The following is a 57671-nucleotide window of genomic DNA, read 5'->3' on the forward strand; positions in this document are numbered from 1 at the left end:
CAACTTCACTTGCTTCTCAACTGGTGATCTGTCGCTGGCACCAGTGACATTTGTTCCGGGCTTGTTGTTTGATTTAACTAATCCGGCACCCTTTGGATCAGTAACGGCTGTCAAAACAATTGGTGTTGCCTTAGTTTTCTTTGACAATCCCTGTGCTGCTTGAGTTCCGATTGCTAAGAGCAAGTCTGGTTTCTTTTGAGTTAATTGTTGACTCATAGAGTTGACGTTTGATTGATCCCCTTGTGCATTCATATATGAATAATTGACTTTCATTGACTTGTCATGCTTCTTAACAGCATCAGTCAATCCTGATTTGAAACCATTTCTAGCGGCATCAAGTGATCCATGTTGAACGATTTGTAAAATACCGACATTAAGTGTCTTGTTATCTGCTTGTGATGATGATGAACAGCCGGTTAATACGACCGCTGCCATAATAATTGTAATTAATCCCATTAAATATTTTTTCATAAGTGATATCCTCCCGATAATTAAAAAAAGGTAAATAAAAAACCAGATAGATTTTTAGAAAAATCCATCTGGTTTAAACATCGGGCCCGAATATTTGTCCCCAGATAGATTTTACCCGTATCTATCTGGCTTAATGACATGTTCAAAAACTTTAGCCAATCAATAGATACGAACGCTTGCGTACGCGTTCGTATCCAGTTGACTGAACACAAACGCTATCTAAAGAAAAAGCTAAAGGCAAATTGACTATTCAAATGTGTGATATTGCTATTCAGTTTTATCATAGTTAATTACCTTTCCTTTCATGTCTTTAATTTACAATGACTAGTAAACCATGTACAAATTACGCTGTCAACAATTTTCTTAATAATTGGATAATATTATGAGTAAAAATCTAATTTAAAATGCAGTCATAAACACTGCTACAACAACGTTTATTATTGTCCAACCGCATTCTTATAAATATTTGAAATTGTTTTCTCATAATCGGCATTTGAAACTCCAAAGACGATTTTCATGTCGCTACCTTCTTGAATCACCAATCTGATATTGATCAGACTTTTATCGAGGTATTGCATAATACGCCCAGCAATGGCAGGACGACTGCTTAACTCTGTTGAAACGGCCGCAATCAGAGCAATATTGTCGTTAACGTAAACTTCATCAAGATTACACTTGCTCTTCAGCTCTGACATCACGACATTTAGAATTCCCTTTAGTTCATGTTGGGGCAATAAGAATCTAAATGAATCTGTTCCTGACGGAACTGAATCGACAACCAAATTGTGTTTTTGAAAAATCGATAAGACACTTTGCAGGATTTCAAGATGCTTATTCAATTGATACTTCTTAACAGTGATGATCGTATAATTCTTCTTACCAGCAATTCCTGTAATAAGTTGTTTACTATTACGTTTAATACGATCAACAACTAATGTTCCGCCGCTATGTGGGTGATTTGTGTTGAGGATCTTTGTAGGAATATTCTTCACTCTAACAGGTTGCACAGCTTCTTCTTGGAAGACATTGAATCCCATATATGACAATTCTTGCAGTTCACCATATGTCAACGAATCAATACGCTTGCACTTGCTGACGATTCTTGGATCTGCCATCAAGATTCCTGAAACATCTGTCCAATTTTCATACAAGTCGGCATTCAAAATATTAGCTAGAATAGCTCCAGAAATATCACTACCACCACGTTGCATCAATTGAATATTGTTATTTTGACTACCGTAGAAGCCAGGTACAACAATCTTTTCGTTTTCAGAATATAAATTTGCTAGCTTATCAGCAGTAGCTGACATATCGATCTCACCATTTGAGAATGTCATGAAGTCAGCTGCATCAATGAATTTGAAGCCTAAGTATGCAGCCATGAGATGTGCCGTTAAGAATTCACCACGAGAAATCAAATAGTCACTTGAACAACTTTTCAAGTTATTTTCAATAATTTTAATTTCATTTTCAATATCAAAATCGATTTTTAAATTATTTTTGATCTTCAAAAATCTTTCAACAATCTTATCTAAAACCTCTGAATAATCAGAATCATTTAATCTGAGTTTATCAAGATTGATCAATAAATCTGTAATCTTGATTTTTTCAGCAGCACTTTTACCTGCTGCACTAACAACGACCACTTTACGTTCGTTGTCATCATCAATAATTGCTTTTACTTTTGCGAATTGTTCTGCGTCGGCAACTGAGCTGCCACCAAATTTAACTACTTTCATTATGCGACTACCTCCATGGGTAAACTGGCCATAAAGGCTTTACTGTCAAAGGAAAGAACTTCTTTCATCAAATCATGCATCTTACCAGCCGAAATTTGTTCAACTCTGAGGAAATCTCCCTCATGATAAACTTTGTAATCCGAGAAAATATCACTGACATCGTATGATGAACGAACCAGATAATCACTCTTTGTTAAATTAGAACAATATTCAACTTTACTATCAAAATCGCGAACCAAATGATCTTTGGCTTCTTTAATATCCAAAATATCTTGAACAACGGCATTAGCTGTTGGTAACATACCAGCACCTTGTCCGAAGAAGTCCAACTTACCAATTGTGTCTCCATTTAACGAAATCAAATTGTAGTTGTCAGGTGTATTAGCCTCAAGTGTGTGACTCTGGAACAATGTTGGTTCAACAATATAATCGAACTTATTTTCACGTTGATGTGTCTTACCGATCAACTTGATCGACATCCCTTTCTTAGCGAAATAATCAATGTCACTGGCGCTGATGTTGCGAATACCAAAAATCGGCATCTTGTCTTGATCAGCAATATCAATGTTATAAGCAATATCGGCACTAATGGATAACTTATTAGCTACATCAATTCCATCAATATCAGCACTAGGATCAGCTTCAGCATAACCTAGTTTTTGAGCTTCTTTGAGGACCTCTGAAAATGATTGTCCACGTTTGCTCATTTGGTCAAGAATGAAGTTGCTTGTTCCATTGAAGATTCCCTCAATAGAATTAACTTGATCAATGCGTAGAGCTTTTTCGAGTCCTTGAATCCAAGGAATACCACCGCCGACGCTAGCTTCGAAGTAAAACTTAACACCATTGTCACGAGCAGCTTCTGTGAATTCTTTGAGATATAATGCAATGACAGCTTTGTTAGCTGTAATAACATGTTTCTTATGTTTCAAGGCACTCAAGATGTATTCGTGGGCTGGTTCGATTCCACCAATTGCTTCTACTACTACATCCAGATCCTTATCATTTAGAATATCGTCAATACTATCTGTCATTTCTGGCAAGATACATTCTTTATTCTTACGAATCAGAATATGATCAACATGGAGGCTCTCGGTTTTACCATTAGCCTTCTTTACTATTTCATAAACGCCTTTACCTACTGTACCAAAACCCAAAATAGCTATGTTCATGGTAATAACCTCCTGTTTTCTGTGTTCATTATTCGTAAACACTTGTTTTTTCTTTAAAAACAAGTTATCATAATAACATTCAATTTGCAAGGGGTTATAACTATGAATAATTTATATACAAGTACAAGAAACAACCAAGTTAAGATTTCAGCTAAGGATGCAATACATCAAGGATTCTCCGACGATGGGGGACTATATGTCTTTCCAAATTTTGACAATGTATCTATTAATATAGAAGAATTAAAAAATAAAAGTTATCAAGATATTGCCCAATTAGTCTTGAGACAACTGCTGCCAGACTTTTCAGATGAGGAAATCAATGAGTGTGTTAGTGCAGCCTACGACTCAAGCTTCGATACAGACGAAATAACCCCCGTCACCGATGTTGATAACTTCCACATTCTAGAATTATTCCACGGACCAACGAGTGCTTTTAAGGACGTTGGCTTACAACTACTTCCCCAATTAATGAAACATTCAATCGCCGACAAACGTGTCATGATCCTCACAGCCACAAGTGGAGACACTGGTAAAGCAGCCTTGGAGGGATTTAAGAATTCTGACAAAATTGCCATCACGGTCTTCTACCCACATAACGGTGTCAGCAAAGTTCAACAATTACAAATGGCTTCAACAGACGGTAATAATACCGAAGTCGCTGCCATCGAGGGTAACTTCGATGATGCTCAAAGTAACGTCAAGAAAATCCTCAATGACGCTTCACTCAAGCAAGAATTAGGAAACAATATCAGTTTATCAAGTGCTAACTCAATTAACATAGGACGACTAATTCCTCAAATCGTCTACTACTTCTATTCATATAAGAAGTTAGTTGAAAACAATCAGATCCATAACGGTGCTAAGGTAAACTTCAGCGTTCCGACTGGTAATTTTGGCGATGTCCTTGCTGGATACCTAGCCAAGCAATTAGGTCTGCCTGTTAACAAGTTCATCGTTGCCAGTAATGAAAACAATGTTCTAACAGACTTCTTCAACAGTGGTATCTACGACCGCAATCGTCCCTTCTTCAAGACCGTCGCCCCAAGTATGGATATTCAAATTTCGAGTAACTTCGAACGTCTGCTCTATTACAAGAGCAATGGTGATACTGCGTACGTTAAACAACTGATGGACGAACTTGAAGCAAACGGAAAATACCAAGTCTCCGACGAATTACTCAATAGCATTCAAGAAGACTTCTATTGTGGATATAGTACAGATAAGGAAATCAAAGAATCTATCCAAGATGTCTACAATGAACAAGGTTATCTGATGGATCCACACACGGCAGTCGGATACAAAGTTATGCGTGACTATCAAAAAATCGACGACTCATGTCCAACAATTCTGTTGAGTACTGCCAGTCCATATAAGTTTGTCAAAGTCGTTGCTGAAGCAATTCTTGATGACAACCATGACAATGACCTTCAATTGATGAAAGATATTCAAGTAAAAACTGGCGTTGATATTCCAAAGAATCTAGCAACGTCTGGAACCTACCTATTCTCCACAAAGATGTCATCAAAAAAGACGACATGCGAGACTATGTTAAATCAAAAGTGGAGGCTGACCTATATGATAAGAATTAAAGTACCCGCAACTAGTGCCAATATTGGTGTTGGCTTCGATGCACTCGGATTAGCTGTTTCCTTCTACGGAACTGTTGAATTCAATGCAAGTGACGAAGAATTACAGATTGGTGGTTGTCCAAAAAAATACCAAAACAAAAACAATTTAATTTATCGTGCCTTTGTTAACGGGTGCGAATATCTAAAAAAAGATGTTCCAAACGTATCCATCGATATCAACAACGACATCCCTATCGCACGTGGTCTAGGAAGTTCAGCAGTCTGCATCGTTGCTGGATTAAAGGGTGCCAGTGCTTGGTTTGGCGACAGGTTATCTGATGAAGAGATACTAAATCTTGCCACAAAGATAGAAGGACATCCAGACAACGTATCTCCAGCCATCTATGGCAATTTATGTGCTTCAATCAATCACGATGGTGACATTCAAGTGGCTCATTACAAAGTGGACAAAAGCTTGAACTTCATTGCAATGATCCCCGACTATCATCTCAGCACTGAAGCAGCTCGTGAGGTATTACCCGACACAATGAGCTATGCCGACGCTATTTATCAAATCGGCCATTTAGGTGTTCTGATCAAAGCACTCGAATTAGGCGACATGTCGATGATCAAATCAGCTATTGTCGACAAGATGCATGAGCCATACCGTAAGAAACTGATTCCCGACTACGACCAAGTTGCCAAAATTTGTGAAGAAGAAAATGTCATTCTCTACATTAGTGGCAGCGGATCAACTTTGATGGCAATCGCACAAGACGACCAAGTCGACTCACTCTTTGACAAGATTTCAAGCCAGTTTCCTAACTGGCAAATCAAGCCTTTGTCGGTCGATACAACAGGTGCAACTACTGAAATAGTCTAAACACATTAAGTGCCATAAGAAACGGCAACCCTCCCTGTCGTTTCCTATGGGCACTTTTTGGTACCTACTGTACTTTAAAGTACGTAATTGTTTAATTGATCTAACCCCTTATAATGATATTCATGTTCTAAAACACACATACATAAGGAGTTGAAAAATATGAACAACAAAAAAGTATCACCAACATGGATCTTAATGTCATTAGCAATCAGTGCCTTTGCCATTGGATCAACTGAATTCATCAGTGTCGGAATTATGCCGATTCTGACTAAGACCTTCAATATTTCATTAGCAACCGGTGGATTGACTGTCTCAATCTACGCTGCTGGAATTATGATCGGAGCTCCTATCTTAACTTTGATCACCAATCGCTGGAGTCGTAAAAAACTTCTGATCGGTATCATGGTTAGTTTCGTCATTGGTAATTTGATTGCCGCATTTGCTCCAACATTCTGGATTCTACTATTAGGTAGAATCGTCACAGCACTATCACACGGAATCTTCATGGCGATTGCTTCATTGATCGCAGCCGATGTCGTTGAACCAAATAAACGTGCCTCAGCTATTGCTGTAATGTTCACTGGGCTAACAGTTGCAACTGTTACAGGTGTGCCACTAGGAACATTCATCGGCCAAAATATCAATTGGCGTGCTTCCTTCTTCTTCCTAGTTATCTTAGGATTGATTGGCTTGATCACCAACATTATCTTAGTACCAAATAATTTACCACTACCCAAGCCAACGAATGCCAAGGGATTATGGAAAATTATCAAACAACCTGAATTACTGCTTATCCTAATCATCACAGCCTTAGGCTACGGAGCAACTTTTCCCGTTTATACTTACCTAACAACTATTCTAAATAAGCAAATGGGTTGGTCCGAATCAGCAATCGTCATCATCTTAATTTTTTATGGAGTTGCTGTAGCAATCGGTAATACTATGGGCGGACGCTTGGCTAACAACAACCCACTCAAAGCATTGTTAAAGATGCTAGTTGGACTCGGTATCGCATTGATTCTTGTTCGTGTAACAATGAACATGCACCTACTAGGTTTGATCTCAATTCTGATCATGGGACTATTCGCCTTCATGAATGCACCTGGATTGCAACTGTACATCGTACAACTCGCCGAAAGATTTACTCCAAATGAAATTTCTTTAGCCTCAGCGTTGAATATTTCAGCCTTCAACGTGGGGATAACCTTTGGTTCATCCATCGGTGGACAAGCTGTCTCAGCTAATCAACTGGTTAATACTCCTTGGTTAGGAATTGGTATGCTTGTGGTTGGTATCGTCTTGATTGTTGTCTTACAAAAAATGGTTGCGGCCAAAGACATGACACCTAAGGATATTGAATTAGAAAATTGCTAAGACTTGAGTAATCCATAATTGATGTTAAGATATTAATACTAGTTCATGAGGATGGTAATTATTAATGAAACAATCTATTTATAATATTGGCGTCGAAGCTACGATGAGTATCATTGGCGGAAAATGGAAACCAATCATTCTTTGCCATCTTAAACACACGACCATGCGTACTGGTCAATTACGCCGTGCCATTCCTAATATCACTCAAAAAATGTTGACCCAACAACTGCGTGAACTTGAAGATGATGGTATCGTCACTCGTAAGGTTTACAACCAAATACCACCTAAGGTAGAATATTCTTTGACCGAATACGGTGACAGCTTGAACCGTATTCTTGAAGAATTATGTCTCTGGGGTGAAGATAACATTGCCCGCCGTAAGGCTAAGGGTGAGAATATTATTCTCTTGAAGAGTGATTATATGGAAACACAGGACTTACCAGACGTTGAATAGTAATCCAAAAAAGAACAGTTCATGATGAACTGTTCTTTTTGATTGAACATTAGTTTACTAATCGTGATATACTTTTAAAAGAGTTTAGACAATTTAATGCGAGGAGATTTATCGTGGAAAAATATTATATAGTTGATAGTTCCATCCTTCCGGAATCATTTGACAAGGTCATCAAGGCACGTGGGCTACTAGAAACCGGCAAGTCGAGTAATGTCAGTGAAGCTGTCAAAATGGTGGGAATAAGTCGCGGTACATATTACAAATACAAGGATCTAGTCTTCTTGCCAGATGAAGATATGAACGACCGTAAGGCCTTGATCTCAATGATGCTTAATCACGAACAAGGAATCCTAAACAAAGTCCTAGGAATTATCTCTGAAACAAACGCCAGCATTCTGACGATCAACCAGAATATTCCTATCCACAACATTGCCAGTGTTGTGATCTCATTGGACATCAGTCATCTAACTGGAACTATCGATGACCTTATGGACAAGTTGAAGGAATACGAATTCATCAGTAACGTTCAACTTATCTCAGTTGAATAACCTACTTGGGCCAGGCAATATACATTGCCATGATGACTCCAAAAGTACCAACACAGTAGAAGAATTTTGAAATGTATTGGCTCTTAATGTGACTAGCTGATAACAGGAATGACAACCCAATGACAAATGTCAATGGTATGACCAAATAGTTCATGTATCGTCCTCCGTTTAATTAGAATAATTGTTAACATTAATGTAACGAAAAAATGTGACGAAATCATGAATATCATATGTCTATTTAATGCTCAAAAGGAGAATCCAAATTGGATTCTCCTTTTGTTTTAATGAATTTTTTTCATTTCATCACGAACCTGTGATATAAAGTAAAGCGAACCAGTTATGAACAATACATCATCTGAATTCATCTCAGACTTAATATCATCCAATCCCCGATGCCAATCATCCACAATCGTAATTCCATCAATATTATCCAACCCCGCATAGTCTTCTAAGTTCAATGAACTTGGAAAATCAAATGTCGTGATTGTTATCTTAATATTAGGAACTTGTTGCAGCATCTCAAGCATCTCATCTATATTCTTAGTTGTAATGGCAGAAAACAACACGTGAATATGGATATCCGCGAATTCATGCACCATATTGTCAGTCAAGCGGCGCATAGCATGCGGATTATGCGCTCCATCCATAATGATCAACGGTGACTCACTGACCGTTTCCATCCGAGCCGGCCAACGAACTTTCTTGAGACCTTCACGAATGTGATTCTCATTGACTCGAATACTCTCATGCTGACAATAGAGTGAGAATAATTCAAGTGCCACACCAGCGTTCTCCGTCTGATGCCGACCTTTAAGCGGAATACGTAAGTCCTTTAGATAAAATTGATGATTTCTAAAATTAAATCTTTCATTACGATTCTTATCAAAACCAATATAGTCGACTAAGAAGTCTTTGTTTTCACTATAAAATGGTGCTTTCGTCCGAACAGCTTGATTGCGAATAACTGCTAAAGCATTCTCAGGAATATCTCCAGCTACGATAGGAATATGTTTTTTGATGATTCCGGATTTTTGTTGAGCAATTTTTTCAAGTGTATCACCCAAAATATCAACGTGATCTAATCCGACAGTAGTGATTGCTGCAAGCATGGGATGCACGACGTTCGTACTGTCCATCAAGCCACCGATTCCCGCCTCGATGATGGCAATATCAACTCGATCTTTGAAGTAATAAAATGCCATACCAGTGAGAATCTCAAATTCAGTTATCCCCTGTAAATGTTCATCGGCGTCTAATTTTTCAATTAACGGCATGAAAACATTAACCAGTTCCACAAAATCCGCTTCAGGAATCGGTTGCCCATTAACTGAAATACGTTCATAGAAGGATTCGATATACGGTGAGGTAAATGTTCCAACTGTCAGGTCTAATTCTTCTAACATGCAACGAAGATACATGACAGTTGAACCCTTCCCATTCGTTCCAGCAATGTGAATACTCTTAACATCATCTTCCGGATTATTAAGCATCTTTAACAATGCTTCAATTCGATCTAATCCTGGTCGTGAACCAAATTTTCTTCTTGTGTGAATCCAAGCTACAGCTTCTTCGCCTGTTCTAATCATGACAAACACCCCTTTATGTTACATGCTATGCAGCAAATCTCTTAGACAATGACTTAAATGGAATTACGTTACCGAAAAAGACGATCATAGTTGTTTGTAATGGCAACATAATTAATGCTTTGACGATACGGATCATCCATAATCTTCCATCAGTAAACGGAATCTTGTACATGATCGATAACCATAATGGTGTCAGGAATAAGCTGATAATCAAAGTATTCAATAACACGCATAAAAAGGCATTTTTCCAACTAATTGGTTTCTTGTAGAAAAAGTATCCATACAAGATACCCGTAATAAATGCGTTCAATGTGAACCCGATAAAGAAGGCCCCTTTACCAAGCACGGTACTACCAATCAAGTCAGCGATGACTGAACCCATTCCCGTCCATAGTGGACCGAATAAACTAGCCATAACTACTTGTGGTATGAAGTCGAAAGTTATTTTGAGAAGTTGTGTTTCAAAACCAAAAACTTGTGACAATACTATCATTAATGCAATTAATAATCCCATTGTAGCTATAAATTGTGCGTTACTTCTTTTACCCATTCTTAGCATCTCCTTTTCGAGCTGCCACATAAATCCTTTATGCAGCGAATGCGTTGGCAAAACCGCAAATGGATTGTCATTTTTCGTCCGGGAAGCACATTCCGTCTTTCCGACACTTAACGCTCTGCCAACTACTCTGTCCTATTTGAAATTATATTTTTTAATGACCGAACTTGTAACTAAAGTAATAAAATCCTGAAACAAAAATTGAACCGCCAACAATATTTCCTAAATAAACTGGAATTAAATTATTTATAAAATCTCCCCATGTAACTCCACCCTCAAAAATTGCGGCAGGGATTACGAAGCAGTTGGCGATACTATGCTGGAATCCAATCGCAACGAAAATCATGATTGGAAACCAAACACCTACGATTTTGCCAGCCGCATCCTTAGCTCCATACGAGAGCCACAATGCTAAGCCGACGAACCAATTACAACCGATGCCTGAAACAAAACTTGGCATGAAGGGTGACGCTACCTTGCTCTGGGCAATTCGGATAACATCATCACGAAAGATTCCGCTATGAGTTAAACCGACAAAATGTCCAAAGAAATAAGCTACAAATAATGCACCGATCAAATTGGCAAAAGTTATAACAATCAAATTCTTAACAAAGTCTATCCATGATACCTTCTTGGCAAAGGCTGACAGGCTAACTGCCATCATATTCCCAGTGACTAATTCACCACCGGCCAATAGAATCACGATCAGACCAATTGGGAATACCGAGCTCCGACCAACGAGGCTATACTAGCCAAATATGCTGGTATCGATGCCGATACCCTGATATAAGCTAAGTATCCTAAGGAAATCATGGCTCCACCGATGAATCCGAGGATAAGTTTTGCCAGAAGCGGCTTCTTGATCTTGGCTGTTCCCTTGGTAATACTTATTTCCACAATTTCTTCAGGACTGTACACTTTTTCATCCCCTAAACTATATCTAATTCTTCAAATGTACCGAGGATCTTAATATCCTGTGATACACTGACAAACGCTTTTGGATCAACTTTTTTCATGATTGCTGCCAAAATTTCCATTTCATAAACAGTAATAACAGTAATCAAAACTGATTGAGTATTAAAATCATATGCACCGTATGCTTGTGGAATCGCAGTGATCCCTCGTTTTAATTTCTTTTGTAGTGCTGGAATAACAACATCTGGACGTTGTGTAATGATCATAACTTGAACTTTTTGATGCTTTACATAGACCAGATCCGTTGTCTTACCACTAACAAAAATCGAAACCAAACTATAAAAAGCATATGGCCAGCCGAATAAGAATCCAGCCGTTAAAACGATCACACCGTTGAATGCCATCGAAATTGCACCAACACTGATACCAGTTGCTTGTCGCAATGTAATGATCAAAGCATCCATACCACCGGTGGATATTCCGTGTTTCAAAGCCAATCCCATTGAATAACCATTGATCAAACCACCAAAGACGGCACAAATTATTGGATCTTCGATCAAAGTCATATTAGGCATTATTTGAATGGCAAATGAAGCAAATGTAACTGCAATGATAGTAAACACAACAAACTTACGATTGATTTTGAACCACGCCAAGATAAACATTGGCACGTTCAGGAGGTAATAAATAACTGAAATAGGTATGTTGATATTATCTGCTCTTTCGGCAAGTGTCGAAAGAGTCTGAGCTATACCAGTTAACCCACCAGAATAAATATGTCCTGGCTGCCAGAAGAAATTCAAAGCCATGGAATATAAGACGGCGTATATCATAGCAATCGTCAGTTTGGTAACAACATCTTGCCAAAAGCTCTCTCGCTTATTATTCAGCATGTTTTAAATTTGCATCCCTTCTCAATAACTTCGCATACAGCAAAGAACAAGTAAAAAGGTTCGCAGCGGTCTAAGTCATTCAACACTTTTTACTTGTTCATATGCTAATTATTTAAATTGAATATCTAAGTCCACTGTATTTTCAACAGCGTTTAATAAATCACCATTTACAAGTACATCTGTTGCTTTGTTTAGTTCATCGTAAATTTCGATATCTTTATCATTTTCGATGAAGCTTACTGACTTACGGAATGCTTCATATGCAGGTTGAGTACCTTTTCCAAGTCCATGTTGACGTGACTTGATATCTAGTGCTTGGCAGGCAGCCATGATTTCAGTAGCAACAATTCTTCTTGAGTTGCCAATGATTTCTGCAGCTGTACGTGCAGCAGTTGTACCCATACTTACGAAGTCTTCTTGGTTTTCACATGAAGGGATTGAATCAACACTAGCTGGATGTGCCAAGATCTTGTTCTCTGAAGCTAATGAAGCACAGGCATATTGTGTGATCATGAATCCTGAGTTAAGTCCTGGATGTTTAACTAAGAATGAAGGCATCTTGCTTAGTTGTGTATTAACTAGGCGTTCAACACGACGTTCCGAAACATTTCCAATTTCTGAAGCAGCGATTCCAAGGAAGTCGAATGGTTGTGCCATTGGCTCACCATGGAAGTTACCACCTGAAATAACTTTTCCTTCACGAGTAACGATTGGGTTATCAGTAACCGAGTTGATTTCGATTTCTACTTTTTCTTTAACATAAGCAACTGAATCCTTACTTGCACCGTGGATCTGAGGGATACATCTTAATGTGTATGCATCCTGAACACGGTCTTGTGTTGCTTCAGTAGTATATTCTGAACCATCGATCAATCTACGGATGTTACGAGCTGTTGCTAATTGACCACTTTGTGGACGAATCGTGTGTAGGTCTTCTTCGAATGGACTTGAGATACCTGAGTGAACTTCAAGAGATAATGCACCGGCAATATCTGAGAGTTTTAACAATACGATCGAGTCGTATGTTGCTAAAGCACCAACAGCTGTTAGTACTGTTGTTCCGTTGATCAAAGCAAGTCCTTCTTTGGCACTCAATTCGATAGTTTCAAGGCCAGCGTTATCCATAGCTACTTTACCAGGTAGTAATTCACCCTTGTAGTATGCCTTACCCAAGCCTAGTAATGGCAGAACCATATGTGCTAATGGTGCCAAGTCTCCTGATGCTCCAAGTGATCCTTTTTCAGGAATGAATGGATGTACTCCAGCGTTAAGCATGTTCATCAATGCCTTAACTGTGCTCAAACGAATTCCTGAGAATCCTTTAACGAGTGAGTTAACACGGATCAACATAATTGCACGAACAACGTCTTCTGGGAATGGATCACCATAACCTGATGAGTGAGTTCTGATCAAGTTTTCTTGTAATTGTGCTGTATCCTCTTGAGAAATACTTACGTTACAAAGTGAACCGAATCCAGTATTAACACCGTAAACAACACGTTTGTCTTCAACAATTTTGTCAATGATCTTACGTGAGTCATTAACTGCTTGTTCTGAACCAGGTGCAATACTTACCTTCACGTTATTACGTGCTACTGAAACAACATCTTCAAGTTTCAAGCTGTTACCATCTAATACGATTGTCTTTTCTTTGATCATTTGTAAAACCCCCATTTATTTTTGAGTTAATTAAAAGTTTTAAGCAGGATCTACATCATCTGAATCAGAATCTGAGTCTGTACCCATCTTCTTACCCTTGATGAATAGGAAGTACATTGTACTTGTAATGACTACACCGATAAGTCCAGCAATAAGGTTAACTGGGTTAGCTGCAGCAACCATCCAAATACTTACAATAATGGAAATGACAGGAATAACTGGGCCGAATGGTAATTTGAATACTGGTTCGTTATCCATATCTTTGTTCCTTAACCAAATTACGGCAAGTGCAGTTGGAATGTACTGGAAGAAACGGAATACAACACTTAATTCAGCCAATTGTTCGAATGAACCACTTAGAAGGAATCCAATTGTAACGATACCTGAGAAGATAATAGCTACGAATGGAGCACCTTTTTTATTTTGTTTAGCAATAATTTTTGGTAATAATCCTTCGTCAGAAATTGAAGCTCCGTAACGAGGGATCATCAATGAATCACCCATATTCAGTCCAGCGATAGAAATCAAAGCACCGATTGAAATGATCCACTTACCAGCAGGTCCGATCATTTGTACGAAAGCGTCTTGTACAGGAGCATTACTTTGTAAGATACCTGTACCAAGCATTGCGATAGTACCAGCAATGATCATGAAGTAGAATAATGAAACCAAACTGATTGATCCGATAATGGCCTTTGGTACGTTCTTTTTAGGATTACGCATTTCACCAGCAACAACTGGCAAGGCTTCGAATCCGATAAATGCATAAAATACTGTTAGAGATGTTGAAGCGGCTGCTTTGGACAATGTCATACCAGGACTTAATTGTAAGAATGGTGTGAAGTGTCCCACTTTAATACCATGTTTGATGAAAAATACTGTAACAAGAGTAAATGCAATAATAGGAATAATCTTAGCGATAGTAATTGTGATCGTGAAAACCTTAGAAGTCTTAATACCAGTACTATTGATAATTGATAAGAACGTTACCAGCAAAATACTTATAATTGTGTTTTTACCCTCTAGGGAAGGGAAAGTCTGAATTAAAAGTTTTGCAAAACCGGCTGCCATGGCAGCCCAAGCTACGATCGTAACGAACCAACCAAGGATACCAACGTTGAATCCAACGAAGTCACCAAATGCTGTTTTAGCATATTGGAAAGCTCCACCATTCTTGTTGAAGTATCCTGAAACTTCAGCGAAACATACTGCCAACATCAGAACTAAGAACACATCTAGTAACATAGCAACCAATGAAGCTGGCCCTAAGTCCTTGTAGATGTCCTTTGGCAAAAGGAAGATTCCTGATCCGATAACAGCGTTGATTCCATAAAGTGTGGCACCATTAAGACTAAATTTCGCGTCTTCGCCCACTTTCTCTAATTCCCGAATGTCCTTAACATCCGAATCTTCAGGAATTTGGTTTTTACTTTTCATGTTGATTCTCCTCTCGGTGTTTACATCTGTTCTTGAAGCGCAATTCTTATTTTGATTCCTTCTCACTTGTCCAAACTAAAATGGCCATAGGATTAATTGAAGAACCTGCCGCACTTGTCACAAACATTGTCGAGGTTGAATTTGTTTTAAAATATAATGATTCATTTTTACTAACGAATTTACTTTGCATTGATTCGTCGTCTTTAAAAATCACTGAGCATCCATGTAAGAAATAACAAATGTATTCTGTATCTTCCTTAAGCTTCAAAGATTTATTATCGATTAGAAAGTTTATATGTCCCTCGAGATCAGAACGATATATCAAATTAAAATCAACACATTTGCCATGACTAGTAATCTTGTCATCACCGTTAAAATAATATTTTTGGAAAGGTGCCAAAGTGATCGTTTTTGCATTATTTTCCAAAGTCAATTGATTCTGTAACGGTAATATTATTCTCTTGTAACCCGGCAAGGGTGTAAATTCTGTCGTATCTAATTCAACTGTCGCACTAGAAATCCGATAGTCAAAGTTGCCTGGTCGATATTCTCCATTGGTTGGGGATAGATAGAATTCTGTGGTTTGACCCCCACTCCAATTTGAAACTTGGTAATCATTCTCTGTTACTTTTAATAATTCCATTTTCTAGAATAATCCAGAAATATTTCCATTCTCATCAACATCAATACGTTCTGCAGCTGGTGATTTTGGTAATCCTGGCATTGTCATGATTGCTCCAGTTTGAGCAACGATGAATCCAGCACCGGCAGAAACCTTCAAGTTACTGATTTTAACTGTGAAGCCTGTTGGTGCACCTAACTTCTTCGCGTCATCAGAGAATGAATATTGAGTCTTAGCCATACAGATTGGTAAGTCAGTGAATCCAAGTCTTTCCAATTCTGACAATTGTTTACGTGCGCCACGTGTGAATTCAACTCCGTCACCGCCGTAAACTTTTTGAACGATCTTAGTTAATTTTTCTTCAATTGAATCTTCCAAGTCATATACAAAGCCAAAGTTGTTTGGTTGGTCAGCTGCTTCAACCACTGCGTCAGCAAGTTCAAGCGCACCGTCACCACCTTTGCCCCATACATCTGACAGAGCAACTTTAACACCGAGGTCTTCACAAGCCTTTTGAACAACTGCTAATTCAGCATCTGTATCATTAGGGAACTTGTTGATGGCAACAACTACTGGCATACCATAAACATTTTGGATATTATCAATGTGCTTCTTCATGTTTGGTAATCCAGCTTCAACAGCTTCAACATTTTCTTCATTCAAGTCAGTCTTCTTAACACCACCATGCATCTTCAAAGCACGAACTGTTGCTACAAGTACGACTGCATCTGGTTGCATGTTGGCTAGACGACACTTGATATCGATGAATTTTTCAGCTCCAAGGTCAGCACCGAATCCAGCCTCTGTAACTGCATAATCAGCATATTTCAAAGCTAGTTTTGTAGCTAAGATACTGTTACATCCGTGAGCAATATTAGCGAATGGTCCACCATGAATGAAGGCTGGTGTGTGATCGAGTGTTTGAACAATATTAGGATTGATAGCATCTTTTAGTAGCGCTGTTAATGCTCCTTCCGCTTTCAAGTCACCGGCTGTAACTGGATCACCGTCCATGTTGTAAGCTACGATCATTTTGCGTAATTTTGATTTGAGTTCAGTAATATTATTTGAAAGACATAATACAGCCATAACTTCTGAAGCAACTGTAATATCGTAACCATCTTCACGTGGAACACCATTAACACGGCCTTGCAAGCCGTCAACGATGTGACGTAATTGGCGATCATTCATATCAACAACACGTTTCCAAGTATCTTACGTGTATCAATGTTCAATGCATTACCTTGGTGAATATGATTATCTAATAAGGCAGCTAATAAGTTATTTGCAGCACCGATTGCGTGGAAGTCGCCTGTGAAGTGAAGATTAATATCTTCCATAGGAACAACTTGTGAATGTCCACCACCTGCGGCTCCACCTTTAATACCAAAGACAGGTCCTAATGATGGTTCACGAACAGCAATGGCCGCTTTTTTACCAATATTTGATAATGCATCAACCAATCCAACTGAGACAGTAGTCTTACCTTCGCCGGCAGGCGTTGGTGTGATAGCTGTAACTAGGATAAGTTTCCCACGTTGACTTGCGTCATCCAGGTCCTTCATATTATTGATGTCGATCTTAGCTTTGTACTTTCCATACATTGATAGATCTTCTTCAGGGATACCAACTGATGCGGCGATATCTTGAATAGGGTCCATTTCAACTTGACTTGCAATTTCAATATCAGATAAATTTGCCATAATATTTAATTCCGCCCTTCTCATTAGTGTTATCAGCTATACAATTTTCAAAATTTCTTCGTAGATCTTGTCTGCCAAAGGACATCCCTCTTCTAGTAAGGCAGTTCCTTTTTGCTTGTAATCATTAACGAATTCTTCATCCTTGATACCAGATAAGTTGATTAAGACATTCAACCATGCGCCTTGAAGTGCTGACTTCAAGTTCAAAGCCGCAACTCCCAAGTCACTAGCGGCATTGGTATTTGACTTACCGATGATTGATTCAGTTACCTTCAATGCTTCAACACATTTGACCATGATGTCGAATGGAGCTTTAGTAGCACCTTTTAGTGCTTGTTGCATGGCACTTCTACGTGCAGCCTTTTCGTCATCAGTTGCCTTAGGCATTGAGAACACAGCAGATACTTCGTTAAATGCTTCGGTATCTTTGTCGATTGCATCGAGCAATTCAGCTTGTAACTTACCAGCTTCTTCACGAGTTTCTTTTGCAATATCTTCGAATTCAAGATATTTTTTCTTACCGATCGTAAGTTCAGTAACCATCTTAGTAAGTGAGATACCCATTGAACCAGCTAATGCAGAAGCTGAGCCTCCACCCGGAGCCGGTTCATCTGAACCAAGAACAGTCATGAATTCACGTACTTGCATGTCAGTTAATTTCATTGATTGTTCTCCTTAAATTAAGTGATTTTCAAGAACTTGTTTGCTGTAATCGAAGTCTTCAACTTGTAGATAATATTCAGCAACATCTACTAAGGCTTTAGCAGGTGTTAATCCAATAACTTCACTACCAATGATGTTTACTCCATAACGTTTTGCTTCAAACTTGATTGTTTCGAATGTACGATACAATGGTGTTCCTTCATAATTGACCATATTCATGGAGACTTGAGCAATGTTACGATCTTCGAGCATTAATCCGATACCCTTGCAATACTTGAATCCGCCGCTTGAACCACGAACAATTTTGGCAATCTTCTTAGCAATTGTTACATCGTCCGTATCAAGGTTTACGTTGAAGGCAACTAATGGCATACGTGCGCCAATGGCTGTAACTCCAGCCGTTGGGTGAATCTTTCTTTCACCATAATCTGGTGCCCATTCATCTTGAAGAAGCTTTTCTGGCATTCCTTCGAATTGACCTTTTCTTACTTTGGCAAGATTTCTACGTGCCGGTGTTGAAGCTGAATCTTCATATAAGAAAATTGGAATATTTAATTCATCATTTACACGTTTTGCAACTTTTTTCGAAATTTCAACACATTCTTCTGCGGTAATGTTCTTGATAGGTACAAATGGCACTACGTCAGTTGCACCCATACGTGGATGACCACCTTCGTGCTTAGTCATATCGATATTTTCACTAGCATATTTAACAAGTTGGAAAGCTACTTCTTGAATTCCATCTTCGTTACCAACTAATGTAAATACACTACGGTTATGATTTGTATCTGAAGAGTGATCTAATAGTGTGACACCTTGGACGCTCTTGGCTGTCTCAACTAAACCATCAATTGTTTCTTGGTTCTTGCCTTCACTAAAATTCGGAATACATTCAATTAATTTGTCCATGATCAAACATCCTTTCAAATTTGTGTACTTGATTGTTTTAATAAAAGACAACAAATCCAGATTTCCATGGGTCACGATAGGGTTATTCATCACCTCGATTTTTGCAAAAATCATCCACGACTTCTGGATATCCCCCGTACTATTTTTCAAAATCCGATTTATCTGTTATCGCTTTCATTAACCGCTATTAATCTATCATGGTACTTATAACCGGTCAATAGCGCCTGTATCAAGGGTTTCAGCGATTTTAATATTTCAAAAACATATATTTTTTTTGCTTTTATAAAATAATGTTTAAACACATTTTTATAATTATCAAAATTTGACACTTTTTTGACAGTGACATTCTGACAGTATCCAAGACGTAAAGTTCTATCTATCAGTACTTCAATTAATTTTCTCGATATTAGTTATCAGTTTTACTAATCAAAAACTATTTACGATAGGCATACTAAAAAAGTCATTAAAGACGGCAAAAATTCTGTCAAGTGAACTGTTTCTCAATATGGTATCTTTTGACGTTTAATAGATTCTAAGATTAGAAAATAAACTCTAAAATTAATTTTTTCTAATCATCTCAAAGAACAGAAAAGGCGCTAAAAATGACAATAATTGTCAAATTTAGCGCCTTTTCTTATATAATTTTTTTAATTTTTTAGTGATGATAAATCGAATTCATTTCGCCATAAATTCCATTCAAATATTGTAATTCAAATCTATCACGATATTGACTGAGATTCTCTTTGGCTTTTTCTAAATAAAATGCTTCATCCTGATTGAGTAGTTCACGTAGTGAAGGATCACTGATCTTCTGATCATTGATCATCTTCTTAACAATTGCTTGAATAAAATAAACGATTCCCATATCCCTGGGATTGGATAAATGTGTGTAATACTCGTTAAAACTCAATAAGAATCTCAAAACTGCATCATAATCACCATCATGTAACTCATTCAACGCCAAGTACGCATTGAGCTGCGTTCTCTTCCATGGTGACGTCAAATTATCATATAATCCTTTGGCTTTGCATAGATATTGTTTGGAACCTTCATAATCTTCCTTCGCATAGAGAGAAATTCCCATATCCACATAGAAGATAACCAGACTAGTCTTTAATCCCGTCTGTTCACAGAGACAAATTGCCTTCTTCTCATAATTGATTGCCTCATCATAGTTCTCACGGAGGCGTTCAATCTCAGCTAAGTAATCATAAGCAGCTGCAATATTACTGGAATACTTCTCCTTGACTTCATCTGAGATAGTAAAGATAGTCACTGATTCCACCAACAAATGCTCTGCCTCCGTCAAATTACCAACCATCAGATAGTACAGACCTTTTAGCCGCAACAAAATTCCAATTGACTGGTGATCATTAGATCTAATAGAGATATTCATTGCCAGATCAATATAATGCACCATATCAGTCGCATTGTCAGTCTGAATATAGTAATAGATCATTTGACGATAACCGCGAATCAAGAAGTCATCATGATGAAGTTCCTTTGCCTTAACGATCACCCGTTGGATATTCTCGATTCCCTGATTATAATTACCATAATTGATGTAATAACGTCCTTCAAAGTACAAATACTTCATCAGCAATAATTCATATGTCTGGTTGCCTTCATACTGATACTCAATGGCTTTGAGTCGGTCACCTATTTGCTTGAACTTAGTCAGTTCATCATGCCACTCAATACTTTCCAGCTCAACTGACTCTTTGTTGTACTCAGTATAAATTGGGAATAATTCATGTTGGAACTTAAGTGAGATCTGCAGATGAGATAATTCATAATCTAGCGACTTCAATTCTTGATTAGCATATTTATAGTGATAAGCAATCTGTGATAGCAATGTCGATTCGTCATCAACTGAACGAAGTTTTTGTTCTAGTAGAACCGCAATCTTTTCGTGGATCACTCGCAGCTTCGAAGGTGCTTGTTGTGAGTAAATAAATTCACGGAATTTATTGTGGAAAAAACTCAGCTGAATCTCTCCTTCGATCATGTGCTCACTAATCAGCTGGTGATTCTTAATCGTTGAAATATCCTTGGCAATACTGCTTTCAGTTCGATTCAATAATGTCGAAATAATTTTTAATGGTGCTTCTTCTGGGAAGTACGAAACCATCTCCAGAATCTCTTCCTCACCAGGTTCAAGATCCTGAAGAATAAATTTCAATTCCTTTTGAATCTTTGGTGTCATATAGTCTGGTCGTAGTCCCAACTTGATCTGTCGGACATATTCCATCAAGAAAAATGGACTGCCCTCTGACTCGTTATACAACTCTGTCAACGTAGCAAAATCCAAATCATTATCGGGAATTTGCTTCTGCATAAATGCTGTCATCGATGCACGGTCAAATGGCTTCAAGTCAATAATATTAAGTCTGCCATAGTGACTGACCGTATTAATAAATTCATCAATATGAGTCTGATAATTGGACCGGAGTGTCAATAAGAACAACGTGTCACGATCATGAAGCATCAGACTCGTCAAAAGCCGTAAACTCAATTCATCCATCCACTGCAGATTATCGATATTGATGATCAACTTGTTATCCTGTTCAATTATCTTTAGGGCTTCCAGAATTATTTGCGATAAATAATTTATATCATCATCAGTTAATTTATCGTCAAAATTTCTTAAACTATCATCTGTAAAATATGGAAAGAATTTCTCGCAAGTCTTCTCAAAGTTATTTGACGTGACAATTTCATTATCCTTAATAACAATCTCAATTTTTTGAAGTATTTCACGCCACGGACGCAACGTAAAAAAAACGCTCAGAGTGGAAACAGGTAAAATTCAATAACAAATGCTTCTTACGCATATTGTTGAGAACTAGCTCTGATAATGCCGTCTTACCAATACCAGCATCACCTTGAATAATTATTGACTGGAAATTATGATCATGAAAGAATCCATCAAAGTTAGCTTCGAGCGTTTCAATTTCTTGCGTACGACCAAAGAACTTAAAACTTTCAATATTCTCTTCATAATTCTTTCGACGATTAACGATCTCCAACGTCTTCTCATAAATCTTACGTGTCTCATCACTCGGTTCAATTCCGAGTTCTTCTTTTAGTGTACTAACTAATTCATAATAGGCTTCAATGACTTTGCCATTACGATGACTATCCTGATAAAACCTCATTAACAACTGATAATTACGTTCATCGTATTCATCAATAGAAATCAAACGTTGAATATTACGCTCAACATCATCTAATCTACTATTGGCAATATCATCAGAAACCTTGTGATAACAATTCTGTACGAATTTTTGCTCATAGATACTACGCATCCGCGTTGTCCATTGGTCAAAATTCTCAGAGTCCTTCAAAAAGAACCCCTTCAAGAATTCACCTTGGTACTTAATTAAGTGTTCAGTCGGCTCAGAGAGAAATTCTTCAACATCACTCTGAACTGGTAAATCTTCATTCAACTGTAAAACAGATTTGTTTGGTGAAACGACATAATCGTCGCCCAGAACCTTGTTAGCCTGATAAATAGTATTACGGAGATTCTTTCTGGCACTCTGTTCGGACTTATTTGGCCACAGCAACCCAGCAATTTCATCTCTACTGATGGATTGATTGACAGCTAAATAATACAAAAGAGCATTGATCTTGGAGAATGAGAAAAAAATCTGTTGATCGGCTAAATAAATCTTGGGATTACCAAACAATTGAAATTTTAGTGTTTTCTTCATATTATGCTCACCCCATAATTACTATACGTCAAAAAAATGTCAAAAGACACACAATAGTGAAACCGATAACAAAAAATACAGCTCCCAATCACTATTTGAGAGCTGTATCATTCAATTATTGACTATACTAATTGTCTATCTTGGACTACCAAGTTACCATTCTTGTAAACTTCACTGACTAAGTTAGTAGCGAAAAAGTAGAATGGATAATCGATATTCTTACAGTCGAATACGGTGATATCAGCATTCTTACCTTCATCAAAACTACCGATACTTTCATTACGACAAACTGAGTAAGCAGCATTGATCGTTACGGCATTGAGTACCTGGATCGGTGTTAGCTTCATCATGAATGTTCCCAACTGCATAATAAATTGTAAATTAGACGTTGGACAACTTCCAGGGTTACTATCAGTTGTTAGCGTGATTGCCATTCCGTGTTCGATCATCTTCTTAGCTGGTGCATAAGTATCTTGCATCAGGCTGAAAGTTGTACCTGGTAGAAGATTACCAATAACGTGAGCTTTGCTCAACTTACCGATACCTTCGTCGGTAATCACCATCAAGTGTTCAGCACTGACTGAACCTAATTCTGCGGCAACATCTACTCCACCGATTGAATCAATTTCATCAGCATGAATTCTTAACTTGAAGCCTTGATCTTTGGCGGCTTGCAATAAGCGCTTGGATTGTTCAGATGTGAAGACACCAGTTTCACAGAAAATATCACAAAACTCTGATAGATGTTCTTCTTTGACCTTCGGCAACATCTCATTGATGATCATATCGATGAATTCATCTGGTCTCTCCTTGTATTCTGGAGGAACAGCGTGAGCTGCCATGAATGTTGAAACAAGATCCATATCGTGCTCTTCATCAATTTTTTTAATTACTTCTAATTGTTTCTTTTCTGTTTCCCAATTTAATCCATAACCACTTTTAGCTTCTACTGTCGTAACACCATGAATAATCATGTCGTCAACAAGTTTTGAGGTCTTATCATATAATGTATCAAAACTAGCATCACGAGTTGAGTTAACCGTACTGAGAATCCCCCCACCAGCAGCTAGAATATCCAAGTATGAAACACCGTTTAGTTTTTTTGAGAACTCATTTTCGCGACTCCCACCATATACCAGATGTGTATGGCAGTCGATCAATCCAGGTGTTGCCATTTTACCAGTGTAATCAATTACTTCAGTAGTAGAATCTAGTAATTCAGCGTTCGGTTCACCAGAACCAATTTCCAAAATCTTACCATCTTTAATTGCAATATAACCATTCTCGATAACCTTAGCATCAGACATCTCTTCGCCTCTTAATGGATGACCAATATCTGAGGGACAAAAAATCTGACTAAAATTCTTTAAGATCTTATCTGCTTTCATTATGCACACTCCATCAATTATGACTTTTCTTCATTCTATATACGAGCTGTCTAATTTGTGTCAAAAAAATAGTAAGCGTTTCATGCCTTGTCGTTACAATAATTTTTTCCCAGTATAGACTCTCAATTGACACATTCTTAATATACTGAACGTGCAGTATTAAATGACACAGTCTAAGTCACAGAAATAGAGTACACACTAGGAGGCTATTAAAATGATCGATTACAAAGAAATGGAAGCAGCAATGACAATCAAGTTAGACGACGAATTACCAGAAAAGACCGTCTTCCAAGAAGGAATCAGACGTGCACCTGATCGTGGATTCCGACTAACTAAAGAACAAACAGAACTTGCTTTGAAGAATGCCCTTCGCTATGTACATCCTAAGTATCACGATGTAGTTATCCCAGAATTCCTAGAGGAATTAAGAACTCGCGGACGTATCTACGGTTATAGATGGTATCCAAAAGAAAAAATCTATGGCAAACCTATCGATGAATATGAAGGAAAATGTACAGCCGGTAAAGCTATTCAAGTTCAAATCGACAACAATTTAAACTTTGACGTTGCTCTTTACCCTTACGAATTAGTTACATATGGTGAAACTGGTTCAGTTTGTCACAATTGGATGCAATATCGTTTGATCAAGAAATACTTGCAAGCAATGACTGACGAACAAACATTAGTTGTCGAATCAGGACACCCACTAGGATTGTTCAAATCAAAGAAGAGTGCACCTCGTGTAATCATCACAAACGGCCTAATGGTTGGTGAGTATGATAACATCGACGACTGGGAAGTTGCTGAAGAAATGGGTGTTACTAACTACGGCCAAATGACCGCTGGTGGTTGGATGTACATCGGACCACAAGGTATCGTTCACGGAACATTCAATACTCTACTTAACGCTGGTAGATTAAAACTTGGTATTCCTGACGATGGTGATTTAACTGGTAAACTATTTATTTCATCAGGACTTGGTGGAATGAGTGGTGCTCAAGGTAAAGCCGGTGAAATTGCTAAGGCCGTTGCTATCATCGCCGAAGTTGATAGATCAAGAATCGAAACTCGTAAGAGTCAAGGCTGGATCAGTCAATTAGCTGAGACACCTGAAGAAGCTGTAAACATGGCTGAAGACTACATGAAACGTGGCGAAAGTACATCAATTGCCTTCCATGGTAATATCGTTGACTTGCTAGAATATATCAACAAGAATCACATTCACGTCGACCTACTATCTGATCAAACATCATGTCACAATGTTTACGAAGGTGGCTACTGCCCTGTTGGCCTGACATTTGAAGAAAGAACAGCAATGTTAGCTGAAGACAAAGATAAATTCCGTGGCTTAGTAGATAAGACTTTGAGACGTCACTTCGATGTAATCAAATCATTAGTTGCTGACGGAACATACTTCTTCGACTACGGTAACTCATTCATGAAATCAATCTATGATTCAGGTGTAAGTGAAATTTCTAAGAATGGTCACGACGATAAGGATGGTTTCATCTGGCCTTCATATGTTGAAGATATCATGGGACCAATGTTATTCGATTACGGATACGGACCATTCCGTTGGGTATGTCTAAGTGGTAAACACGAAGATCTTATCCAAACAGACCACGCTGCAATGGAAGTTATAGATCCTAACCGCCGTTACCAAGATCGTGACAACTACAACTGGATCCGTGATGCTGAAAAGAATGCTCTAGTTGTTGGTACACAAGCACGTATTCTCTATCAAGACTGCTACGGTCGTGTAAATATTGCCTTGAAGTTCAATGAATTGGTTCGTGAAGGCAAGATTGGTCCAGTTATGCTGGGACGTGATCACCATGACGTATCAGGAACAGACTCACCATTTAGAGAAACATCAAATATCAAAGACGGTAGTAACGTCTGTGCTGACATGGCTACACAATGCTACGCTGGTAATGCTGCCCGTGGTATGACACTTATCGCCCTTCACAATGGTGGTGGCGTTGGTATCGGTAAAGCTATCAATGGTGGATTTGGATTAGTTCTTGACGGTTCAGAGGAAGTTGATGAGATCATCAAATCATCAATTGCTTGGGACACAATGGGTGGAGTTGCTCGTCGTAGTTGGGCACGTAACCCTCACGCTATCGAAACATCAATCGAATACAACAAGATGAACGCTGGAACAGATCACATCACAATTCCTTATCTTGCTGATCAAGATGCTGTTGACGCAGCAGTAGATTCAATGTTTAAATAATAGAAATTAAAAAATATACTTAGTCATACAAAATAAAGAAGGACCTCTCTTAATTGAGAGGTCCTTATTTGCTTTTAGATTATATTTATATCATCTGTTGATTTCACGAATTCATTTGTTGCTACACGATAATACTTAATTCCACTGATAGATATAACTTTGTCAATTGTATAATTTCTATTAATTGGTAATACTACAGAAATATTATTTCCACGTTCATCATATAAATTAATTAATGAGTTCGTATGCAATAATTCTGGAATATCATTATATCCATATATATCATCAGCTTTTACAAATTCATTGCTTGCAACACGATAGTATTTTTCACCATTTATAGTAGCAAAACGATCAGACTTCCACTCTGAAGTTGGCCTTAATGCTCTACCCAAAGTCTTACCCTCAGAATTTACTAGTCTTCCGTATACGTTATTATAAACTCGAACATCTTGTAAGTCGTTATCATAAACGTAAGCATCACTGGTCTTGATCCATTCATTTGTGGCAACACGATAATATGTTTCGTTGTTTAATTCCATTACGGCATCAGATTGCCAATTACTACCCTTTTGTAATTTCTTTAAACCAACTGCAGCTCCATTGTTATCATAAATTTGAACAGGTTCCTGATCGGGATATGTTGAAATGGTGTTTGTTTCCTTCTTAGTAGTAGAAGAAGAATTATATTCACTGCTATTATCGCTGGTACTTGAATCAGAACTTGAACTAGAATTACTGCTATTTCCCCCAGTACTTGGACTATCACTTGCAATAGGTTCATATACTAAATGCAAAGCAAATATACTCTTACCATCACTAGTATCCACGCTTGAAGTGTATTGACTTAATAACATATCTGCTAAGGCTTGTCCGCTATCTTTATTCATAGTTTTAAGTGTCTCTATTGCCTGACTAGATATTGCCCCAAATGATATTTGTTCGCCATTCTTATCCAAATCTTCAAAATAGCTGCCATCAAATATGGGCTTTTTATCTGAACCCATTAGAGGTGCTCCACCTGCACCTGTTGTTGATGGAACTAGTTCTCTTGCTGCAATCTGATTTACTTCGCTATTAATAACAGCAGAATTATCTCCATCACCATTTGGCAATTGAAAAGTAACTGTGTGGAAGTCTCCAATTTTAGTATTAGATTCAATAATTTGAACTGTTAATGGACCATATACAGGTACTGGATCTACTTTAATATCAAATTCCTGTGGATCATCGTTTGTAAGTGTATAGCTATCTGGACTAGGATTCTCATCAATTTGATATCCGGTTGCGTCTTTAACGTCATCCCCATAACTGGATAACTTTTTAGCATCATATATATCACCAGGGAACTCTCCGGGTACTGAAACAGTATAAAGGATTTTGCCAGTATCACTTGCAATATATTTCACTGAGAAATCAACAGGCCCAGTATAATTAATTTGCCAAGTTGTCACTCCTGATGGATTATCCTTTCCATTGTACATATCATCGGTCAACATAAAGCTAGAAACTGTGTATCCCTGATTGATATCAGAACTTGTTGTCTGGATAGCTTTCCATCCTGTATTAGTTCTGATGACATTTCCATTTTTATCATAAGAATTCCTATCTTTATCAAAAATACCGGGACTAACCAAATTATCCTCAGGGCCTAAAACAATAGTATCTAACTCTGTTCCTCCTCCGAATAATCCTTTATCGTCATTTTCTAATCTAACCGATTTTTTCATATTCCAATTAGATAAATCTACAGTCTTTAACGATGTACAAAATGCGAATATTTGAGAAAAATTTGTCACCTTAGATGTATTGAATCCTGAAACATCTATACTTTGTAATCCGTAATCATGGCTAAACATTTCTTCCAATCTGTTGGCATTACTGGTATCTATTGAACTAGTATCTATTTGCTTTAAATTGGGACAACCATAAAACATTCTATAAAAGTTCTCTACTTTTGAAGTATTCATTTTTTTAGGTAACGTTAAATTAGATAACTTGGTGTCTTCTGAGAACAATGATTCCAAGCTAGTGGCATTCGAAAAATCTATATTTGACACATTCAAACTTTCCAAAGATTCTTCACCTGAAAACATTGAAGTAAAATCATTCACCTTTGAAGTATTTATAGCTGAAACATCCAATGATGTTAATGAAACCTCTCCAAAAAACATATTTGACGCTTTTTCCAATTTAGGAGTACTAAACATCGAAAGATCCAACGAAGTTAGTGATTTACAACTCTGAAACATTCCTGAACCATCAACCAAATTAGTACCAACAAAGTTTGGACCAAAACTCATTCCCTTCAATAAAAAACAATTTTTAAACATTTCTTCAGACTTTTTGACATCTCTAAAATCAAAATTTGAAAAATCAGCATATTCTAATTTACTATCATACTCAAACATCTGTGACGTATCAGTGACACTTGACGTGTCTAAATAATTAAGATTTTGGATATTAGTAAGATTCCCAAATGAATAAAATAAACCATTAAGACTTGAATCGGCCTTAACATTGCCATCAAAAACAACTTGAGTAACTTTTGAAGAATCACTAGGAGACCAAGGTCGTCTATAATCTGTATCATCATTATAATGAGTATCGTTAAAAGTACCGGCACCAATATGCAGAACAATATTTCCGGCACCATCATCTTTGATTCTCCAATCTGATGTTCCCCATGTACCTCTTGCTATTGTCGTTGGTAAAGTAGAGTTAACATTTGTAGACTCAGCCTGTGGTTGAACTGGTTGCTGAACAGAATTATTATTTTGGCTTGATGATGGAGTATTTGAATTTTCAACTGAACCATCTACACCATTATTATTGTCTTCACCAACGTTGGTCACCTGCTGATTTTCTGGATTTATATTATTCCCAGATTTAGAGTCCTGATTATTTGTAGTACTGGAAAGCGACTGGACAGGTTGTGTTTGGGTATCATCCTCCGCAACACGATTCGTATTACTATTTGCAGGGGAAACTACATTGATATTACCTTGAGCATCGGTATTGGGTTCACCATCATTATTTGCAGTAGATTGAACTTCTTCAGATTGTGTAGAATCACTTGTAACATCAGCCTTAACGGTTAATTGTGATCCTCCAAACAAAATCAATCCTCCAGCAAGACTCAAAGTTGATCTAACAACCCAGTTTTTACCACTCTTATACAATTTCTTTCTCAAAACAAAATTAGCATTTCTCTTTAATTGTTGAAACCTCATGATTATCACCCCTTAGTTACAGGTTCATCATAGTCTTTTATAAAAATATTGGTAGTTGGCATTATGCTAATTTTAACTAAAAAAATAAAGGCCTCCCAAAATTGGGAAGTCTTTATTTTGTCGAAAATTATTTAAATACGCGAACTCCAAATGATGGAGCGAAGCTTGAAGAAATCGAATCGATTTTGACGTTAGTACCTGGACGCAATGCGTTCAAATATTGGTTATTACCTAAGTACAAGGCAACGTGATATGTGGCACCTTCTGGACCCCAGAATACCAAGTCTCCTCGTTGAAGGTCATTCATTGAAACTTTAGTTCCAGCTGTCTCTTGCGGTACGGTCCATGAACCGATATTTTGACCAGTTACTTCACGGAAGACGTATTGCATCAATCCAGAACAGTCGAAACCATCCGGACCTTTAGCATTCCAAATATATGGTTTGCCAAGTTGTTGTTTAGCAGCAGAAATAACATCTTCAATCGCTTGATTCTTAGTCTTACCATTTAAGGAAACAGTTGGACGTGAATTAGAAATCTTAGTAGTGATTCCAGCTGGAATCCAGCCGCCACTACTCAATTCATACCAGATTCCGTCACTTTCTTGAAGAGTCGATGCAACTTGCAACAACTTTCCAGCGGCAACAGAACCCTGACTACCTGAACTGTAATTATCATTGTTATAAATTAGCGTATCACTATTTACTTTGACCGCAGCGAAGTTTGGATCCCAATTACTAGCAACTGGTTCCTCGAATACATCGTTAGTAATCTTGGTATAAGTACCGTCAATCCATTGATTGTTACCAATTCGATACCAAGCATCTCCGTTGTTATCAATTACTTTTTCAGAGAATTTCCATTGAGTACCATTAGTTAATTTTTGACCTGAAGCAACTTTACTAGCACCATATCCATTCCATAGATCAATTCCACTATCTGGTGCATAACTAATCGTGGCAGTACCAGAATTGTCGCGTTGCATTTGTACATCACCAACTTTGACGAATTCATGTGTAGCTACTCGGTAGAATTCTCCCAAGTTACCAATAGAAACCTTCTTATCAGTTATCCAAGGCGTATGTGCAGCAAGGCGCGGTTAGTAACTAATTTCCCATCGTTATTATAAATTGAAGTAACTTTGGTTGTTGTAACTGTTTTATGAGTTGCGGCTTCAGCAACTGTTTGGTTAGTTGCAAAGACAGTCCCACCCACAACACCTGCTCCAATCAAAAAAGCAGATAAGATTTTTTTATCCATAATATACTGATCCCCGTTAAATTTATTGTTCATACACCTTCAGGTTATCATCTACTGTGTGCTTGTTCAATGGAAATTGTTATAGTTAGTACGTTAAATATCAAAATACAGAGGAATAATCATGGCATTCTTTGAATCATCAGTCGTGTTACTTATAACGGTAGCCATCAGTAGTTTCATTTCAAATTTGGTACCAAAAATATCAGGAACCTATATCAGTTTGATTATGGGGATAATTGTGGGATTGATTCCCTTAACTAATCAAACCGTATTGTCATTCAATGATGAGATATTTATGTTACTGATTATCGCTCCGTTATTATTCTTCGAAGGACAAGAAACTAAGACTTATCTAGTTCGTCGGAAAATAAAAAACATCGTCGGTACGGCCGTGATCCTAGCAATTATTTCCGCAATCATTGGAACAATAATTTTGCATTCAGTCGCTGGTATCTCACTTGCACTCGCCCTAATAATAATTTCAATCAGCACTCCAACTGATGCAACTGCCATGGGATCAGTCAGTGATGGATTGATATTACCAACACGCGTTAATGTTGTTTTGAAAATGGAATCATTATTCAACGACGCAACTGGTATCGTGCTGCTACAAGCCGCGCTGATTTGGTATAGCACGGGGCATTTAGCCTTAAGCCAAAATATATCAACTTTCTTCATCTCAGCCATCGGCGGGATTGTCTTCGGAGTTGTCGCTGCTGGGTTACTAATACTTTTTTCATTCTTATCTCTCCAATTATTTTAGTTTAGCTAAACTTGTTCCAAAAATTTGTTCAATTGTTACTGGATCACGGTGATCGAAGAATTGGCTTTCGCCCTTATCAAGGCCATTCATACCCTTCATCTCATCATCAGTTAACTTGAAATCGAAGACATTGATATTTTCTTCCATACGATTCTTGTGAACTGACTTAGGAATAACGGTGATTCCTCTTTGTAGTAGCCATCTTAGAATAACTTGACCATTAGATTTGTTGTATTTGTCCGCGATTTCTTTAATAGCTTCGTTTGTAAAGATGTCATGCTTACCTTCAGCGAATGGTGCCCATGCTTCAACACGGATATCTTCTCCCTGATTGAAATCTACTTCAGAATTCTGTTGATACCAAGGATTAACTTCAATTTGATTAAGTACCGGCTTGATTTCATTTGATAATTCTAAGTTCTTCAATTGATCAGCGTAGAAATTAGAAACACCAATGGCACGAATCTTACCAGCTTTATAAGCTTCTTCCAAAGCACGCCATGCACCTGAAACATCCCCATATGGTTGATGTAATAAGTACAAGTCTAGATAATCAACCCCAAGATTATTCAATGATGTTTCAATAGCCTTTTGTGCTCTTTCATAATTAGCATCCGAAACCCAAAGTTTAGATGTAATGAAGAGTTCCTTACGATCAACTCCACTGCGCTTGATAGCACGACCAACGGCTGCTTCGTTCTGATAAGCAGCGGCTGTATCAATCAAACGATAGCCAGATGCAATCGCATCAACAACTGCTCGTTCACATTGATCCAAGTCTGTTACTTGAAATACTCCGAATCCTAATTGTGGCATTTCAACTCCATTATTTAACTTAACTGTTTCCATATTATTTACCTCTTTATTTAATTACTGTTTGTTTAATTCATGAGTTCATTATATGTTCATATTGGACACTTGAAAATTACCAGATAAACATGCTACCATACGTTTGACGTATAGCATTATAATGAGGTGATTTAATGATTGATAACTACTTACTTGAGGAACTAGTTACTTTTAATAAATATGGAACGCTGGCAGCCACTGCTGAAAAGCTAATGGTGACTCAGCCGACTGTGACTCGAGGAATGCAGAAACTTGAAGACGAATTAGATGTTAAAATATTTGATCGTCAACCTAATCACGTAGCTCTAACCAAAACTGGTATTCTGGCGGTCAAAGAAGCTCAAAAGGTTCTTGACCAAAATCAAAACTTCATTGACACTGTTCAAAAATACGAAGCAAGTCATACTATGATAAAGGTTGGATCAATAGCTCCCGGACCTATTATGCTGTTGAAATCCTTAGATGATGTTACTGATAACGTAGTAATAAATGATTCTCTATTACAAACAGATTCAGTTATATCTAGCATAGAAAATCGTAGTTTTGCCATGATTATTACCAATCAAGAAATCATGACAGATTCAATTGAATCTCGATTCATTGGTAGTGAGAAATTATCTGTTAACCTAGATAGGTTCACTTATCTAGCTAACAAAACTTCAGTCACATTTGAAGAACTAAAGGGAATGAGTTTTGTCGTTGTTAACGACATCGGTGTTTGGAAACAGATTGTTCAAGACAATATTCCTGATGCTCGATTCATGTATCAAGAACAATTCGATGCCTTCACCGAAATAACTCAGTATTCTAACTTCCCATATTTCAGTACAAATATTTCTGGTAAAGATAGCCATCATCTTCCAAATAACGATGATGACCGCGTTAGAATTCCTATCAGTGACGATGCCAGCACGGTGGACTTCTACGTTGCTTATTTGAAGAATCAAAAGTCCAAAGTCAATCCTTTAATTAATCTCATGTCAAAAGCCTGGAATTAAAATAAGTTGCTGTTTTCAAAATAGAAAACAGCAACTTATTTTTTATTTATGATAAAAAGCAGAATTCCTCATAATCAGAGGAATTCTGCTTTTTACGTTATATATTATTTCAAATACTTATCTTTCTCAGCCAAAATCTTACGTACATCGTCAGTCGACTTAGTATCCATCATCGCATTTCTCAAATCAGTCGCACCCAATTCTGGTCGAGCATAGATTTTGAAGAAACGTTTGAGCGATGGGAAACGTGGCATATCGTACTTCTTTGAAAAGTCATCAAACAGATTTAGTTGCATCTGTAACAGATCCAAAAGATCATCAAGTGAATGTATTGTTGGATTCTTTTCAAAGGCAAACGGATTGGCAAAGACTCCACGTCCAATCATAATTCCATCTAATCCAGGATGCTCTTGCGCTAATTTCAAGCCAGCTTGATAATCAGGAATATCTCCATTGATCTGAATCAATGTTTGTGGAGCAATTTCATCCCGCATCTTAATAATATCGTTGATAACTTCCAGGTGAGCCGGAACCTTACTCATCTCCATCTTTGTTCTCAGATGAATAGTTAGCACATCAACGTCTTGTTGCAGCAAAAATGGGATCCAATCTTTGAATTCTTCAACCTTGCTATAACCAAGACGTGTCTTAGCACTAACGGCTAATCCTGAGGTTTTTGCTGCCGCAATTACATCTTGAGCCCATTGATGGTTCCTAATCAAATCACTACCACCATGATTCTTAATAACCGTTCCATCTGGACATCCCATATTGATATCTATTGCTTCAAATCCCTGTTCTTTCAATGAAGAAGCCGCAGATTCAAAGTCAGCAGCTTCATTTCCCCATAGTTGAACGACCGGACGTGTCTTTTCCCTTGAATCGATGTATAGCCGACCATGAATAGGGAACTTAGTATTCGGATTCGTAATTGCCTTCGCATAGACGAATTCACTGAAGAATGTATCTGGAGCACACGCCTGTGTTATAACCTGACGAAAGACTGTATTACTAACGGCCTCCATCGGTGCCATGCTAAAGAATGGACGATGTTCTGATTTGGCTCGAGCTGATATTTTTGACCAAAATGCTGATTCTGTCAAACTGACTTACCTCTTTAATTGTTAAAAGTTTCATATCAATAATATACTACTAGTTTATTTGTTAAGAATCTAATATTTAATCTAAAGGCTACTTAGTTTTTTTAAAATGTATTTTCTTGAAGTGTACATTAAAGTTTATGATAACCACATCAATTAAACAAAAAGGAAGAAATAACAATGACAATTTAACATTAATGGCACGCCACCTACAAAGATTGAATATCAATGATGACCGTGAAAGAGTTATCCAAGGTGAACTATTCGGCGGACACGACGTCTCAATTAGGAGCATCGCCGATTTAGTAGTTAGATTATCACATGATCCAAAACTTGGTTCACGTGATAGTTTGGAAATCAACAGAAAATAACATAATAGAAGGAAAATAAAATGAAACTATTAATTTTAGCAGCTAACGGACAAATTGCCCGTATCGTAGAAGATAGAATTTTGAGTGAAGATGAATTCAAAGACGTTGACTTGACATTAGGGTTGCGTAACAGTAACCGCCTATCCAATTTGGTTAGCAACTCTCGCGTTAAAGTAATCGAAATAGATCTTGAAAATGAAAAATCAGTTGATGATGCCGTTGCTAGACAAGACATGGTATTCGTAGCTATTATTGATCATGATGATGATAACGCCATGACAAATAACGTTATCAAAGCTATGAAAGAGAATCACGTTAATCGTGTCGCATTTAGTAATATTCTTGGTATCTACAACGAAGTTCCTGGTGAGTTCGGCCGTTGGAACCATGAACAAGTTAAGTGGGGATTAAAGGCAGCTCTTAATTCTGACAAGTTATTGGAACAATCAGGCTTAACATACACGACACTTTGCCTACCTTGGTTGAATGATCGTGATGAAGTTAAGTATGTTGTTACAACCAAAACAATACAATGGTGTTTCAGGTTCACGTCAAAGTGTCGCTGATATTGTATTGGATATCATCAAGGATTCCAATTATGGTGCCAATGACAGCTTAGGTATGGCTGATCCTGATACACAAGGTTTGGATCGTCCAGTATATTAAAAAATAAAAAAACGTTCTTCAAAACCATGTTGGATTCATGGTTTGAAGAACGTTTTTATTTTTCTAAATCCTACTTTGTCACAGGATTCATTTTGGAAAATTCCTTATTAAATTTAACTGCATATGGTCTAACTGTTGGTTGATTAACTCGAATAAAATCAACATCAAACATTTTGATCAATAAAGATTCAGAAATACTATTTTCTTTTTCACTAATAAGTTTACGAATAGGATGCCCATTGTTGTAACTCAATCGAACATTTTCCGTACTATCGGCAATAAGAATATATTTATAATAAAATTTCTCTTTATTACTTGAAGATATCCCATCAAGCTCACGATATATGTGTATGCCATAAAGAGAGCCATAACTTTGCTTGAGTTCTCCACCCTTATGATTACTGAATGGTAAGTAATTGGAAGGTAACTTAGGATTCATTCGATTTCTTTTAAACTTATAATTTACAAACTCCTTCATTACTTTTGAGTTTCCTCTAAAACCAAAATCATCCTTCATTAACTTTCTAAAATGACCCATAGTCACTTTACCTATATCTAATTCTTCCAAATATTCACACACGTCAAACACATCTTTTTTGACCGATGGGGATTTCTGAGTTTGCTCAAAATTTTTTAAGTCTGAAATCAGTAAATTTACTTTGACCAGATTATCCGGATTAGCCCACAGTAATCGATAACCAATTTCACTTATCTCCGGAAATGCGTAATAATCAGTTCTCTTAATTAAATTGAGATTATCCAAATCTTTGAAAAAAATACATTCGATTTGCCACTTTACAGACTCAGGTTTTATGTTATTGTCAGCAATAAAACCTCGAATTGTAGAGTATCGAGAATTAGTCTCATCAAAAAAATTCTTCTTTTGAACACTTTCGAATTGAGTAACTCCGTCAGAGGTATTTTCGAAAATAATCGCATTATTATTTTCGTCAAAGGTAATGAATGTATACCCTGCAAATAGTTTATTTTCTTCAAAAACTGATTTTGGAATGTGATTCTCTAAAATACTTCTCTTGACATCAAACTCCTGAAACAATTTAATTACCAAACTACTGGATTCTAAAGAATCTTTTGGAGCCGCTAAATTAGACGTAGTTATATTTTGAATTATGACATCATCATAACTGTTCCGATGGGGATCAGTTTTATCTTGATAATTTTCCTTTGGTTCAATAATGGCTAAATTATATCCTGAATGATATTCATCTTTCTTATTAGTATTTAAAATTGCAATACCTTCTTTTTGAAGGAGTTTATTGGTTGCTTTGATAAATTGTTTTGATTATTTACTCTTTACCAGGTCCACGACATTGATTGGCTCACATACATACCTCTGTTTAAGTCCTTCTAGATACGATTGCTTTGATTTCTCCATTGAGTGTGCACTTTCGTCTGCAGAATTGACAGAGTTGAAATCAATATGAATATACTTTTCAAATTGGGAGTTTAAATCATCCAGCAGATTTTGAATGATGACAATTTCAGAATCACGAAAGTCAGAATAATTTCCATTTTGGAAATAATCAACGGCATGTTTATTCCCAGGTTCTTTGTGTTCAATCCAATATTCTTTACCCTTTTCAAATTCATAAACTTGTTTGGGCACTAAATCATTGTCATCCCATAAATACCTAACATGTGATCCTGGTCTATTAGTTTTCATAAAAGACTTAACTTGCCACTTCAAAGAATTGAAGTATTTAAGTGATAAGCAATATCGAAAATTATTTCTCTTTGTCTTTTGATTGGAGATTGGATAGTAGAATTTCCCATATGTACTAGTAGGCCTTCCTTTTTCATCAATATACTTCGGAAAATTCATGGCAGCATATAAATTCAAAAACAAATTAATTATCGTAGGTGGATAATTCAAAATCTCTCTAAGATCAATTTTATTAATTTTAACGTTACCCAAATGGAGGTCTTCCAATTTCTTTACCGTGAAGTCTCCCTTTAGTGCCACAGCATACTTGCAAAAATGTTGATTAATGATTATACACATTGGTTGATTATATAACTTGTAATATGAGATATCTTTGTGTGTGTCCTTGGAATCGATATTCGAAATTTTAAACAAATCAAATTTGTTCATAAAATTATCTATATTAGTTTCTGTAATCTGCACATCAATCGTGTTTAATAGTGTTTTGTATTTCTTCGAAGATCGTTCTGACATTGTCATGATAAATTTCCCCTTTAGAATTCATTAATGCCGGGATAACAATTATTTTCCCATCCCCACTTTTCCAAATGTGATAATCATTATCTGCAAAAATATTAATAACAAAAACTTTGTCAGCATTTGTTTTATCAAGTTTTTGACGTATTTTCTTTAACATACCATCAACTGTCTGATCATAAGACTCATCCCAATTTTTGAAGTCAATAAATATCCGATTTGAACCAACTTGATAATCAAATACTTCAAAAAAATCGGAAGAGGTGTATCTGGAGATTTTAATTGAATTTGATTCACTATTGATAATTGCTTCTCCAGCTTTTTCACCAATTACCGCTTTATAAAAATTTTTAAAAATCACCGGGTTCATCATCAAATCATTGGGTTTAAATTCAGTTGCGTATCCATTATCTTGAAAAAACTTTTTCACCACATTATTTTTCATTAAAATCGGCAACGTCGAATTTGCTTCGTTAATAAGATTTCTATATTTGTTAAGGTCTCGAAATTCGAACTTGTATTTTTTCATCTGAACATCAAATTTAAAGCAATATCCAGTTGGATCAAGGATTCGAATATATCGGTTAAAAATTTTGTCACATGGTTGGTGCTGTAGCGAGATTGTCGGATATTTCAAACATAATTCTCGCATTTTTTCATACTCATAAATTGCATCTTCTTTTTCTTGCTGACTTATCTTCAATGAATTAATTCGAGAAAGCATTTGCTTGAGATCAATATTCATGTAATTTGTTTTATTGTTTGCAAGCGATTTTAGTTGATCATCTTCTTTTGAAATTTGTTCTTCTGACGTCTCAGCAAAAATTATATGATTATAAATTGCACCCAATTCTGGTACCAATTGGTTATTTTCTTCAAGTTCTTTCATATCTTCCAAAGGCAATTGCTCTATTAGAGAACTAGAAATAACAATAAATACTTCGTTCTTTAAAAATGATCGAGTTAACCTTCCCACTGATTGGATTAATATCTTAAGAACTTTCCTTTTGGCAGCTAAAGACTTATTTAAATTTTTGACTTTTAATTTAAAGTTATCTTCGGAATCTCCGGGAACTTTCCTTATTGAAATTCTGTCTAGGCATGATTGGATTAGAGCCTTTTCTTCATCTGGGGAGATATAATATCTAGTAGCTGAATACTCCGTTTGAAGCATAAATCTAATTGCATTATCTTCAGAAAAATTCTTATCTAACAAGTTTTCAGTTAGATAGGAAACTTTCCCTAAGTAAATGCCATCAAAATCTTTTAAACTGAAACGTTTATCTTTCTTAGATGTAAAACTATCATCTACAATTCGAATTAAATTTTCTTTTGATGAAGCTTATATTGCAAGTTTTGGCCATCGCCGATAGTTTGATACGTACTCAAAACATAAATGTTTTCGCCTTGAGACAATCTCTCCAATATAGATTCTTTATTTTTACGGAAATCTGAGCTATTGAGCTTCTCGAGTGATGCATTTTTAAGGTATTTTTGATTATAAGCTTCAAAAATATCCTTTAATTTATCCAAATCTAATTTATTATCTTTTGACTTGGCTTCCTTATTCGTCAAACACAAAAATGACTGACATTGCTTGTTTTCAAAATATACTTTAAAGGATTGAACTATTTCTAAATACTGTTTTAATACATAATTGGCCTTTACATCTCCCAGTTGGAAAGCAATTGTATTCACAATTTCTGGAACATCAGAGAATACGTAGTTAACTATTTCTTTGACATGTAGATAATCCAATTTTTTAGGCATAGAGTTCATAATTTCATTGATTTTACTAGTGTCTGCAACATTCACTCTAACGTTTGAATTTTCATACGAATGATTTAGAATTTTCATCCTTTCTTTGGTTTCATCCGTTAGAAACTGTGTTCCATCTACAAAGTGGCTACCTAAAACTTCTTTTAAATATGACAAATCATAATTCGATAAAGGACTATCTATGTTAGCCGTTGCTGACAGCCCAATAATGTGCGCCGCCTTCGCCAAATTGGCCAAAGTTTTTTCCGGAGTTTCAGAAATTCTATACGCACTCAACTCCGTAACAAATCGATTGTCATCTCTATTTTCAAGTGTAATCAGCTTTAATATGTGATCAAACATATCATTAGTTCTAGGTAATTCCTTCATCCTATTTTTTGGAATTGAACTTCGAAATTGATTATCACTTTCGATGATTAAGCTTCTTAAATGTCCACTCTTAATGCCATAATAACTTAACACTGATGAAAACGTGTTTTCATAATCTGGATCAACACGTTTTTGACTCGTATCATATTGCGTTTCTTGAATTTGATATTTCACAATTGTTTCAACAAAATGTCTCACGGAGTTGAAAAAACGATCTATCGAATAAAAAAGTCCAAATATATTGATACTACTAGCTGAAACTTCATTCTTAGATACATATTTCATATCAACTTCGTTTCTAGACTTATTCCAAATATTTTGAAGTCTAAGTTTGTTATTACCACTTGAGAACGTTAACCTTTTGCCACTGTAGAAAACAAATTCTCTGCGATTTACTGGTTGATTCAAGTACCATTGTGCATCTACATGATAGGTATCAATAACATAATCAAAATTTGCTTTTAAATCTTGAAATTTTTTTGCAATAGATTTCTTATGCGTAACTTCCTTTAATATTCGATACGATTTCGTAATATCAATTTTAAAAATATCCTGAAAACTCATGAAATCTGCAAGAGCATTCCCTTTATTCTTCAATGAATTCTCAAGAATATTTTCTAAAAATACATTTTTTGTAGCATCAAATTCATCCATAACAATAATTGAATTATCGATTAACTCGGACTCTAATTTGAATCTTTTAGCGCCATCCACTATTGACTGATATGATTTGTCAAATTTTGAAGTATTCATCAAGAGTACGTCATACTCTTCAATAAAAACTTCTGGGTAAAGCTTGGCAATCCATTGATAATCTTTATTGCTTTTTATCAACTTTTTCTTACACTGGAGGATTTCTTTGTTAGTTTTATTAATAATCTCAACTGCGGAATTCAAATATCTTATTACAGATTTTCTTAACTCTTTTTGCAACCCACCCTGATTATCTTTAATTGAACCATTCTTTATTAATTGTTCTGCTACAGCGCCAGAATCATTATTTTTATTTTGAATATACTAATTTACGCTACTTTCTAATTTCGAAATCAAAGGTTGGTACTCTTTTAAAAAAGACTTTGGAAATTGTGTTTTTGGAAAATTGTCGATTAAATTATTGAATTCAGATTTAACCTCGAATATTTTTTTTGGTCCACCGACTTGTTCATTTTTCGCGATCAACTTTTTTAACTCAGCAGTTGGTATATTATTGTTTTTATTCGTAATATACCAAATTTTTCGACCATCATTTTTACGTCGTGATATATATTCTAAAATTGCATGCGTTTTACCTTGCCCAGTTGGAACTGAAACCGTGGTTATGCCATAATCTTGATTCTTATCTATTATTTCAAAATCTTTCCAATTCATTTTATACCTCACTTTGACGCTTTATGCGTATTATTATATCGCTAGATTGAGAATATGTTCTTAACATTTAGAACAATTTCTACATTGGAAGATCTTTCTGGTCAGCCATAATCTGATCCACTATTTGTATTTTTTCTCTACCTTTAAGGCCCCAAACAGGTTCATTAATTATTTTAGGATGTCTCGCTCCAGTTTTGTTTCATGTGATTCCTTATTTTTCTTGATAAGTTCTTCTCTTAAACGGTCTATCTCGCTTTTGTTAGCTTGTTAGCACAGTTTCTGCTTACTTTTTTTATAGTTGATGGCCTACCTTTTGGAGGAGGCTTTAAAGAATCAATGCTATAGTAATGCACAGATCTGGCAAGCTAGAATATCGTACTTTGTGGCTACCTCTATTAAAGTTACATCATGGTTTTGATAGTAGTCTATCACACTCATTTTAAACTCAAGTGAGAATGTTCGCTTAGTTCTCCTTCTTATAAGAAAATCATCTCCCTTGAGCCGAAAGTTTTGAGCTAAATTTTTTATTAATCTTAAAGGAACATTGTATTCTTCAGTTAATGTACGTGAACTGATATTATCTGTGATATATTTTCTGACTATCTCGGCTGTTAGTGTTGCACTATATTTGACCATATAAAAAGTGCTCCATATCGTTAGATTTCTTGTCTAACTATTATGGAGCACTTTAATTATTCGATTGGATTTTTCATATTTAATAGAATTCCATTGGCAACTAGGCTAAACTCTTTAATAGAAAAAACAAAAGAGGTTCAATCACATGAGTAAATTCTCGGTACTAATTACATTGTTTGCTGCCCTAGCAACGCCACTAATAATGGCACGCTTTCGAATCACCAGAATACCAGGAACGGTCGCCGAAATAATTATGGGAATCATTATCGGTAAAACTGGCTTCAATATTGTACAGCCTAGTTCTACCCTGACCTACCTAGCCAACCTGGGTGTTATCATGCTGATTTTTTTAGGTGGAATGGAGATTGACTTTTCACTATTCGAAAAAAAGCCCAAAGGAGCTGAGAAATCTCCTTTAGGCCTAGCGTTCGGTAGTTTCATGTCTGTCTTAATAATGTCGATCATCTTAAGTGTGGCACTGTACTACACTGGATTGTTCAACAACATTATCTTAGCAACAATTCTTGTCAGCACAATTGCACTGGGTGTAATCATATCATTGCTCACCGAGGCCGGACTGTTAGATAACGAATACGGTCAAACCATGCTGTTAATATCAGCGATGGGTGAATTCATCCCCTTAGTTGCTTTAACAATTTATTCTGCTGTCCAACAAAAAAACTACTTTTCAGCCTTCCTTTTGCCAGTTATCTTCATTGCCGCCATTGCTCTATTGAGACGATTCAAGCGTATCTACGTCTTCTTCGACAACATCGACAAAACAACAACTCAACTAGATATTCGATTAGCATTCTTCTTGATTTTTACATTAGTAACTGTTGCTGAACAAATCGGCGCTGAAAGTATTCTTGGTGCCTTCTTGGCTGGTGTAGTTATGAAATTGCTCAATCCAAAGAAAGACACTCAAGAAAAGCTCAGTTCAATGGCATATGGATTCTTTGTCCCCATTTTCTTCATCGTTACGGGGGTAAACTTGAACCTAAGAACAATGTTCAAAGATACTAATGCTTTGTTATTGATACCTGTCTTCTTCGTGGCCTTTATCTTAGCAAAATCGATTATCTACTTTGTTCTCAGACACAAATTTGACAACCGTCATTCAATTGGTGCAACGATTCTGATGTCAACAACCATCACGTTGGTCTTGCCTATCTTACAAGTCGGACAAAACCTCAAAATAATTAATGAAGCTCAGAATGGTGCTATTACGTTAGCCGCTATCATTACATGTATCGTCTGTCCGATGATCTTCAATAAAATATTAAGTTCTGATGAACCAAAAATCCAAGAGGTTAAAGGCTTCAATTGAAGTCTAAACCATGGTATTATGCAATTGGAGGTGTATTGGTATGACTGTTACATCATTAAGGTTTAAAGACGATCAATATAAACAAGTTAAAGACTTAGCAAAATTCTATGGTATCTCAGTAACTGAATTTATGAGACAAACCATACTTGAAAAAATCAACGATGAAAACGATTATCAAGATGCTATGGAGAACCTCAAGAAAAGCCACGGAGAAACTGTTAAACGTACAGAAATACTTAAAAGATTGAACTTGAAATGAATAAATACACTTGGGAATTCGCAAAAAAAGCTGATAAAGAATTTAGTAAACTAGACAAGCAGGTTCAAATTAGAATTGTAAAGTGGTTAGACATACACATTGAATCTTCTGATAATCCTCGCGCTTGGGGAAAAGCATTGGAAAGCGACTTGGGGACACTTTGGAGATACCGTATTGGAAAATATAGATTAATAGCAGATATACATGATGACAAATTCGTAGTTGTAATTCTAAAGTCTTCTAAAAGAAACGACATTTATAAAAACTAAAAATAAGGTAGAAATCATCCCAAAATGATTTCTACCTTATTTTTTTAATTTTCCATATGTGAAGCTAAAATCTTAACAAATTCAGCCAATTCAACTTCATTATCTTCAGTGAATCTATCTAATGATGGTGAATCAATGTCCAAGACACCGATTTTTTTACCATCTTTAGTAATGGGAACAACTATTTCAGAATTACTAGCACTGTCACAAGCAATATGTCCTGGGAACTCGTGAACATTCGCAACCCGATGAATACTTTGATCCTTATAAGCTGTACCAACAACACCAGATCCTACTTTGATATGCATACAAGCAACTTTACCCTGAAATGGTCCAAGGTCTAACTCACCTGTCTTATAATTGTACAAATAAAAACCTGACCAATTCAAATCTTCATAAGTGTCGTTGATCAAAGCACTGGCATTAGCCAAGTTAGTGATCACATTTGTTTCTTGATACAACAGCGCATCTAACTGTTGGTTCATAAGCGATGTTTCTGACATCTGAGATCCTCCTCATATTAAATATCAACTACTATGGCTTCCTAATCATATTGCGATTAACCAAGTAACGTGTAACTACTCCACGAATATCAAACTGAGCAGTCAACGTTGCCATAATAATCAAACTTCCACCTATCACTAGGTGTTGTGTCAATGGTTCAACATGGAATATAACCGAAACTATACTGGCAAATAATGACTCTGTCATTAACACCAATCCCGCGGTTACAGTATCAGTGTATTTTTGACTAGTAACTTGAATTACTTGTGCCGCAAATGTCGCCACAACACCCAGATAAATCACCGGTCCAATAGCGACCGTCCAATCAATCTGCGGTAATTTACCATAATCAATTGTGAATGAATACAAAACCCCACAAATTGCTTGAACAAAACCTAATTGAAATGCCAAAATCTTTGGACGTGCATTCTTAGTCGCATATCCATAATAGGTCATTTGCAATGCATAAAATATTGCACTTAACACTGTCAAAAAGTCCCCCATATGAAATTGCAAACCAGTGGAAATAATTCCCGTCAAAAATACCATCCCAAATATACATAATACAATAGATAGGTAGATTTTTAGTGGTGGAACTCTTTTGAAGAACAACCAAGCGATAAATGGCAATAAAATAACATAAATAGAAGTTATAAATGAGCTATTGCTGGGAGTCGTGTATTCCAATCCCGTGGACTGCAATTGCACAACTACAAAATTAAATACTGCACAGACGGCACCAATTTTAAATTCTTTCCAAGTCATCGTTTTGACTACTTTTCGAAAAAATATATAAACTAACACCGCAGAGATCAATCCGCGTAATGTGTTGATAACTGACGGCGGCATATGACCCGCAATCGCCATTTTGATAAATGTGTAACTAGTTCCCCACATGAAAGCAACCAGCAATAGATTTCTATTAGCTCGTGATTGCACCATCAAATCACCTGTTTCAATAAGTAATGTGATAATATTAGCCTTTGTCAGACCTTGGTGCAATGAAAATTTTTATATTTTTTCAGAAACTTTCACTATTGTTGCACTTTGCTTTAATTGCTCCAAAACTTTTTGATTTTATTCCAAAATCACTTAATTTAATTCATCTATAATAATTTTTTTAACTATTTCACCGGCATTAAAATCCTCAAACTTTAAATTAAGGATTGATGATGGATAGTAATACCCTTTACCATAATTGCAACCCAAACCTGTCAATGATTTTCTAGAACGTACAATATAATCGTAATTACTATAATAACTTATGGTCTGACCGTTAATTCTTATTTTATCTTTAATTAATAATGCATCCAATAATCCAAGTATTTTTAATTTTCTAAATGTATTGCCATCTTTTTTTATCATTAAATTATCAATTCTAAAAAACAAATGTTTCTTCTTACAATCTGAATAGAATCTTTTATTATTATGATCAAAATAATCTATGCCACAGAGATGCATGAAATTTGATTTTTTACATATTAATACAATTCTCATACTTTCTGTGACATAAGTGATCCGTTTATTAACGAAACTACCATTATATGTTTCCCACGCTGCCAATATATTTTTCTTAAACCTATTTAGCTTTATTATTTCATCACCCGTAGGTGGTCTCATAGATGAATTTCTCATTAAATTACGAGTACCAAATAATACACTTTCAATTTATAATTTTATTTAAGTAGTAGTATTGTTTCAATAAATATTCTTGTAAGATTCATGGGAATAAAAAAAGCTATCAGTAATTTGAACTGATAGCTTAAATGGGTTTAATTATGGAGTCAGTCTCCGCTATGCACTTATGTCATAGATTAATATCTGGATTAATTATGGTTCCAGCAACCGCTATGCACTTACGTCATAGATTTATGTCTGATTTTATAGATGCCCACCGCATCTCTATTACAAACTCATTATACATAGTAACTACGATAGTCACAAGTAACACTTCACCCAAATAATCGAGATTTATAGATTTCATAATTATTTCTTTGGCATCTTTGGTGTTAACTATCTGTTCGTCGTACAAAATACATAAAACAGCGGATCCAACATTATTTTTTTATATAAATTATATAATACAACAAAAACATCAGTCATCCTCCCGAGGATAACTGATGCTATTTATGGTTTGTTTTTTAAAACAACTGATTTGTAACGAGTGATTAGATAACTTCAACTGTAGCTGAAGTTACACCGTATGAAGGAATTGATGCATTAGGCATAGCAACATCCAATTGTTGTGGGTTGCTGTATGCAAATGTACCTGTATCATTAACTGTTCTGTACATTACTGTACCGTCAGCTAGAGTGATCTTCAATTGTGTTCCCTTAGGGAATACTGATAGGTTAGCAGCAACGCCACCGTAACCCATGCTTGAACCTAGTACGGCTGGATCATAAAAACTGATCTTGAATGTACCATGTGATGTGCCTGTTGTACTAGTTTGTGTTTGTGTAGCTGATTGTGTTGTAGCAGCTGGTGCTTGTGCTGCTTGAGTTTGTGTAGCAGTTGTATCAACTGTACTTGTTTGTGCTGGTGCAGCTGCATTAGTTGTAGCTGATGGAAGATAAACTGTTTCTCCTGGGAAAATCAAATCGAATCCACCGACTTCACGTCCGTTAGCTTGTTCTAGTTCTGCAATTGTAATTCCTTTATTAGCAGCGATACTCTTGTAAGTATCTCCTGCTTCAACTGTCACGCGAGTGCTGTCTACGGTGATCGCAGCTTCAGCAGTCTTTGCAGTTGCTCCCATTGCAGTTAGGGCTGTAGCACTTAATAGTGCAATAGATAATACTTTCTTCATAAATTAAAAACATCCTCATATTTTTTTTTAGCTCTCAACGCTATGAGTGATACTATAACAGGCTTATGTTACATAAAAGCCTAAATAACATTACAAAAACCAGTCTTTATGTAACATTGGTAACACAACTGCAACAATCGATAAGTAAAAACCTATCGTATCAATAAATACAGAGTACGTGAAATTTCAGAAAAATAATTATAATTTACAAGACTTTTTAAAATTTTATTATATAAATTTACAAAGAAAAACCTAAAAGCCTATTCTATAGCTTTTAGGTTAATTTCAACTTATGAAAAATATTTCAGCAGTTCAAAACTCATTCTGATAAGTTCATACGAATGCTGATTTTGTAATTTATTCAAGGTTAATCGGTTATTGTTTATTTTTCTCAATTCATTAAGATCCTGAAATGCTTTGGCAACTAAGTTATATTCGAACAATTCAGACTTAAAGTAAGTCACATAATGCTTACCCTGCTCCACAAACGGTGGATCATATGGCTTCTCCAATAACTTGTCAAAGAAGCTATTATCAAATTGCTTCCAATCATCCCCCGGATAATCTAAGACCAGATCAGCTAGCTTCGAACTCTGTGTGGCAATAAAAGCTGTCATCAAGATCCAACTTAGTTTCTGAGATATTTGCATTTTCTTAGCTAATGCCGTTGCCAGATAAATTTCAAATGAATACTTAGAGTCCTTGACCCCATACTTCATTTCCAAATCATCGATCAATGTGAAGGCATTATCCAAATAAACATCCCCGCAGGTCTTTTCATTCATGAATTGATCCATTGTCTGTTGGTCATAAATACTCAGCTTACCAATATCAATCAAATCATCTAGAGATACCTTGGAATCACCCTTCAAACTGATCAGAATGCCTTGACTATCACGCTTCAACGTCTGAACTATCTCACGACTACTCTTGGTCCATGGCTGAATCAACGAATCATTCTTCATTACTGAATAGTAAGTTACATTAGACATTTTCTTTTTGGTTTTCAAGTTCCTTTTCAAATTTTGCTAAATGTTCATCATATGTGTCGATCTTCATCGAGATTCGGTCATAAGTATTCTGCATATCATCAAGTTTTGACTTGATAAGTGCTTGTTGCTCTTCAAGAATCTCTTTTCGGCGAGCAACTGTCGAATCTCCTTGACCAAATAGTGAAATATATTCAGCTAATGAGTCAACTGACATTCCAGACATGCGCATGCACTTAGAAAAGTTGATCCAGTTCTCATCTTCCTGAGTGAAATCACGATAACCGACACTATTACGGTGAACGGGTGGAATCAATCCTACTTTTTCGTAGTAACGGATTGTTGCTTCACTTAGTTCATATTTTTTTGCGACTTCTTTTATATTCATTTGTACACCTCTTTGATTAAGCTCGACTAATACCCAAACTTTCATTTACATACAATGTCGGTTCGTTAATAATTCGAGTAGATAAGTCAGCGACACTTCTTCTGGAAACATTTCTTCCAACAAAAGTTTCACCTTTGAACGTGATTTGGTAATTCAAGTCGGAATTATTGTCATACCAGCTTGGACGAATAACAGTTGAGTCCAAATCAGATTCTTCTACTATATCGGCAGCTTTACGATATGGGATCAAAACTGACTCCACATTATCACTGTTACCATCAGAATTCACTTCATTGTAGATTCCCATTGAGCTGATCAAGATAACACGTTTGACTTCATTATTATGCATAGCATCAACGACATTTTGTGTAATCAATGGTAATTCACCAGTGACACTGATGAAGACAACGTCCTGATTTTCAACCGCAGCATTCAAATCATCCATCTTAGTGGCATCCCCAGCAATAACTGTTTCGCGGACCTCATCAATATCACCTAAGCGACTAGAATCTCTAACGAATAAGGTTAGATGATTCTCACTCGAGCTTAACAGATCTCTTCTAACAACTGAACCAATTGAACCACTTGCACCGATCAATAATACATTTTCCATTTAAATCACCTCATGCTTCCTTTTAGCTTTTTCCACTCTCTGAAATGAGTTGCGAGAAATAAATACCTCCGTTTAGCTACAATTAAGAAAGGATGCACATAACACATCAATTCTTAATCTAAGCTATACTCGGCATTTTGACATTTCTCTTCACTCTCTATCCAAAACGAGTTACAAAAGCCATATTCCTGCGCCTGCTACAGAGAACAAATGCACCAACTACGTTGGCACCTTTATTCTCTTAGGCAGTGCTCAGAATCTCCCGGCTTTTTCCACTCTCTGATTATTAATATAAACCTTAAACCATACTTTAACGCAAGATATTTATATATTAATTTTTTTATTACTAAAACTCTTGCCCTCAAGTCCACTCGAAGGTCTATTATGGGATTGTATTTATGGGAGGAAAAACATATGAAATCAATCGTTATTTATTTTTCTGAATCTGGAAACACCAAAAAAGCCGCACAATTCATTGCTCAAGAGACGCATTCTGATATTGATGAGCTGAAGCCTATCAAGCCATATCCTGATAATTATGATCAATTAGTTGAAAGATCAGGTGATGAAATAGACAATAATATCCATCCTGAAATCGATAAAAACCTTAATTTTTCTGACTACAATGTGATTTATTTAGGTTATCCAACTTGGTACCATCGCACACCAATGATCATCGATAGTTTTTTCGATACTTACGACTTATCTAGCAAGACAATCATTCCATTTACCACTACTTACAGTAGTGAATTTGATGAAAGCAAACCATTTATTGAAAAAATAGCTTCTACCAAGAATGTCACGTTATCACCAGGATTCCGTGCAAACTCAAATACCGAAATCAAAAAGTATTTAGCAAAATAACAAACAATGTGAAATTAATCACCCTTTCATAATCTTATTGGTTTAAAATATAAATATAGCTAATAAAGGAGCAGCTTATGACTAACGTTTTAATTCTAGGAACTCAAGTAAAAGACGATTCTGATATTTATAATTTATTCGATAGCCGAGCACGGACCACTATTATAGGAAGAAACTTCTCCAATCGTAATGTTCTCGATCAAGCTATGGAGAATCAGGATATGGTAATAGTTGCTATTGATGAAACTTCCAGTGTCGATTTAATTCCAACAATCGTGGAATCCATGAAGATTTATCAAGTTTACGATATCGTTTTGATCGATAAACTATCCAATAAAAATTCACATGTGGAAGCCATTTCTACTGAGTTCTTAAAACTATCAGGATTGAATTATAAAATCTTAGATCCAATCGATTGATACCCTGTTCCGAACTAAAAGGAGGAATTACTTTGAAGTCTATTGTTATTTATTTTTCAACAACTGGAAACACTAAAACTGCCGCTGAATCTATTGCCAAAAAACTGGCTCTGATATTGAAGAATTGAAATCTGTCCAAGCTTGGCCAACAAACTTCGACGACTTAGCAGCATTAGCACAGAAACAGCGTGATACAAACGTACATCCTGAAATATCTAGCCAGATCAACTTGGATAACTACGACAAAATATACTTGGGTTATCCAACTTGGTATGGGCAACCACCAATGATCATTAACAGTTTCTTCGACAAGTTTGACCTTGACGACAAGACTGTTGTGCCATTCTCAACCAGTGGTTCAAGTACCTTTGAAATTACTGCTCCTTACGTACATAGCATAGTTAAGGATAAAAATATCAAACTGGAAAATGGCTTCAGAGCTAATTCTGAAGATGAAATTACTAATGGATTAAAATAATAATATTACAAAAAAATGATGTGCAATTATGCGCATCATTTTTGTTTGCTTTGAAATTCAGCGAGACGTTTATACTCTGGTTCCAGCACCTGAGTGACACTTTGCCAGATTGGAAATAACTCCTGATAAATTTTAACATTATTTTCATTAGGATGATGGATATCAGTGATACCGATCATGTTCTTGACTGCAGATAAGTCATCAATATTGTCTAACGCGTACATACCCAATACGGCAGCACCAAGACATGAACTCTCGAAACTCTCTGGAATAGTCACATCTTGATCAAAAATATCAGCCAACATTTGACGCCAAAATACAGACCTCGCAAAACCTCCAGTAGCTTGAATTCTCGTCGGTTTACCAGTTACCTTTTCAATCAAGCACATAACCGAATAGAGATTGAAAACAATTCCTTCCAGCGCTGACCTGATCATATCAGATCTAGTATGCTGACGAGTTAAACCAAAGAATGAACCACGGGCATAGGCATTCCAAATTGGTGCCCGTTCTCCACCTAGATAAGGTTGAAATAACAAACCATTTGACCCCGCAGGTACACCACTAGCCATTTTGGTCAACTCATCATAACTAACTTTTGAATCGAATAACTGATCACGAACCCAACGAAAAACAATTCCACCATTGTTGACAGGAACACCAACTACCCACTTATCCTTAGTTAAAGCATAACAAAACAGTTTGCCATCGAGATCAATGACTGGCTTATCAACTACCACTCGCACTGCACCACTAGTTCCAATCGTCACAGCAACTACCCCTGGATCTATTGCATCAACACCAAGATTGGAGAGAACACCATCACTTGCTCCCAAAATAAATGGAACAGTGGCTTTAATACCGAGCATTTTACCGTATTCTTTGTTGATACCACTGACACTATCAGTCGTAGCAACAACTTCAGGTAAACGTGTTTCTTCTATATTAAGTAGTTTCAAAACTTCTGGTTCCCACTTGAGGTCAAAGATATTAAACATCCCTGTCGCCGAGGCAATCGAATAATCAATTTTGTAAACTCCAAATAGTTCGAAGAAAACATACGATTTGATATCGATAAACTTCTTGGCCTGATTAAATAAATTGGGATGATCATTCTTCAACCACAGCATCTTAGACAATGGAGCCATGGGATGAATAGGTGTACCAGTTTTGGCATAGATTTTTGCACCCAAATCACTAGCGTTTAATTCATCAGCGTACTCAGCAGCACGGTTATCTGCCAAGTTATAGCTCTAGTCAAGGGATGGTCGTTCTCATCCATCAAAATCAAACTGTGCATGGCGGTTGAAAAAGATACACCACTTAAATCATCAGGTTCAATACCATTCATTACTTGCTTTAACGTAGTAAGCACTGCTTGAAAAATTTCATCTGGATCTTCTTCGGCCATTCCTGGTTCAGTCTGAATCAACTGATAACCCGCATCAGCGTGTGTGATTACTGTACCCTTTTGATCATATAAAACACATTTCGTACTTGTGGTTCCTATATCAATACCAATTATATATTTCACTATCAATCTCCATATTTATATCAACGTAATATTATTATTTCTTCCACAAAAAATTAATTAATAACTTGTCGACTTCCTTGTTCTCATGTAACTTACTATGCTGAGCTTGTGGACCAGAAATCTTCTTCTCACGATATGACTTAGCACGTCCAGATACCAAATACCTCAATGACTTGGACGAAGCATTACTTACAGATCCATCGGAATGCGTACCATCATTTTTATCACCATAAATATTTAGAATACCCACTTGATTATTAGGATAGACTTCTCGTAATTTTAATAGTTGTTTATAATCAGAATCCATTTTCTCTGGTTTACCATTACTAGCGAGTTTCATCTTATTAGGTTCGTCATTCATCCCTAAAATTCCATTGTAATGTCCAGCAATATCCACTTGCTTATTCAACTTAGGAAGTGACTTATCCTGACTATAATCCAACGGATAATAAGCAATCGTCATATTTCCCATTGAATGTCCTACAACATTAAATCTCTTAATGTTGTATTCTTTTTGAAGTAAAACCACTACTTGTTTCATCCATAGAGCGTCCTCTGAATAATTATCATTTTTATTATTCAGGTAATTAACTTCGATAATTGGATTCTGTGTGTTCTTATTTATTCTACCATTCAAAGTTACCTTTCCCTTAGGACTAACGTCCACACGAATTATCGTATCAGTTACGCCATGAGATTTGGCATAATTTGCCATCTGTGATTCCGAACGATAGCTGCCACCCCATCCGTGAAAAAATAACGTTGGTACTGATGATTTTATGTAATCACTACTATAAATTTTCTTATCAAAACTCACATGTCCAATTACACCAAGTAGCACAATTATAATGATTATCGAAATGATTTTTTTTTAATATTTTGTTCAAAGCTTTCATTTTCTTTCTGTATGTTAATTAAAACATATTCTAATACTATTTAATCATTTTAAATTTAAGTCAGGAAAAACATACATCGAAAACAAAAAAGCCATTACGCCTAAACCAAACGTAATGGATCTTTATTAGTTACTTTCATAAAATACTTTTGTATCAATTCCATCATTTTTATGTGCAACCAAAATTGATGAAAATACATCTGAATCAACATTCAAAATAGTCCTCAACATGCCGACAAACCAGTCCACTCCTGCAAATAACGCTATGCTTTCAACCGGTAATCCCATTTGAGGAACCACAATGGCCAATGAAACTAGTGCCGCACCTGGCACCACTGCATTTGCCAGCGATGCTAATGTAGCCAAAAGAACAATGTACATATAGGTTTGCAGATCATACTTAATTCCATATATTTGTGCAATTGTAATTATCGTAATCGACATATGCATAGCAGAACCATTAGAGTTTAAGGACATTCCCAAGCTTAAAACAATTTGAGCAACTTTATCCTTGACGCCCAATTTTTCCTTCGTATCCTTCAATTCAGTTGGAAAAGTGACCGCAGAAGAAGTAGTAGCTAGTGCCATTAAAGACATATCCCACATATTTTTAATTAAATATATAAAATTCAATTTAGTAACCAATGTAATACATAAAATCCAGAAGACTAAATAAGTAATAGTAGCAAATCCATATATAATTAAATATTTCATCATTGGGATAATCACCTTAATCCCCAACTTGCCAATAGCCGAGGCAATCAATGCAAATATTCCAATGGGAGCTATAGTCATGATTAGTGAGATCATTTTCAGAATAACTTTATTAAACTGTTTGAGAATATCTAATAATTGAAATTCATTGGTGGAATGGCAAAATGCTGATAACGCAATACCAAAAACAATGGAGAATACTATGACTTGCACAATAGACCCTTTAGACATCGATTCAAATATATTGCTGGGGAAAAAATCACTTATAACTTTGGAGAATGACATTGATTGACCAACTTTAATGTTATTATCTGATAAACCTTTAATAGAAATCCCTAAACCAGGTTTGAAAACAATAACCATTATAGCTCCCCACAATGCCGCCAGAATAGAAGAAGTAAAGAATATAATTACAGTTTGCCTGATCATTCTACCAAACTGACCTAAATCTATATTTCCCACTGCCTCAATTACCTGACCCATAACCAGCAATATAATACCCATTTGAATCATTTTAATAAAAATGTCACCAACTATTTTCAAATTACTAGAAAATGATTTAAAAGTTAACCCTACTATTATTCCTAATACCATGGCAATCAATATTTGTCCTGACATAGAGATCTTTATTTTCTTAGTCATGATTTTCACCTCTCATGGCGCCACATTAACATCATAGATTATCGCGTCGGGAACAAGAATCTATTTCTATCGAAACACCTATCATACTCACTCCAAAGTATGATAGGTGTTTTAAATATTATGCTGCATTCACATTATTCTTATCGCTTGTAAATCCAAATAGAATCATTCCAATAAGCAATAGTACAGCCGCTAAATAAAAACCAATCTTCATTGAACCAAAGCTATCTGAAATCCAACCTGTAACGTATGGTGCAAGAATCGAACCAGACATGCCAATAAAGTTATATGCACTCAAAGCTGTAGAAAGTGATGACTTTGGAGCATTCTTTGTAACAAAAGCAACTAGAATAGGATCGATTGCTAACTTACCTGTGAGTCCATAAACAATAAGAACTAGAATTAGTAAAGTCTTATTTGTAACAAAGGCAATCCCAAATACTGAGATTAATGATAATGGGACCAAGAAGAACATTAATGCTTTTGTTTTCTTTGTTTTGTCATAAATATGTGCAAATAATATTGCACCAGGAATTGATGCCCAAGGAACTAACGAAGCTATGAAACCAACGCTTGTACCTTTAAAGCCTCTTTCAACTTGAAGAAATTGTGGCAACCAAGTAATAATAACGAAATTGGCATAAATAGAACAGAAACACATAATGTAAGCAAAAACTAAATTACGATTTTTAAATAATGAACCAACACTAACCTTTTCAGTTGGAACCTCAACTTCTTCTTTTTTCTCTTTGTCTTTACCCTGATCTTCAGGCCTAATAACCCGCTCTTTCAAGATGAAGTAGAATAGTATACCTACAATTACAGTGGGTATGGACATAATATAAAATGGTGTTTGCCAAGGCATTCCATTTTGAAGTACTAGTGTACTTGAAAGTAGATATCCACCTGATGTACCAAAAGCCATACCACTATTAATAATAGCTGTACCCAATGTAAGATCTTTCGTGGGAATTGCTTCTGTTGACAGTGCGTACTGTGGTCCGTAGTACGATCCTTGTCCAATACCTGCAATAGCTCTAACGATTAGAAATACGATAAATCCTGTCACAATGCCACTTACAAATGTCATTATTCCAAATACAATAAACCCAATCATAATAACCAAACGTCTACCAAATTTATCACCCAGCATACCGAAAGGAATTTGAGTAATAGCATATGTTAAGAAGAAAATACTATTCACAATTCCAAGTTGAGTATTACTGATATGAAACTGTGCTGCTAATTGTGTTTGTACCGGGTTAAGAATTGTTCTATCAGCGTACATTAAAATCCAGCCAAAGAAACAGAGTGCCACTACTTTCCACCAATACTTCTGTGAAACATTCATTGCTTTATAACGATCTGTAAAACTCAATGTTTTTGTTGCCCCACTATCCATTATTGCTCCCTCCAATTATTTCATTAATTGCCAAACTAACTCCAAACAGGGTATCTGCGCCTGATGTATGCCCCATCTGTAAGACTTCCTGCATCGTACAAATTATTGTTGACTTATTACTATTCATATTCAACATCAATTCTTTTAAATCCTTGCTTATATACCCATGCTTGACGGCATCAATATACGCACTACTTACCTTAGTGGTACCTAATTCAGAAAATTCACTTAATATATTCATCCATCTTTCTGCAAGTGGATAACCGCTGCCAACCAACATTGACGAAAATCCTACGAGCATGTCATCTCCACTGGGGGTTAGCCCTTTTCCTCTGCCTAACATATATTTGATCAAATCATATAATTCTGAATCATGCTTCTGATTAATCCTGCTAAATATTGGCATAATATGACTAATTGAGTTATTATCCATACCAATCTTTTTACCCAAATCTAATTCTTTAAGAGAAGAATCAACCATTTTATATTGATTTACAGATAGATCCAATTTAGGAATACTAAGTTCAATTTCATTTAAATTCAAAAGATTTACTTCAAATATTTTATTTGAAGCGTAAATCTTTAAAATATCATTCTTCAAGATGACCAAGTCGTTCAACGTAATGTTATCTAAGATTTTACTTAGATATAATGAATTAATAGTTATTCCAAGAACCGATAATCCACCAGCATAATTGCCAACATGAAAATAGATATTCTCAAATTTAATATTGAAACTATGTCTAAAAATACTGTCAACAATCCCTGACTGCTCTTTCTCCACAAAAGAGCGAAGCATACTACTTCGCTCACCTGTTAATAAATTATGCTTCTGTGACAAATTCTTTTTCATCATCAACTAAGCCCATCTTCTTGCCATAGGCAACTAATGCCTTTTCGAAACAAGCAAGTGGAGCATGAACCGTACCGGCACCAACTTGACCGGTTCCAGCAATCTTACCGGCAATACCAGTATTAATAATAGGAGTAATACCAGTTTCAACTACCTTACAGATATCAATTCCAAGTGGAGTACCCTTAAAGTCCCAAGTAGGAATTGTAAAATTAGGATTATGTTCTGTACATATCTTCATCATTTCATTGGATACACGTTGAGCATCTTCGAATCCACCAGCACCAACAAATCTTGTGACGCCTGGTGCGGCGATCATTGACATACCACCAAATCCAACAGTTTCAGCAATAGCACTGTCACCAATATCCGGATTAGCATCATCTTGACTGAACCCTGTAAAGAACAGTCCTTCAGGAGTATTAACAGGGGCATTGAACCATTCATTACCCAATCCACTCACCTTAATACCAAAGTCAACACCATTTCTGGACATAGTCGTAACAATAGTTCCTTCTTCTTGAACACGTGCAGCATCAACAATTGATTTACCTGTTGCCATCATAATATTCAAGAAGAATTGATCTGTATCAGCTAAGAACTTGATAACTTGTTGCTTAACAT

General features: G+C 36.2%; 49 protein-coding genes, 7 pseudogenes and 1 riboswitch (2 of these 57 cut by a window edge). Of the genes and pseudogenes, 16 read left to right on the forward strand and 40 right to left on the reverse strand.

Annotated elements, in window-relative coordinates; translation table 11 throughout:
* From JCM14932_RS04980 to JCM14932_RS04990, 3 genes are all read right to left on the reverse strand, one after another.
* Positions 1-471, reverse strand: the start of a protein-coding gene (locus tag JCM14932_RS04980; RefSeq protein WP_025023916.1) for an ABC transporter substrate-binding protein. It extends 498 nt beyond the left edge of the window; only the first 471 of its 969 coding nucleotides appear in the window; its start codon is at positions 469-471; the stop codon falls past the left edge of the window.
* A gap of 437 nt (positions 472-908) precedes the next feature.
* Entirely contained in the window at positions 909-2210 is a 1302-nt protein-coding gene (locus JCM14932_RS04985) for an aspartate kinase (RefSeq protein WP_025023917.1), read from the reverse strand.
* On the reverse strand, positions 2210-3382 hold the full coding sequence (locus tag JCM14932_RS04990; RefSeq protein WP_025023918.1) for a homoserine dehydrogenase: 1173 nt from the start codon (positions 3380-3382) through the stop codon (positions 2210-2212). Before JCM14932_RS04990 ends, JCM14932_RS04985 begins: the two co-directional genes overlap by 1 nt.
* 102 nt (positions 3383-3484) lie before the next feature.
* On the opposite strand from JCM14932_RS04990, the pseudogene thrC reads away from it, so the two are divergent.
* The 5 genes and pseudogenes from thrC (at position 3485) to JCM14932_RS05015 (ending at position 8209) form a co-directional block, all read left to right on the forward strand.
* Positions 3485-4971, forward strand: a pseudogene (gene thrC / locus JCM14932_RS16970) (threonine synthase).
* A gap of 49 nt (positions 4972-5020) precedes the next feature.
* Positions 5021-5833 (forward strand): annotated as a pseudogene (gene thrB / locus JCM14932_RS16975) (homoserine kinase); the annotation flags it as partial.
* A 159-nt stretch (positions 5834-5992) separates the two neighbouring features.
* Complete coding sequence (locus JCM14932_RS05005; protein WP_025023920.1) at positions 5993-7207, forward strand: MFS transporter; 1215 nt, start codon at positions 5993-5995, stop codon at positions 7205-7207.
* A 64-nt stretch (positions 7208-7271) separates the two neighbouring features.
* Positions 7272-7661: a winged helix-turn-helix transcriptional regulator gene (locus tag JCM14932_RS05010; protein WP_025023921.1), complete on the forward strand. Its 390-nt coding sequence runs from the start codon at positions 7272-7274 to the stop codon at positions 7659-7661.
* A 113-nt stretch (positions 7662-7774) separates the two neighbouring features.
* Positions 7775-8209: an ACT domain-containing protein gene (locus tag JCM14932_RS05015; protein WP_025023922.1), complete on the forward strand. Its 435-nt coding sequence runs from the start codon at positions 7775-7777 to the stop codon at positions 8207-8209.
* A gap of 1 nt (position 8210) precedes the next feature.
* Here JCM14932_RS05015 and JCM14932_RS16485 read toward each other — a convergent pair whose 3' ends face one another.
* The 14 genes and pseudogenes from JCM14932_RS16485 to hutI all read right to left on the reverse strand — a co-directional run bounded on the left by JCM14932_RS16485 (position 8211) and on the right by hutI (position 24256).
* A complete protein-coding gene (locus JCM14932_RS16485; RefSeq protein WP_155832075.1) occupies positions 8211-8363 on the reverse strand; it encodes a hypothetical protein in 153 nt (50 codons plus the stop codon).
* Between the two features lie 127 nt (positions 8364-8490).
* Positions 8491-9795: a bifunctional folylpolyglutamate synthase/dihydrofolate synthase gene (locus JCM14932_RS05025; RefSeq protein ID WP_034542615.1), complete on the reverse strand. Its 1305-nt coding sequence runs from the start codon at positions 9793-9795 to the stop codon at positions 8491-8493.
* Positions 9796-9820: 25 nt separating this feature from the next.
* A complete protein-coding gene (locus JCM14932_RS05030) occupies positions 9821-10345 on the reverse strand; it encodes a folate family ECF transporter S component (RefSeq protein ID WP_025023924.1) in 525 nt (174 codons plus the stop codon).
* A gap of 40 nt (positions 10346-10385) precedes the next feature.
* Positions 10386-10486: riboswitch (THF riboswitch) on the reverse strand.
* A gap of 19 nt (positions 10487-10505) precedes the next feature.
* Positions 10506-11269 (reverse strand): annotated as a pseudogene (locus tag JCM14932_RS14560) (formate/nitrite transporter family protein).
* A gap of 11 nt (positions 11270-11280) precedes the next feature.
* Complete coding sequence (locus JCM14932_RS05040) at positions 11281-12159, reverse strand: YitT family protein (RefSeq protein ID WP_025023925.1); 879 nt, start codon at positions 12157-12159, stop codon at positions 11281-11283.
* Between the two features lie 108 nt (positions 12160-12267).
* Positions 12268-13818 carry a histidine ammonia-lyase gene (hutH, locus tag JCM14932_RS05045; RefSeq protein WP_034542619.1) on the reverse strand — a complete coding sequence of 517 codons (1551 nt, stop codon included), beginning with the start codon at positions 13816-13818 and terminating at the stop codon, positions 12268-12270.
* Positions 13819-13857: 39 nt separating this feature from the next.
* Positions 13858-15255, reverse strand: coding sequence for an APC family permease (locus JCM14932_RS05050; RefSeq protein ID WP_025023927.1), 1398 nt, complete (start codon positions 15253-15255; stop codon positions 13858-13860).
* A gap of 46 nt (positions 15256-15301) precedes the next feature.
* Complete coding sequence (locus tag JCM14932_RS14565) at positions 15302-15898, reverse strand: HutD family protein (protein ID WP_025023928.1); 597 nt, start codon at positions 15896-15898, stop codon at positions 15302-15304.
* Between the two features lie 3 nt (positions 15899-15901).
* Positions 15902-17580: pseudogene (locus JCM14932_RS14570) on the reverse strand (formate--tetrahydrofolate ligase).
* Positions 17581-17616: 36 nt separating this feature from the next.
* Positions 17617-18243, reverse strand: coding sequence for a cyclodeaminase/cyclohydrolase family protein (locus JCM14932_RS05065; RefSeq protein ID WP_025023929.1), 627 nt, complete (start codon positions 18241-18243; stop codon positions 17617-17619).
* Between the two features lie 12 nt (positions 18244-18255).
* On the reverse strand, positions 18256-19152 hold the full coding sequence (gene ftcD / locus JCM14932_RS05070) for a glutamate formimidoyltransferase (protein WP_025023930.1): 897 nt from the start codon (positions 19150-19152) through the stop codon (positions 18256-18258).
* Between the two features lie 655 nt (positions 19153-19807).
* Positions 19808-21925, reverse strand: a complete 2118-nt coding sequence (locus JCM14932_RS14575; RefSeq protein ID WP_025023931.1) for a tetratricopeptide repeat protein — start codon at positions 21923-21925, stop codon at positions 19808-19810.
* A complete protein-coding gene (locus JCM14932_RS15880) occupies positions 21909-22868 on the reverse strand; it encodes an AfsR/SARP family transcriptional regulator (protein ID WP_025023932.1) in 960 nt (319 codons plus the stop codon). Before JCM14932_RS15880 ends, JCM14932_RS14575 begins: the two co-directional genes overlap by 17 nt.
* Before the next feature lie 122 nt (positions 22869-22990).
* Positions 22991-24256, reverse strand: a complete 1266-nt coding sequence (hutI, locus tag JCM14932_RS05085; RefSeq protein WP_025023933.1) for an imidazolonepropionase — start codon at positions 24254-24256, stop codon at positions 22991-22993.
* 214 nt (positions 24257-24470) lie between these two features.
* On the opposite strand from hutI, the gene hutU reads away from it, so the two are divergent.
* The gene (hutU, locus tag JCM14932_RS05090) at positions 24471-26495 is read left to right on the forward strand and encodes a urocanate hydratase (RefSeq protein ID WP_025023934.1); all 2025 of its coding nucleotides are present in this window, start codon (positions 24471-24473) and stop codon (positions 26493-26495) included.
* A 74-nt stretch (positions 26496-26569) separates the two neighbouring features.
* Here the strand turns inward: hutU and JCM14932_RS05095 are convergent, their stop codons facing one another.
* The 3 genes from JCM14932_RS05095 to JCM14932_RS16980 form a co-directional block, all read right to left on the reverse strand.
* Positions 26570-29725, reverse strand: coding sequence for a BspA family leucine-rich repeat surface protein (locus JCM14932_RS05095; RefSeq protein WP_025023935.1), 3156 nt, complete (start codon positions 29723-29725; stop codon positions 26570-26572).
* Between the two features lie 127 nt (positions 29726-29852).
* Positions 29853-30767 carry a C40 family peptidase gene (locus JCM14932_RS15885; protein ID WP_025023936.1) on the reverse strand — a complete coding sequence of 305 codons (915 nt, stop codon included), beginning with the start codon at positions 30765-30767 and terminating at the stop codon, positions 29853-29855.
* A gap of 26 nt (positions 30768-30793) precedes the next feature.
* Positions 30794-31018, reverse strand: coding sequence for a hypothetical protein (locus JCM14932_RS16980; protein WP_235700520.1), 225 nt, complete (start codon positions 31016-31018; stop codon positions 30794-30796).
* Positions 31019-31106: 88 nt separating this feature from the next.
* On the opposite strand from JCM14932_RS16980, the gene JCM14932_RS05110 reads away from it, so the two are divergent.
* Entirely contained in the window at positions 31107-31748 is a 642-nt protein-coding gene (locus JCM14932_RS05110; RefSeq protein WP_025023938.1) for a cation:proton antiporter domain-containing protein, read from the forward strand.
* Here JCM14932_RS05110 and JCM14932_RS05115 read toward each other — a convergent pair.
* Complete coding sequence (locus JCM14932_RS05115) at positions 31740-32597, reverse strand: aldo/keto reductase (RefSeq protein ID WP_025023939.1); 858 nt, start codon at positions 32595-32597, stop codon at positions 31740-31742. The genes JCM14932_RS05110 and JCM14932_RS05115 overlap by 9 nt on opposite strands.
* A 134-nt stretch (positions 32598-32731) precedes the next feature.
* Between JCM14932_RS05115 and JCM14932_RS14585 the strand changes: the two genes are divergently transcribed.
* Complete coding sequence (locus JCM14932_RS14585) at positions 32732-33595, forward strand: LysR family transcriptional regulator (RefSeq protein ID WP_034542621.1); 864 nt, start codon at positions 32732-32734, stop codon at positions 33593-33595.
* Between the two features lie 104 nt (positions 33596-33699).
* On the opposite strand, the gene JCM14932_RS05125 is transcribed toward JCM14932_RS14585, so the two are convergent.
* Positions 33700-34698 carry a tRNA-dihydrouridine synthase family protein gene (locus tag JCM14932_RS05125; protein WP_025023940.1) on the reverse strand — a complete coding sequence of 333 codons (999 nt, stop codon included), beginning with the start codon at positions 34696-34698 and terminating at the stop codon, positions 33700-33702.
* 137 nt (positions 34699-34835) lie between these two features.
* Between JCM14932_RS05125 and JCM14932_RS16985 the strand changes: the two genes are divergently transcribed.
* Both JCM14932_RS16985 and JCM14932_RS14590 read left to right on the forward strand, forming a co-directional pair.
* Positions 34836-35066: a Rossmann-fold NAD(P)-binding domain-containing protein gene (locus JCM14932_RS16985; RefSeq protein ID WP_025023941.1), complete on the forward strand. Its 231-nt coding sequence runs from the start codon at positions 34836-34838 to the stop codon at positions 35064-35066.
* A gap of 20 nt (positions 35067-35086) precedes the next feature.
* Positions 35087-35732, forward strand: a pseudogene (locus JCM14932_RS14590) (NAD(P)H-binding protein).
* 70 nt (positions 35733-35802) lie between these two features.
* On the opposite strand, the gene JCM14932_RS05140 reads toward JCM14932_RS14590, so the two are convergent.
* The 5 genes from JCM14932_RS05140 to JCM14932_RS05160 form a co-directional block, all read right to left on the reverse strand.
* A complete protein-coding gene (locus JCM14932_RS05140) occupies positions 35803-36801 on the reverse strand; it encodes a hypothetical protein (protein WP_025023942.1) in 999 nt (332 codons plus the stop codon).
* A gap of 234 nt (positions 36802-37035) precedes the next feature.
* On the reverse strand, positions 37036-37935 hold the full coding sequence (locus tag JCM14932_RS05145; RefSeq protein WP_025023943.1) for a hypothetical protein: 900 nt from the start codon (positions 37933-37935) through the stop codon (positions 37036-37038).
* The gene (locus JCM14932_RS05150; RefSeq protein WP_025023944.1) at positions 37880-39148 is read right to left on the reverse strand and encodes a hypothetical protein; all 1269 of its coding nucleotides are present in this window, start codon (positions 39146-39148) and stop codon (positions 37880-37882) included. Before JCM14932_RS05150 ends, JCM14932_RS05145 begins: the two co-directional genes overlap by 56 nt.
* A gap of 104 nt (positions 39149-39252) precedes the next feature.
* Positions 39253-41013, reverse strand: a complete 1761-nt coding sequence (locus tag JCM14932_RS05155; protein WP_025023945.1) for a hypothetical protein — start codon at positions 41011-41013, stop codon at positions 39253-39255.
* Between the two features lie 84 nt (positions 41014-41097).
* Complete coding sequence (locus JCM14932_RS05160; RefSeq protein ID WP_025023946.1) at positions 41098-41448, reverse strand: hypothetical protein; 351 nt, start codon at positions 41446-41448, stop codon at positions 41098-41100.
* Between the two features lie 781 nt (positions 41449-42229).
* Here JCM14932_RS05160 and JCM14932_RS05170 point away from each other — a divergent pair.
* The 3 genes from JCM14932_RS05170 to JCM14932_RS05180 are packed head-to-tail and all read left to right on the forward strand — an operon-like array spanning position 42230 to position 43942.
* Positions 42230-43414: a cation:proton antiporter gene (locus JCM14932_RS05170; RefSeq protein WP_025023948.1), complete on the forward strand. Its 1185-nt coding sequence runs from the start codon at positions 42230-42232 to the stop codon at positions 43412-43414.
* A gap of 40 nt (positions 43415-43454) precedes the next feature.
* Complete coding sequence (gene relB / locus JCM14932_RS05175; RefSeq protein ID WP_025023949.1) at positions 43455-43673, forward strand: type II toxin-antitoxin system RelB family antitoxin; 219 nt, start codon at positions 43455-43457, stop codon at positions 43671-43673.
* Positions 43670-43942, forward strand: a complete 273-nt coding sequence (locus JCM14932_RS05180) for a type II toxin-antitoxin system RelE family toxin (protein WP_025023950.1) — start codon at positions 43670-43672, stop codon at positions 43940-43942. The genes relB and JCM14932_RS05180 overlap by 4 nt, the downstream gene beginning before the upstream one ends.
* Positions 43943-43986: 44 nt before the next feature.
* Here the strand turns inward: JCM14932_RS05180 and JCM14932_RS05185 are convergent, their stop codons facing one another.
* The 7 genes from JCM14932_RS05185 to JCM14932_RS05215 form a co-directional block, all read right to left on the reverse strand.
* Positions 43987-44445, reverse strand: coding sequence for a free L-methionine (R)-S-oxide reductase MsrC (locus JCM14932_RS05185; RefSeq protein WP_025023951.1), 459 nt, complete (start codon positions 44443-44445; stop codon positions 43987-43989).
* A 31-nt stretch (positions 44446-44476) separates the two neighbouring features.
* Entirely contained in the window at positions 44477-45388 is a 912-nt protein-coding gene (locus JCM14932_RS05190; RefSeq protein WP_034542656.1) for a DMT family transporter, read from the reverse strand.
* A gap of 150 nt (positions 45389-45538) precedes the next feature.
* Positions 45539-46066, reverse strand: coding sequence for a PBECR4 domain-containing protein (locus tag JCM14932_RS15890; protein WP_025023953.1), 528 nt, complete (start codon positions 46064-46066; stop codon positions 45539-45541).
* Positions 46067-46614: 548 nt separating this feature from the next.
* Positions 46615-47256 carry a LysM peptidoglycan-binding domain-containing protein gene (locus tag JCM14932_RS05200; protein WP_025023954.1) on the reverse strand — a complete coding sequence of 214 codons (642 nt, stop codon included), beginning with the start codon at positions 47254-47256 and terminating at the stop codon, positions 46615-46617.
* Positions 47257-47546: 290 nt separating this feature from the next.
* Positions 47547-48266 carry a hypothetical protein gene (locus JCM14932_RS05205; RefSeq protein ID WP_025023955.1) on the reverse strand — a complete coding sequence of 240 codons (720 nt, stop codon included), beginning with the start codon at positions 48264-48266 and terminating at the stop codon, positions 47547-47549.
* Positions 48241-48633: a MerR family transcriptional regulator gene (locus JCM14932_RS05210; RefSeq protein WP_025023956.1), complete on the reverse strand. Its 393-nt coding sequence runs from the start codon at positions 48631-48633 to the stop codon at positions 48241-48243. The genes JCM14932_RS05205 and JCM14932_RS05210 overlap by 26 nt, the downstream gene beginning before the upstream one ends.
* Positions 48634-48649: 16 nt before the next feature.
* Positions 48650-49246 carry an NAD(P)H-binding protein gene (locus tag JCM14932_RS05215; protein WP_025023957.1) on the reverse strand — a complete coding sequence of 199 codons (597 nt, stop codon included), beginning with the start codon at positions 49244-49246 and terminating at the stop codon, positions 48650-48652.
* 414 nt (positions 49247-49660) lie between these two features.
* Between JCM14932_RS05215 and JCM14932_RS05220 the strand changes: the two genes are divergently transcribed.
* From JCM14932_RS05220 to JCM14932_RS14600, 3 genes are all read left to right on the forward strand, one after another.
* Entirely contained in the window at positions 49661-50110 is a 450-nt protein-coding gene (locus JCM14932_RS05220; RefSeq protein ID WP_025023958.1) for a flavodoxin, read from the forward strand.
* A gap of 77 nt (positions 50111-50187) precedes the next feature.
* Positions 50188-50529, forward strand: a complete 342-nt coding sequence (locus JCM14932_RS05225; RefSeq protein ID WP_025023959.1) for a hypothetical protein — start codon at positions 50188-50190, stop codon at positions 50527-50529.
* Positions 50530-50653: 124 nt separating this feature from the next.
* Positions 50654-51007: a flavodoxin gene (locus tag JCM14932_RS14600; RefSeq protein ID WP_051528066.1), complete on the forward strand. Its 354-nt coding sequence runs from the start codon at positions 50654-50656 to the stop codon at positions 51005-51007.
* A 35-nt stretch (positions 51008-51042) separates the two neighbouring features.
* Here the strand turns inward: JCM14932_RS14600 and gntK are convergent.
* From gntK to JCM14932_RS16270, 6 genes and pseudogenes are all read right to left on the reverse strand, one after another.
* Positions 51043-52547: pseudogene (gene gntK / locus JCM14932_RS14605) on the reverse strand (gluconokinase).
* A 28-nt stretch (positions 52548-52575) separates the two neighbouring features.
* Positions 52576-53358: an alpha/beta hydrolase gene (locus JCM14932_RS05240; protein WP_235700521.1), complete on the reverse strand. Its 783-nt coding sequence runs from the start codon at positions 53356-53358 to the stop codon at positions 52576-52578.
* Positions 53359-53562: 204 nt separating this feature from the next.
* Entirely contained in the window at positions 53563-54792 is a 1230-nt protein-coding gene (locus JCM14932_RS05245; protein WP_025023961.1) for a dicarboxylate/amino acid:cation symporter, read from the reverse strand.
* A 118-nt stretch (positions 54793-54910) separates the two neighbouring features.
* Positions 54911-56194: an MFS transporter gene (locus JCM14932_RS05250; protein ID WP_025023962.1), complete on the reverse strand. Its 1284-nt coding sequence runs from the start codon at positions 56192-56194 to the stop codon at positions 54911-54913.
* Positions 56187-57050, reverse strand: coding sequence for an oxamate carbamoyltransferase subunit AllH family protein (locus JCM14932_RS05255; RefSeq protein WP_025023963.1), 864 nt, complete (start codon positions 57048-57050; stop codon positions 56187-56189). The genes JCM14932_RS05250 and JCM14932_RS05255 overlap by 8 nt, the downstream gene beginning before the upstream one ends.
* Positions 57019-57671 (reverse strand): annotated as a pseudogene (locus JCM14932_RS16270) (bifunctional FdrA/YlbE family protein); it runs 2385 nt beyond the window's last position. The gene JCM14932_RS05255 and the pseudogene JCM14932_RS16270 overlap by 32 nt, the downstream one beginning before the upstream one ends.

The sequence above is a fragment of the Companilactobacillus nodensis DSM 19682 = JCM 14932 = NBRC 107160 genome (assembly GCF_000615905.1).
Classification (GTDB): Bacteria; Bacillota; Bacilli; order Lactobacillales; family Lactobacillaceae; genus Companilactobacillus; species Companilactobacillus nodensis.

Excerpts from the sequence above, each read along its gene's own strand:
- JCM14932_RS04985 (WP_025023917.1), bottom strand. The coding sequence starts at position 2,210 with ATGAAAGTAGTTAAATTTGGTGGCAGCTCAGTTGCCGACGCAGAACAA.
- JCM14932_RS04990 (WP_025023918.1), bottom strand. The coding sequence starts at position 3,382 with ATGAACATAGCTATTTTGGGTTTTGGTACAGTAGGTAAAGGCGTTTAT.
- JCM14932_RS05005 (WP_025023920.1), top strand. The coding sequence starts at position 5,993 with ATGAACAACAAAAAAGTATCACCAACATGGATCTTAATGTCATTAGCA.
- JCM14932_RS05010 (WP_025023921.1), top strand. The coding sequence starts at position 7,272 with ATGAAACAATCTATTTATAATATTGGCGTCGAAGCTACGATGAGTATC.
- JCM14932_RS16485 (WP_155832075.1), bottom strand. The coding sequence starts at position 8,363 with ATGAACTATTTGGTCATACCATTGACATTTGTCATTGGGTTGTCATTC.
- JCM14932_RS05025 (WP_034542615.1), bottom strand. The coding sequence starts at position 9,795 with ATGATTAGAACAGGCGAAGAAGCTGTAGCTTGGATTCACACAAGAAGA.
- JCM14932_RS05030 (WP_025023924.1), bottom strand. The coding sequence starts at position 10,345 with ATGGGTAAAAGAAGTAACGCACAATTTATAGCTACAATGGGATTATTA.
- JCM14932_RS05040 (WP_025023925.1), bottom strand. The coding sequence starts at position 12,159 with ATGCTGAATAATAAGCGAGAGAGCTTTTGGCAAGATGTTGTTACCAAA.
- hutH (WP_034542619.1), bottom strand. The coding sequence starts at position 13,818 with ATGATCAAAGAAAAGACAATCGTATTAGATGGTAACAGCTTGAAACTT.
- JCM14932_RS05050 (WP_025023927.1), bottom strand. The coding sequence starts at position 15,255 with ATGAAAAGTAAAAACCAAATTCCTGAAGATTCGGATGTTAAGGACATT.
- JCM14932_RS14565 (WP_025023928.1), bottom strand. The coding sequence starts at position 15,898 with ATGGAATTATTAAAAGTAACAGAGAATGATTACCAAGTTTCAAATTGG.
- JCM14932_RS05065 (WP_025023929.1), bottom strand. The coding sequence starts at position 18,243 with ATGAAATTAACTGACATGCAAGTACGTGAATTCATGACTGTTCTTGGT.
- ftcD (WP_025023930.1), bottom strand. The coding sequence starts at position 19,152 with ATGGACAAATTAATTGAATGTATTCCGAATTTTAGTGAAGGCAAGAAC.
- JCM14932_RS15880 (WP_025023932.1), bottom strand. The coding sequence starts at position 22,868 with ATGAAGAAAACACTAAAATTTCAATTGTTTGGTAATCCCAAGATTTAT.
- hutI (WP_025023933.1), bottom strand. The coding sequence starts at position 24,256 with ATGAAAGCAGATAAGATCTTAAAGAATTTTAGTCAGATTTTTTGTCCC.
- hutU (WP_025023934.1), top strand. The coding sequence starts at position 24,471 with ATGATCGATTACAAAGAAATGGAAGCAGCAATGACAATCAAGTTAGAC.
- JCM14932_RS05095 (WP_025023935.1), bottom strand. The coding sequence starts at position 29,725 with ATGAGGTTTCAACAATTAAAGAGAAATGCTAATTTTGTTTTGAGAAAG.
- JCM14932_RS16980 (WP_235700520.1), bottom strand. The coding sequence starts at position 31,018 with ATGAACAATAAATTTAACGGGGATCAGTATATTATGGATAAAAAAATC.
- JCM14932_RS05110 (WP_025023938.1), top strand. The coding sequence starts at position 31,107 with ATGGCATTCTTTGAATCATCAGTCGTGTTACTTATAACGGTAGCCATC.
- JCM14932_RS05115 (WP_025023939.1), bottom strand. The coding sequence starts at position 32,597 with ATGGAAACAGTTAAGTTAAATAATGGAGTTGAAATGCCACAATTAGGA.
- JCM14932_RS14585 (WP_034542621.1), top strand. The coding sequence starts at position 32,732 with ATGATTGATAACTACTTACTTGAGGAACTAGTTACTTTTAATAAATAT.
- JCM14932_RS16985 (WP_025023941.1), top strand. The coding sequence starts at position 34,836 with ATGATAACCACATCAATTAAACAAAAAGGAAGAAATAACAATGACAAT.
- JCM14932_RS05145 (WP_025023943.1), bottom strand. The coding sequence starts at position 37,935 with ATGACAATGTCAGAACGATCTTCGAAGAAATACAAAACACTATTAAAC.
- JCM14932_RS05160 (WP_025023946.1), bottom strand. The coding sequence starts at position 41,448 with ATGAATTGGAAAGATTTTGAAATAATAGATAAGAATCAAGATTATGGC.
- JCM14932_RS05170 (WP_025023948.1), top strand. The coding sequence starts at position 42,230 with ATGAGTAAATTCTCGGTACTAATTACATTGTTTGCTGCCCTAGCAACG.
- relB (WP_025023949.1), top strand. The coding sequence starts at position 43,455 with ATGACTGTTACATCATTAAGGTTTAAAGACGATCAATATAAACAAGTT.
- JCM14932_RS05180 (WP_025023950.1), top strand. The coding sequence starts at position 43,670 with ATGAATAAATACACTTGGGAATTCGCAAAAAAAGCTGATAAAGAATTT.
- JCM14932_RS05185 (WP_025023951.1), bottom strand. The coding sequence starts at position 44,445 with ATGTCAGAAACATCGCTTATGAACCAACAGTTAGATGCGCTGTTGTAT.
- JCM14932_RS05190 (WP_034542656.1), bottom strand. The coding sequence starts at position 45,388 with ATGGTGCAATCACGAGCTAATAGAAATCTATTGCTGGTTGCTTTCATG.
- JCM14932_RS15890 (WP_025023953.1), bottom strand. The coding sequence starts at position 46,066 with ATGAGACCACCTACGGGTGATGAAATAATAAAGCTAAATAGGTTTAAG.
- JCM14932_RS05200 (WP_025023954.1), bottom strand. The coding sequence starts at position 47,256 with ATGAAGAAAGTATTATCTATTGCACTATTAAGTGCTACAGCCCTAACT.
- JCM14932_RS05210 (WP_025023956.1), bottom strand. The coding sequence starts at position 48,633 with ATGAATATAAAAGAAGTCGCAAAAAAATATGAACTAAGTGAAGCAACA.
- JCM14932_RS05215 (WP_025023957.1), bottom strand. The coding sequence starts at position 49,246 with ATGGAAAATGTATTATTGATCGGTGCAAGTGGTTCAATTGGTTCAGTT.
- JCM14932_RS05220 (WP_025023958.1), top strand. The coding sequence starts at position 49,661 with ATGAAATCAATCGTTATTTATTTTTCTGAATCTGGAAACACCAAAAAA.
- JCM14932_RS05225 (WP_025023959.1), top strand. The coding sequence starts at position 50,188 with ATGACTAACGTTTTAATTCTAGGAACTCAAGTAAAAGACGATTCTGAT.
- JCM14932_RS05245 (WP_025023961.1), bottom strand. The coding sequence starts at position 54,792 with ATGACTAAGAAAATAAAGATCTCTATGTCAGGACAAATATTGATTGCC.
- JCM14932_RS05250 (WP_025023962.1), bottom strand. The coding sequence starts at position 56,194 with ATGGATAGTGGGGCAACAAAAACATTGAGTTTTACAGATCGTTATAAA.
- JCM14932_RS05255 (WP_025023963.1), bottom strand. The coding sequence starts at position 57,050 with ATGATGAAAAAGAATTTGTCACAGAAGCATAATTTATTAACAGGTGAG.